The sequence below is a fragment of the Streptomyces sp. NPDC107528 genome (assembly GCF_055639295.1).
Genome location: NZ_JBVKAV010000007.1, coordinates 57,672 through 113,906, shown reverse-complemented (window position 1 = coordinate 113,906; position 56,235 = coordinate 57,672). Strand labels below are relative to the sequence as shown.

The following is a 56,235-nucleotide window of genomic DNA, read 5'->3' as shown; positions in this document are numbered from 1 at the left end:
CGCCGAGGGCGGAACCCACCGCGTCCCACGAGAAGCCGAGTGAGCGGTCGAAGTCCACGGCTGCCGTGACCAGGGTTTCGACACTGTCCCGCAGCTCCTGGGCGAGACGGACCGTCGGGGCGGGGGCGCGTCCGTAGACGACGAAGCCCGTGGAGGGGCCGGAGCGGCGCGGGCGGTAGACGTTGCCCAGTTGGGCGGTGAGCGTGCGCAGTGCGTCCACCTGCCGGCGGACCCGCTCGATGTCCCGCACCAGCAAGTGCAGGCTGGCCCGAGCCTGGGCGTCGTGGGTTGCGTGGTCGGCCATGAACAAGCCTCTCGAACCGGCGTTGAAAAGGAAGGGGCCGCGGATACGGCGGGTGCGGCCCGTTGTGGTCAACTCTTTCTTGACCAACGCGGGAGCGCTCCGCGGGTCACGCACTGGGGGCGTATGGGCATATGCCTACGCCCCTGGGTGGGGGTACGCGCCTTGATGTCCGGGCCTTCGGCCTCGGGTGCCTGCCCGTCCCCTCGGGCCCGTGGCGATTTCCTTCGTGGCGCTGCCGACGTGAGCCCTCCGCGCGCCCGCACATAGACTTGTGTGTTGCCCCAACCAACCCCGCCCGAGAGGCCCGTGCCCACCCATGAAGCTTGTCTTCGCCGGTACCCCCGAGGTCGCCGTTCCCGCTCTGGACGCTCTGATCGCCTCCGGGCGGCACGAGGTGGCAGCCGTCGTGACGCGGCCCGACGCGCACGCCGGGCGGGGACGCAGGATGGTGGCGAGCCCGGTGGCCGAGCGGGCCGAGGAGGCGGGCATCGAGGTGCTCAAGCCCGTCAGGCCGCGCGACCCCGAGTTCCTGGAGCGGCTCCGGGAGATCGCGCCCGACTGCTGCCCCGTCGTCGCCTACGGCGCCCTGCTGCCGCGCGTCGCCCTCGACATCCCGGCCCACGGCTGGGTCAACCTGCACTTCTCGCTGTTGCCCGCCTGGCGCGGGGCCGCGCCGGTACAGCACTCCATCATGGCCGGCGACGAGATCACCGGGGCCGCCACCTTCCTGATCGAGGAAGGGCTCGACTCCGGGCCCGTCTACGGCACCGTCACCGAGGAGATCCGGGCCACCGACACCAGCGGCGACCTGCTGACCCGGCTGGCCTTCGCGGGCTCCGGGCTGCTCGCGGCGACCATGGACGGCATCGAGGACGGCACGCTGAAGGCCGTACCGCAGCCTGCCGAAGGGGTCACCCTCGCCCCCAAGGTCAACGTCGAGGACGCCCACATCGACTGGGCCGCTCCCTCCCTGCGCGTCGACCGTGTCGTGCGCGGGTGCACCCCTGCCCCGGGTGCCTGGACCACCTTCCGCGGCGAGCGGCTCAAGCTCATCCAGGTGCAGCCGGTCCCGGGACGGGACGACCTCGCGCCCGGCGCGCTCTCCGTCGGCAAGAACAACGTGTACGTCGGGACCGGGTCGTACGCCGTCGAGCTGCTGTGGGTGCAGGCTCAGGGCAAGAAGCCGATGCGGGCCGCGGACTGGGCGCGGGGCGTGCGGATCGGGGACGGCGAGCGCGTCGGGGAGTGAGGGGCCCTGCGCCGGGCCGGGCGTGCGACGTAGGCTGGTCGGTACATCTCATCCAGCAATCCGGAGCACCTTTTTCGTGAGCGACACCACCCGTCGGCCCCGCAAACCCGGCAAGCCCTACCGACGGCCCAAGAAAGACCCCGTCCGCGTTCTCGCCTTCGAGGCACTGCGCGCCGTGGACGAGCGGGACGCGTACGCCAACCTCGTACTGCCGCCGCTGCTGCGGAAGGCGCGGGAGCAGGGCGACTTCGACGGGCGGGACGCCGCGCTCGCGACCGAGCTGGTGTACGGGACGCTGCGGCGGCAGGGGACCTACGACGCCGTGATCTCCGCGTGTGTGGACCGGCCGCTGCGTGAGGTCGACCCGCCCGTGCTCGATGTGCTCAGCCTGGGTGTGCATCAGCTGCTGGGGACGCGGATTCCCACCCATGCCGCGGTGTCGGCGTCCGTAGAGCTCGCTCGGGTCGTCCTCGGTGACGGGCGCGCGAAGTTCGTGAACGCCGTGCTGCGGAAGGTCGCGCAGGACGACCTCGACGGGTGGATCCAGCGCGTCGCGCCGCCGTACGACGACGATCCCGAGGAACACCTCGCCGTCGTGCACTCGCATCCGCGGTGGGTCGTCTCGGCGCTGTGGGACTCGCTCGGTGGCGGACGGGCCGGGATCGAGCGGTTGCTGGAGGCCGACAACGAGCGGCCCGAGGTGACGCTCGTCGCGCGGCCGGGGCGGGCCACGATTGAGGAACTCCTCGGCGAGGAGGCCGCGGTGCCGGGGCGGTGGTCGCCCTATGCCGTGCGGCTGGCCGAGGGCGGGGAGCCGGGGGCCATCGAAGCCGTGCGGGACGGTCGGGCGGGGGTGCAGGACGAGGGGTCCCAGCTGGTTGCGCTCGCCCTGGCGAACGCGCCGCTGGACGGGCCCGACGAGAAGTGGCTCGACGGGTGTGCCGGGCCCGGGGGCAAGGCGGCGCTGCTCGGGGCGTTGGCCGCCGAGCGGGGGGCCATGTTGCTTGCCTCCGAGAAGCAGCCGCACCGGGCGGGGCTCGTGGCCAAGGCGCTTGCCGGCAATCCGGGGCCGTATCAGGTCATCGCCGCCGACGGGACGCGGCCGGCCTGGCGGCCCGGGAGCTTTGACCGCGTGTTGGTGGATGTGCCGTGCACGGGGCTCGGGGCGTTGCGGCGGCGGCCGGAGGCGCGGTGGCGGCGGCGGCCGGAGGATCTGGAGGGGTTCGGGCCGCTGCAGCGGGAGTTGTTGCGGGCGGCGTTGGAGTCCGTGCGGGTGGGGGGTGTCGTCGGGTACGCCACGTGTTCGCCGCATCTCGCGGAGACTCGGGCTGTGGTGGACGACGTGCTGAAGCAGGGCGGTGTGGGGGAGCTGGTTGATGCGCGGCCCTTGCTGCCGGGGGTGCCGGAGCTGGGGGAGGGGCCTGATGTGCAGCTGTGGCCTCATCTGCATGGGACCGATGCGATGTATTTGGCGCTGATTCGGCGGGTGCGGTGATTTCGCCCCCGCCACCACCCCTGCCCTTCCCGTCCTTGAAAGGGCGCTGCCCCTTCGACCCGGACCTGGGGGCCGCCGCCCCCAGGCCCCCGCTGGCGGCCTGAACGGCCTCGTCCGCAAAGGCCGGACGGGCTGAGTTGCCCCTCAGCCCTCCTCCGGCTCCCGTACCGCCGGAGTTCCCCCGTCCTCCCGGGACAGGCGGTGTGGCCACCAGACCTTTGGGCCCACGTCCAGGAACAGGGACGTCACCAGGACCGAGCGGACGATGAGGGTGTCCAGGAGTACGCCCAGTGCCACTGCGAAGCCGATTTCGGCGAAGGCGACCATGGGGAGGGTGCCGAGGGCGGCGAAGGTGCCGGCGAGGACCAGGCCTGCCGAGGTGATGACCGCGCCTGTGGCGGCGAGGCCGGTGATCACGCCGGCGCGGGTGCCCTGGTGGGCTGCCTCCTCGCGGATGCGGGTGGTGAGGAAGATGTTGTAGTCGATGCCGAGCGCCACCAGGAAGACGAAGACGAACAGCGGGAAGTCGGTCGACTCCCCGGCGTAGTCGAAGATGTGGCGGAAGGCGAGCGCGCTGATGCCCAGGGCCGCCGCGAAGGACAGGATCACCGTGCCGATCAGCAGCAGCGGGGCGATCAGGGCGCGCAGCAGGGCGCAGAGGATCAGGAGCACGACCAGCAGGACCAGCGGGATGATCAGGATGTTGTCGTGCGTCGTCGCCTCGTCCATGTCCAGGAGGGCCGCCGTACCGCCGCCCACCTGGGCATCGGCGTCCGGCACCGCGTGGACGGCGTCGCGGACCCGTTCCACGGTCTGTTTCGCGGCCTCGCTGTCGGCGGGAGCGGTCATCGTCGCCTCGAAGAGGACCTTGCCTTCGAACGACGGTTTTGTGCCTGGTGGCAGGCCCAGTGAGGTGGGTACGACGCCCTGTGTCTCCGCTACCGCGCGGCCGACCTCCACGGCCTGGGCCCGGTTGCTGACGATGACCAGCGGGTCGCCGCTGCCGGCGGGGAAGTAGCGCGCGGAGACCTCCTGGCCGGTGATCGAGTCCGGCTTGTCGGTGAACGCGTCGGCGTTGCTCAGCCCCTCCGCGCGCAACTGGATCAGACCGAGGGAGCAGACGGCGAGAGCGATCGCCGTGACGACCCAGACCATGCGCGGGCGATGGGAGATACGGCGGCCCATGCGGGCCCAGATGCCTGTCTTGTCCGGGTTCTCGGTCCCCAGGTGCGGGATGACCGGCCAGAAGATCCAGCGGCCGAAGATGACCAGGAGCGCCGGGAACAGGGACATCATCGCGAGCAGGGCCACCGCCACGCCGATCGCGGCCACCGGACCCAGGCCTCTCGTGGAGTTCATCTCCGCCGCCAGCAGCACCAGCATGCTCAGCACGACGGTCGCGCCGGACGCGATCACGGCCGGGCCGGCGCGGTGCAGGGCAAGGGCCATCGCCTCGTGGCGGTCCTCGTGACGGCGCAGTTCCTCTCTGTAGCGGGCGACGAGCAGGAGCGCGTAGTCCGTGCCCGCGCCGAACACCAGGACCGTGAGGATGCCCGCGCTCTGGCCGTTGACGGTCAGGCCCGCGTGTTCCGCCAGGAGATAGATCAGGGCCTGCGCGGTGAACAGGGCGACGATCACGGCGATGAGGGGGACCACCAGCAGGGTGGGACTGCGGTAGGTGAGCAGGAGCATGACGATGACGACCACCATCGCCGAGAACAGCAGCGTGGAGTCGATGCCCTCGAAGGCCTCGGAGAAGTCCGCGGAAGTGCCGCCCGGGCCCGTGATGTGCACGGTCAGCCCGCCGCCGCCCTCGCCGACGACGTCCTTGATGGAGTCCACGGCGGGTGCGATGCGCTCCCAGCCCTGCTCGTCCATCGTGATCGGGACCTGGACCTGGGCCGCGCGCGGGTCCAGCTCGCGGTCGAAGACCGGGCCCCGGGTCTCGGCGCCGCGGATGCCGTGGTCGGTGAGCTGCTTGAGCTGCGCCACGTCCTCGGTGATCGCCGCGCGGTCCTGTGCCGTCAGGCCGCCGTCGCGGGCGTAGATGACGACCGCGGGGATCTGCTCAGGCCTGAAGTCCTCGGAGATCTCAAGGACTTGGGTGGATTCGGCGGACCCCGGAAGCCATGAGGCGGCGTCGTTGTCCTGCGCGTCGGTCAGCTTCTGCGCGAACGGTGCCGTCAGGAACAGCACCGCCAGCCACAGAATGAGCACCACCCACTTGGCGCGCCGCCCGCACACCAGGTGGGCGACGCCCCGCTGTCCCGAAGGGGACTGCCCCTTCTCCTGGGTCTGAGTCATGGCCACCCCCGCAGCTCTCCGTGGAGCCGGTCGGCCGCCCAGCATGGCACGCACGAACCGGACACAACATCCGATGAACGTCTTAGGTCTGTACTGGCGCGAACATTCGTGCTCCGGCATGGCAGTCTTGGGTCATGGCCGCGCAGATCAACCCCAGCATCCTGTCCGCCGACTTCGCCCGCCTCGCGGACGAGGCGAAGGCGGTCGAGGGAGCCGACTTCCTCCACGTCGACGTCATGGACAACCATTTCGTCCCGAACCTCACGCTCGGCGTGCCGGTCGTAGAGTCCCTGGCCCGTGCGACGGACACTCCGCTGGACTGCCATCTGATGATCGAGGCCCCCGATCGGTGGGCGCCCCAGTACGTCGAAGCAGGGGCCTCCTCCGTCACCTTCCATGTCGAGGCCGCCGCGGCTCCGGTGCGGCTTGCCCGGGAGATCCGGGCCAAGGGCGCCCGTGCCTCCATGGCGCTCAAGCCCGCGACGCCCATCGAGCCGTACGAGGATCTGCTCCCCGAACTCGACATGCTGCTGATCATGACGGTCGAGCCGGGCTTCGGTGGTCAGGCGTTTCTCGACATCATGCTTCCGAAGATTCGCCGCACCCGCGAGTTGATCAGCAAGCACGGCCTCGACCTGTGGCTCCAGGTCGACGGCGGTGTCTCGGCCTCGACGATCGAGCGGTGCGCGGAGGCGGGCGCGGACGTCTTCGTCGCCGGTTCGGCGGTGTACGGGGCCGACGACCCGGCCGCGGCGGTCCGTGCGCTGCGCGCGCAGGCGGAGGCGGTGACGAAGTCGGCGGCCTGGGCATGCGACCACTGAGCCAAGGGAACGTGAACGGCGCCCATCAGGGCGGATCAAGAGCGCCGGATCTGCAAGGATGAACGGCGAATCCAGAGTGTGAACAGCAGTGAGGAGATCGCCGTGTCGGGTATGTCGGCGGGCCGGTCAGCCATGCGGATGGGACCCGCTGAGCTGGTGCAGGCGGCGGCCATGGCCCGCCGCTTCTACCTCGAGGGCAAATCCAAGATCCAGATCGCCGAGGAGTTCGGCGTCAGCCGCTTCAAGGTGGCCCGGGTCCTGGAGACCGCTCTCGAACGGGATCTGGTGCGTATCGAAATCCGCGTGCCGGCCGAGCTGGACGCCGATCGCTCGGACGCGCTGCGCGCCCGGTACGGCCTCAGGCACGCCGTCGTGGTCGAGTCCCCGGCCGAGGCCGAGGAGTCGCCCGACCCCGAGAACCTGGGAGAGGTGGCCGCCGACCTGCTCGGCGAGCTGGTGAACGAGGGGGATGTGCTGGGCCTGGCCTGGGGCCGGTCCACCATCCACATGGCCGCGGCCCTGGACCGGCTGCCGCCGTGCACGGTGGTGCAGTTGACCGGCGTGTACGACGCCGGGACCGCCGAGCGCGGTTCGGTCGAGGCGGTGCGCCGTGCCGCCCAGGTGTCCGGCGGCGACGCCCACCCCATCTACGCGCCGATGCTGCTGCCGGACGCGGCCACCGCGGCGGCGCTGCGGCACCAGACCGGGATCGCCCGGGCCTTCGAGTACTTCGACAAGGTCACGGTCGCCTGCGTCTCCATCGGCTCCTGGGAGCCGGGCATCTCGACGGTGCACGACATGCTCAGCGACGAGGAGCGGGCCCACTACGCCTCGCTCGGCGTCGCCGCCGAGATGTCCGCGCACCTCTTCGACGCCGAGGGGCGCCGGGTCGGACGGGACCTGGGGGAGCGGTGCATCACGGTCAAGGCCGACCAGCTCCGCCGTATCCCGGAGGTCGTCGCGATCGCGGGCGGGCAGCGCAAGGGACCGGCGATCGACGCGGTGCTGCGCTCCGGGCTCGTCACCAGCCTGGTGACGGACACGTCGGCGGCGGACTACCTGTTGACGGCGGGTCCGTCGCCGAAGCCGACGCTCAACAGGACCGATCCGGACGGACACTGACGGTAGGTCAGGAAGGGGGCGGCCCGACGGCCGCCCCCTTCGTTCATCCGCTTCATCCGCTTCATCCGATCACTACGACCTTGGCGGTACTGAGATGACGGAGCTCGTGGTCCCGCTGGACCTCGACGGGATCACGGACAAGGCCGGCCTGATGGACCGCTGCGCCCGTGCCCTGGACCTGCCCGACTGGTTCGGCCGCAACTGGGACGCGCTCGCCGACTCCCTCTCCGACCACACCGTCTGGCCGGAGGGCGCCGTGGAGCTGGGGCTGCTGGTCGTCGTACGGAACTGGCGGGCGTACGCGAAGGCGCGGCCCGACGAGTGGGAGACCGCCCAGGACGTGTTTTCCGAGGCGGTGGACCGGACGCAGGCGCTCACGGTCGTGCTCGCTCTTGGAGGATCCTCCTAGGGGGTGTCTGACCTGCTTGGATGATGTGACCGTGCATCGCATTCCGGTCAGCATGGGACAATGAAGTACGTGCTCTTCCCCCTGGCTGACCTGTCCGGGGGCCACCTCTGATCGACTGGGATGTGCAGCACGTGCGTTTCCTCAATGACATCCAGCCCGCGTACGACCTGACGTACGACGACGTCTTCATGGTCCCGAGCCGCAGCGCGGTGGGCTCGCGGCAGGGCGTGGACCTCAGCTCCCCGGACGGCACGGGCACCACCATCCCGCTGGTCGTCGCCAACATGACCGCCATCGCCGGCCGCCGGATGGCCGAGACGATGGCCCGGCGCGGCGGCCTGGTGGTCATCCCGCAGGACATCCCGATCGAGGTCGTCACCGAGGTCGTCTCCTGGGTGAAGAGCCGGCACCACGTCCTCGACACGCCGATCGTGCTGGCCCCGCACCAGACCGTCGCCGACGCGCTGGCCCTGCTGCCCAAGCGCGCGCACAACGCCGGAGTGGTCGTCGACGACGACTTCAAGCCGATCGGCGTGGTCACCGACTCCGACCTGTCCGGCGTGGACCGCTTCACGCAGCTCGAAGTGGTCATGTCCCGGGACCTGCTGCTCCTGGACGCGGACCTCGACCCGCGCGAGGCCTTCAACACCCTCGACCACCACAACCGGCGCTACGCCCCCGCCGTCGACAAGGACGGCCGTCTCGCGGGCATCCTCACGCGCAAGGGCGCCTTGCGCGCCACCCTGTACTCGCCGGCCGTCGACGCCGACGGCAAGCTGCGCATAGCGGCCGCCGTCGGAATCAACGGCGACGTGGCGGGCAAGGCCAAGCAGCTGCTCGACGCGGGCGTCGACACGCTCGTCATCGACACGGCGCACGGCCACCAGGAGTCGATGATCGCCGCGATCCGGACCGTGCGGGCGCTCGACCCGCAGGTGCCGATCGTGGCCGGCAACATCGTGGCCGCCGAGGGTGTGCGGGACCTGATCGAGGCCGGCGCGGACATCATCAAGGTCGGTGTCGGCCCCGGCGCCATGTGCACGACCCGGATGATGACCGGCGTCGGCCGGCCGCAGTTCTCCGCGGTCCTGGAGTGCGCCGCCGAGGCGAAGAAGTACGGCAAGCACGTCTGGGCCGACGGTGGCGTCCGGCACCCGCGTGACGTCGCCATGGCGCTGGCCGCCGGTGCGTCCAACGTGATGGTCGGGTCCTGGTTCGCGGGTACCTTCGAGTCGCCGGGCGACCTCCAGCAGGACGCGAACGGCCGCCTCTACAAGGAGTCGTTCGGCATGGCCTCCGCGCGTGCCGTGGCCAACCGTACGTCCGACGAGTCGTCGTACGACCGGGCCCGCAAGGCGCTGTTCGAGGAGGGCATCTCCACCTCGCGGATGTTCCTCGACCCGGCCCGGCCGGGCGTGGAGGACCTGATCGACTCGATCATCGCGGGCGTGCGGTCGTCCTGCACCTACGCCGGCGCGGGCTCCCTGGAGGAGTTCGCCGAGAAGGCGGTCGTCGGCATCCAGAGCGCGGCGGGTTACGCGGAGGGCAAGCCGCTGCACGCCAGCTGGAGCTGACCCCAACTCCCTTGCCCATGGCCCCCGTTGTCCCGTTCGCCGGGAAAACCGGGGGCCGTTCGGCGTGCGCGCGTCCTACTGTCGCGGCATGGAGATCACCGTCTGTACGGCCGGCGACGTCGCCCTGCTCGACCGGCACCTGGGCTCGCCCGGTCGCACCTCGTTCCACGCCCGGCGATTCGCTCGGCAGGAGGCGGGGGCGTGCACGTATCTCGTGGCCTGGCTGGAGGGACGGCCGGCGGGCCACGCCGAGATGCGGTGGAGCGGCTGTGACGCGCCCGAGGTGACGACCGACTGCCCCGAGATCGGCGGGCTCGGCGTCCGCGAGGAGCTCCGCTCGCGCGGCATCGGCACCGCGCTGATCCGCGCTGCCGAGGGCCTTGCCCGGGAACGCGGCCTGCCGGTCGTCGGTATCGGTGTCGGCCTCGACAACCCGCGCGCGGCCGCCCTTTACGGCCGGCTCGGCTATCGGCCCCTGGTCGACTACCTCGACCGCTACTCGTACGAGGACGTCGACGGCGCCCTGCGCGAGTGCGTCGACCCCTGCGCTTTCCTGATCAAGGAACTGCGCTGATCGGACCGTTGCGCAACGGTCGAAAGCCGCCGCGCAACGAACACCCACCCCACCCCGAGGAACGCAATGATCTTGCGGGCATGCGCAAGGTTGCTGCATTTCACCAGCAACGCCGATCCTCGTAGGCTGTCGCCTCGTACGTGGCGTGGCAGGGACCCCGCTCGGTGGGTCCCTGCTCGAAGGGGTGCCGCCGGTCCCTGCCGCCCTGACCGGCAGCGATAAGGAGCCCAGCGCGTGCTCGATCAAGGCGCACCCCCGCAGAACCCAAGCCAGACCGCCGCCCCCGCGTCCCTCGGAGTCGGCGCGCGCCTCATGCGTCGCAAGCCCGTGGAACACCTGGTCGCGGAGGGTGGCCAGGGTGAGGGAGGGTCCCTGCGGCGCTCCCTCGGCATGTGGCAGCTGACCATGATCAGCATCGGTGCCACCCTCGGCACCGGCATTTTCGTCGTCCTCGGCGACGCCGTCCCGGAGGCCGGTCCCGCGGTCACCCTGGCCTTCGTGATCGCCGGTCTCACGGCGCTGTTCTCGGCCCTGTCGTACGCCGAGCTGGCGGGCAGCATCCCGGTCGCGGGCTCCTCGTACTCGTATGCGTACGCAACGATGGGCGAGCTGGTCGCGTGGGTCTGCGGCTGGTGCCTGGTGCTGGAGTACGGCGTGTCGGTGGCCGCCGTCGCCGTCGGCTGGGGCGAGTACCTCAACGAGCTGCTCGACGGGACGATAGGCGTCACCATCCCGTCCGTGCTGTCCTCGGCGCCCGGTGAGGGCGGGATCATCAACCTGCCCGCCCTGATCGTCGTGCTGCTGGCGATGATCTTCCTGCTCGGTGGCGTCCGGGAGTCCGCCCGGGCCAACACGATCATGGTCGCCGTCAAGATCGCCGCGCTGGTGCTGTTCTGCGCGGTCGGCTTCATGGGCTTCAAGTCCGGCAACTACGAGGACTTCATGCCGCTCGGCATGGCGGGCGTGAGCGCGGCGGGTGCGACGCTGTTCTTCTCGTACATCGGCTTCGACGCCGCCTCCACCGCGGGCGAGGAGGCGAAGGACCCCAAGCGGGACCTGCCGCGGGCGATCATGCTGTCGCTGATCATCGTGACCGCGCTGTACGTGCTCGTCGCGGGTGTCGCCGTCGGTGCCTGGAACTGGACCAAGTTCGAGGGCTCCAGCGCCTCTCTGGCCGCGATCATGAACGACGTCAGCGGCCAGTCCTTCTGGGGCACCCTGCTCGCGCTCGGCGCGGTCATCTCCATCGCGAGCGTCGTGCTCACCGTGCTCTACGGTCAGACCCGTGTCCTGTTCGCGATGTCCCGTGACGGCCTGGTGCCGAAGGTGTTCGGCAAGGTCCACAAGAAGACCGGCGCCCCTCGCATCAACACGGTCATCGTGTCCCTCTTCTGCGGTGCGCTCGCGGCCCTCATCCCGCTGGGCAAGCTCGTCGACGCGACCAGCATCGGCACGCTGTTCGCCTTCGCGCTGGTCAACATCGCGGTGATCATCCTGCGGTACCGGCGGCCGGAGCTCGAGCGCACGTTCAGGGTGCCGTTCGGGCCGGTGCTGCCGGTGCTGGGCTTTCTGTTCTGCGCGTACAACATGTTCAGCCTGGACACCGTGACCTGGGTGGTCTTCGGGTTCTGGATGGCGGCCGGTCTCGTGTTCTACTTCGTGTACGGCTATCGCCGTTCCCGTCTTGCGACACCAGAAGTGAAGTGAACCACCAGCAGTGCTGAACGATCTCGACGAACGCATCGTGCACGCCCTCGCCGAGGATGCCCGCCGCTCCTACGCGGACATCGGGCAACTGGTCGGCCTGTCCGCGCCCGCCGTGAAACGGCGCGTGGACCGGCTGCGCGCCACCGGAGCGATCACCGGATTCACCGTACGGGTGGATCCGGCGGCGCTCGGCTGGGAGACCGAGGGGTTCGTCGAGATCTACTGCCGGCACAACACCTCGCCGGAGACGATCCGGCGGGGGCTTGAGCGGTACCAGGAGGTCGTGGCGGCGTCCACGGTCACCGGTGATGCGGATGCGGTCGTGCAGGTCTTCGCCTCCGACATGCGGCACTTCGAGCGGGTCCTTGAGCGGATCGCGGGGGAGCCGTTCGTGGAGCGGACCAAGTCTGTGCTGGTGCTGTCGCCGTTGTTGCGGCGGTTTTCTTCCGGGTCGCCCACGTAGTTTTCCGGGTGCGGGTGGGTGGGGGCCTGTCGCGCAACTCACCGCGCCCCTTAGGCGGCGTTCTCGCGGACCTTCGTCAGCATGTGCCGTACGACCAGTGCGTGGGCGCCCGTGCCTATGACGAGGCGTCGGTAGACCGCACCCGCCGGGCCGGGGAAGCTGGCCCGTGTCTCGGCCCGCAGGTGTGTGTGGCCCTGCTCCGTCTCGTCCAAGTGGAAGATCAGCGCGTATCTCGAGAAGGGGTGATGGCCGACCAGGGCCAACTCCCGGCCCGGGGTCGACACTGCCACCCGGAATCCTCGGGCGCCGTCCATCCGGGCGGTCAGGTCGCGCCAGACGGCGTCGGCGTTCGCCTCGACGGTCGTCGTGTGCTCGTCCACGAACGGCAGTGCGTGGATCTCGGTGGCGTCCATGGGGGAATTCTCGCCCGCCCGCCACGCGGCGGCCTCCTCCGGCAGGCGGACCCGCATAGCCGCACGGCGGAGGGCGTCAGTCGGCCGTCTTCCTCGCCAGGGCGTTGTTGTCGATCGAGTTGTGCACGCTGAAGCTCACTGCGTCCGAGCGGTAGCGGTCGTCCGACCACTCCACCGGGCGGCCCTCGCGGGTCGTCGTCACGCGGCGGACCCGGAGCAAGGGGCTCGTACGGCGGATGCCCAGCAACTCGGCGTCCTGGGCGCCCGCTGACACCGCGTCGATGACGTGCTCGCCGTAGGCGAAGACCAACCCCGTGTCGTCGTACAGGCGTTGGGTGACGGAGGGGCAGTCGGGCTCTATGGCCTCGACGGCCGGGGCGATCCAGTCGGCGTAGACCGTGCGCTCCAGCAGGACCGGTTCGCCGTCCAGGCCGCGCATCCGCAGGACGTGCAACACCGGGGTTCCGGGGCTCAGTTGGAGGCGTACGGCGTCCTCCTTCGTCGCGGGTCGGTGTTCCTGCGCGACCACGTGGCCGGTCGCCTCCCGCCCCATCGCGTGCGCCCACTGGGCGAAGCTGCGCAGTTCGGCGAAGCTCTGGCTGCGGCGGCTGGCCAGGACCACCCGGCGGGCGCCCTGGCGTGAGCCGATGAGGCCCTCGGCGTTCAGTGCCGCGACGGCCTGCCGGACCGTCCCGCGCGAGACGCCGTACTGGGCCGCGAGATCCGTCTCGGCGGGCAGCAGCGAGCCGACCGTGTACTCCTCGCGGTCGATCGCCCGACGCAGCTCGGCTGCGATCTCCTCGTGTCGCGCCGTCATGCTTCCCCTCTGAGTCCGTTGCTGTGCACAGCGTGACCAGCCTAATCGAGACCGTCCGGCGCTCCGTGTCAGTGGAGAGTGTGCACGAATTCAGGGCAGAGGCTTTCGCCAGTGTTCATGAACGTGTCACCATCGGCGGGCCTACTGGGGCCAACTTGTTCAGACAAGTTCGAGCCCTTTCCTGGACAAGATCCTCCTGCAATCTCGCGCGTCCCCTGGAGAACCCGTGTCCGTTTCCCTGCCGAGAAACGCCGCTCTCGGCGGTGCACTCGCCGTCGTCGCCGTGCTCGCCCTGAGCGCCTGTGGCGCCGCCCCCGACAACGCGTCCACCTCCGCCGACGGCAAGAGCGCCGCCACCGCCACCTCCGCCGCAGACCTGGGCGGGATGGACAAGCTGGTCGAGGCGGCCAAGAAGGAGGGCACGCTGCACGCCATGGCGCTGCCCCGTGACTGGGCCAACTACGGCGCCCTCATCGACGGCTTCGAGAAGAAGTACGGCATCAAGGTCGCGGTCGAGAACCCCGACGGCTCCAGCCAGGACGAGATCAACGCCGTGACGTCGCGCAAGGGGCAGGACCGCGCCCCGGACGTGCTCGACCTCGGCAGCTCCTTCGCGATCAGCGCCGCCCAGCAGGGGCTGCTCGCGCCGTACAAGGTGGAGGCCTTCGCCGACATCCCCGAGGGCCAGAAGGACGCGCAGGCCCGCTGGTTCAACGACTACGGCGGCTACATCTCCATCGGGTGCGACGCCAAGCGCGTCAAGGAGTGTCCGAAGACCTTCGCCGACCTGCTGAAGCCGCAGTACAAGGGCCAGGTCGCCCTCAACGGCAACCCCACCAAGTCCGGCTCGGCCTTCGGTGGCGTGTACGCGGCGGCGCTCGCGAACGGCGGCTCCTTCGACGACATCCAGCCCGGCCTGGACTTCTTCGCCAAGCTGAAGAAGAACGGCAACTACACGCCCGTCGAGTCGACCCCGGCCACCGTCGAGAAGGGCGAGACGCCCATCAGCATCGACTGGGACTACCTCAACGCCGGATACGCCGAGGAGTTCAAGTCCAAGGGCGTCGACTGGCAGGTGTCGGTGCCGAGCGACGGCCAGTTCTCGCAGTACTACTCCCAGGCGATCAACAAGGACGCCCCGCACCCCGCGACCGCCCGCCTGTGGCAGGAGTACCTCTACAGCGCCGAGGGCCAGAACCTGTGGCTCAAGGGCTACGCCCGGCCGGCCCTGATGACGGCCATGGACAAGGCCGGCACCCTCGACAAGACGGCCGCGGCCAAGCTGCCCGAGGTCTCCGGCACGCCCTCCTTCCCGACCGAGGAGCAGCAGAACAAGGCCAAGACGGTCCTCGGCCAGGGCTGGGCGAAGGCCGTCTCCGGATGACGACCACCCTCACCCGGGTCGGCACGGCGCCCGCCGCTGCGCGCAAGCGGCGGAGCCGTGCCCTGGGCGGCTCGCTCGCCGTCGCCCCGCTGCTCGTTTTCACCGCGCTCGCCTTCGGACTGCCCGCCCTGGCCATGCTGGACGGCGCCTTCACCGTCAAGGACCCCGCCACCGGCGCGACTTCGTACAGCGCCGACAACCTGACCGCCTCGCTCCAGGGCGCGTACCTCACGGCACTGCTCGGCAGCGTCAAGCTGTCCGCCGTCTCCGCCGCGCTCGGCGCCCTCCTCGGGCTGCCGCTCGCCCAGGCCGTGGTGACCTCCCGTTTCCGCGCCCTGCGTGAGGCCGTGCTCACCGCGTCCGGGGTACTCGCCAACTTCGGCGGCGTCCCGCTGGCCTTCGCCTTCGTCGCCACGCTCGGCAACGCCGGTGTGCTGACCCGCCACCTGGGCCTGACGGACAAGGGCTGGGACCTCTACAGCTTCTGGGGCCTGGTCCTCGTCTACCTGTACTTCCTGATCCCACTGATGGTCCTCACCATCACCCCGGCCCTGGACGGCCTGCGCTCCCAGTGGCGCGAGGCGGCGCAGAACAACGGCGCCACGGCCGTGCAGTACTGGCGCCATGTGGCCCTGCCGGTCCTGCTGCCCACGCTCCTCGGCGGGTTCGTCCTGCTCTTCGGCAGCGCCTTCGCCGCCTACGCCACCGCCGCCGCGATGGTGGGCAGTTCCGTCCCGCTGGTCACCCTCCAGATCGCCGACGCCCTCTCCGGCAACGTGCTGGTCGGCCAGGAGAACGTGGCGCTGGCCCTCAGCCTCGACATGGTTCTGGTCGCCGGCCTGGTCATGGCGGTGTACCTGCCCCTGCAACGACGGAGCGCGCGATGGCTCGCCTGAACCTGTGGCGGTGGGGCGTGCTAGGCCTCGCCGGCCTGTACTTCCTGGTGCCGCTCGCCGCGTCGGTGGTCTTCACGGTCGACGTGCCCGGGCAGGGCCTCACCTTCGACGCCTACGGCCAGATCTTCTCCACCGACGGCTTCACCTCCAGCCTGTTGCTCTCCCTTGAGCTGGCCCTCGCCACCATCGCCGTCGTTCTGCTGCTGATGGTGCCCGCCATGGTCGCGCTGCGGCTCGGCGCGCCCCGGCTGCGGTCCGTCGTCGAGATCGTGTGCTCGCTGCCGCTGGTCGTGCCACCCATCGCGTTCGTCGCCGGGATCGGGACGGTGCTGAAGTGGGGGCCCGAGCACCTGTCGCGGACGCCGCTGTTCCAGACGTTCGTCGCGATCCAGAACCCCGACTTCCCGTTCGTGCTCGTCCTCGCCTACGTCGTGATGGCGCTGCCGTTCGTGTACCGGGCCCTGGACGCCGGACTGCGCGCCATCGACGTGCCCACCCTCGTGGAAGCCGCCCGCAGCTGCGGAGCGAGCTGGCCGCAGGCGCTGATGCAGGCCGTCCTGCCCAACCTGCGCGGCGCCCTGCTCAACGCCTCCTTCCTCACCCTCGCCCTGGTGCTCGGCGAGTTCACCGTGGCGCAGCTGCTCGGCTTCCAGCCCTTCGCGGTGTGGATCGTGAACGTCAGCGGCTCGCAGGCCCAGCTGTCCGTCGCCGTGTCCGTGCTCAGCCTGCTCGTGACCTGGGCGCTGCTCCTCGTGCTCGCCGGCTTCGGCGGCCGTACCCGTCCTACCTCCCGGGGATGAACCATGACCGTGCTTGAAAAGACAGCGCCCGAAAAGGCAGCGGCGCAGGCCGCCACCGTCGAATTCCGGGGGCTGCGCCGGGAGTTCGGAACCACCGTCGCCCTCGACGGACTCGACCTGACCGTGCGACCGGGTGAACTCCTCGCCCTGCTCGGCCCGTCCGGCTGCGGCAAGACCACGGCGCTGCGCATGCTCGCCGGGTTCGAGCATCCCGACTCCGGCCAGGTGCTGGTGGACGGCGAGGACGTCACCGGTATCCCCGCGCATCGCCGGGACGCCGGGATGGTCTTCCAGTCGTACAGCCTCTTCCCGCATCTGAGCGCCCTCGACAACGTGGCGTTCGGGCTGCGCATGCGCAAGGTGCGTACCGCCGAACGGCGTGCCCGGGCCGCCGAGTTGCTGGAGCTGGTCGGCCTCGCCGACAAGGGCGAGAGCTATCCGCACCAGCTCTCCGGCGGCCAGCAGCAGCGCATCGCCCTGGCCAGGGCCCTCGCCCTGCGCCCGCGCGTCCTGCTGCTCGACGAGCCGCTGTCGGCGCTCGACGCCAAGGTGCGGCTGACGCTGCGCGAGGAGATCCGACGGCTCCAGCGGGAGCTGGGCATCACCACCCTGTTCGTCACCCACGACCAGGAGGAGGCCCTGTCGATGGCCGACCGGGTCGCGGTCATGCGCTCCGGACGGCTCGAACAGTGCGCCGCTCCGGCCGAGTTGTACGGCCGCCCCGCCACCGCCTTCGTCGCCGAGTTCGTCGGCACGATGAGCCGCATTCCGGGCCGGCTCGTCGAGGACGGCGTCGAGGTGCTGGGCCGGCGACTGCCGGTCGACGGCGACGCACCCTCGGTGTCCGACGTCGACGTGCTGGTGCGGCCCGAAGCGGTGACGGTGCGCGCCGACGACGCGGCCGACGCACGCGTGGTCGCCACGGCGTTCCTCGGCGCGACCACCCGGCTGACCGTACGGCTCGCCGACGGCACCGAGGTCAAGGCCGACCTGCCCGCGCACGAGACGGCCGCGCTCGGCGCCGGCGCCGCGGTCAGCGTGTCGCTGCCGGAGCGGCCGGTGCTGGTGGCCGAACGCAGCCGCTGACTTCCGTACTACCTGCTGATCCCCCCACGCATGAAAGAGACAACCGTGACCCGACTCCCGCTCCAGGCCGTCTTGTTCGACATGGACGGCACGCTCGTCGACACCGAGCGGCTGTGGTGGGAGGCGGTGGAGCAGGTGGCCGGCCGGGCCCTGACCGAGGCGGACGAGCCGCAGGTGCTCGGCCGGGCCGTCGAACATACCGCCGACTGGCTGTCCGGTGTCACCGGCACCCCGGCGGACACGCTCGCCGAGGTGCTGCACCGGGAGTTCGCGGATCGCGTCCGCGCCGGCATCGTGCCCCGACCGGGCGCGCTCGACCTGCTCGACGCGCTCGCCCGCGAGGGCGTACTGACGGCTCTGGTGACCGCGTCCCCGAGAGCTGTCGCCGACACCGTCCTCGAAGCCCTCGGCGCCGACCGCTTCGCCGTCTCCGTCACCGCTGACGACACCGACCGCACCAAGCCCGCCCCCGACCCCTACCTCGCCGCCTGCCGCCTCCTCGACGTCGATCCGGCGGCCTGCGTGGCCGTCGAGGACACCGAGACGGGCGTCGCCTCCGCCGAGGCCGCGGGCTGCACGGTCCTCGCGGTGCCCTCGCTCGCCCCGATCGACGCGGGGCCCGGCCGGACCGTCCTGGACGGCCTGACGGGCGTCACCCCGCAGCGGCTGCGCGCCCTGCTGCCGTACCGGCTCCGCGTCATGAGCTGGAACCTCTGGCACGGCGGCACCAAGGTCCATGACCACCGTGCCAAGCAGCTCAAGGTCATCGCCGAGACCGACGTGGACGTGGTCGGGCTCCAGGAGACGTACGGCACCGCCGCCGAAGAACTCGCCGAGGCACTCGGCTGGTACCACCACGGCGCCGGGGAGAACCTCGGGATCATCAGCCGGTACCCCGTCACGGCCCCGCTCGGCGACCCCGACGTCGGGTTCTACGGGGCCGCCGGGGTTCGTGTCCGATTGGGAGGCGAGGAGGTCGACGTCTGGACGGCCCACCTGGACTACACGCCGTACGGGCCGTACGAGTCCGCGTTCGACGGGCTGCCGGCCGCCGACCTGATCGCCCACGAGGAGGTTCGGCTCGACCAGATGCGGGACACCCTGCGCCGGATCGACGAGACGGCCGGCCCCGCCGCGCCGGTCGTCCTCGTCGGCGACTTCAACAGCCCCTCCCACCTGGACCGGCCGGACGTGGAATGGCCGGTGACCAAGGCGGCCGAGGAGGCGGGGCTGCGGGACTCCTACCGCGAGGCCCACCCCGACCCGAGGGCCCACCCCGGCCACACCTGGTCGCCGATCCACCCCGTGCACGAGGACGGCAGCGGGCGCCCTGAGCCGCAGGACCGGATCGACTTCGTCCTCCACCGTGGCCTGCGCGTGCTCGGCTCCGAGACCTGCGTCAGCGGCCACCCGCGCCCCTGGCCGGACGTCGAGCACAACGAGTGGCCGTCCGACCACGCAGCCGTCATCACCACCTTCGCGCTGCCCGCCGCCTCCTCCGAGGGCGCCGCATACTCCCTGCACGAGTGAGCCGGATCGGCTTACCATCGATGCCATGACCTGGCGACATTGATCCACCAGCCGTGCCTCCCGAGGGCCACCTCGGCCGCCGTACCCCCGGCGTCCGAACTGTCCCTGCGGGAAGGCCTCATGACACTCTCACCTGCGCGCGTGCCCGGCACCGGCGTCCGCCGCCTGACGGCCACGCTGTACGGCTACTCGTTCCTGGACGACTTCGTCCTGTTCTACCCGGTGTACGCGCTGCTGTTCGCCGACACCGGTATGTCGCTCTGGCAGATCTCCTCCCTGTTCGCCCTGTGGTCGATCACCGGCGTCGTGCTGGAGGTCCCCTCCGGCGCCTGGGCCGACGCCGTCTCGCGGCGCCGGCTGCTGTGGATCGGCCCGCTGCTCACGGCCCTCGGCTTCGGGCTGTGGGTGGCCGTCCCGTCGTACTGGGCCTTCGCGGCCGGCTTCGTTCTGTGGGGCGCCGGCGGAGCGCTCGGCTCCGGTGCGCTGGAGGCGCTGGTGTACGACGAGCTGGACCGGCTCGGCGCCGCCGACCGGTATGCGCGGGTCATGGGCCGATCCCGGGCCGCGCGGCTGATGGGCACCGTCGCCTCCATCGGCCTCGCGGGGCCCGTCTTCGCCCACGGCGGCTACGCGGCCGTCGGTGCCGCGAGCTTCGTCGCCTGTGTCCTGACCGCGCTCATCGCGACCCGGTTCCCGGAGCACCGGGTTCGGCCGGAGACCGGGGGCGACAGCTGGGCGACGACCCTGCGGACCGGACTCGCCGAGGTCCGCAAGGACCGTGCGGTGCGTGGCGCCCTGCTGCTGATCCCGGCGGTGGCCGCGGTGTGGGGCGCGCTCGACGAGTACACCCCGCTGCTGGTCCGGGAGATCGGCTTCGCCGAGGCGACCGTGCCCTACCTGATCATGCTGATCTGGGCGGGCGTCACCGCCGGCAGCCTCCTGACCGGACCGGCCGAACGCCTCGGCACGAGAGGGCTCGCGGCGCTGCTCGCGGGTGCGGCGCTCGCCCTTGCCGTCGGCGCCGCGGCCCGCTCACTGGCCGGTATCGCCCTGCTGAGCCTCGCCTTCGCCGGGTTCCAGCTGGCGGAGGTGCTCGCCGACGTCCGCCTCCAGCACCGGATCGACGAGTCCCGCCGGGCCACCCTCACCTCCGTCGCGAACCTCGGCACGGAGCTCGCCACGGTCGCCACCTTCGGTGTGTACGCGCTGCTCGGCACGGGCGCCGCGCACAGCACGGTCTTCGCTGTGCTCGCGGTTCCCTACCTGGTGACGGCGCCGGCGCTGGCTAGAAGTCGGGCTTCCACGGCACGACCGTGAAGTCGCCCGTCCCGTTCTTGACCTTCTCGAAGGGGGCGGAGCTCACGCACTTGGGCAGCTCCTTCGTCTCGACGGGGTTGCCCGTGGAGGCCCAGCTGTAGCCGAGCCGGTCGTGGCGGCCGGCGTCGTGGACGGTGACGCCGACCCGCTTGCCCTTGGCGCCGGGCAGATCGGAGGAGGTGATGACCCCGGAGACGACGGCCACCTTCCCGCCGGTCAGCAGACAGTCGACCTTCGCCTTCGCCCGGGCGCCCTCGCCGTTCAGGTAGTGGCTGAACTCGAAGGTGCCGGTGGCCTTCGTCGGGTCGGCCGTGTCCTTCGCCGCCAGGTGCGCGTCGAACGAGAACGTGATGTCGTCCCCGGCCGAGCGGTACAGCTTGGCGGTGCCGGTCAGCGCGGCGGCCTCGCGCTGCCGCGGCGCGTCGCCGGACGCGGTTGCGGTGGCAGCGGCTCCGGCGCCGGCCGTGAGCAGGAGTGCGCAGCCCAGCACAACGATCTTGGCACGGTGCTTCATCGTGGTCCTTTCCGCAGGTCAAGCCAGGTCGAGTGGACGGCTCCCACTCTCCCGGCCCCGCGCCCGCGGCACATCGCGCCCGGGGCGCAACCCGCTCTCCGCCGTCCGGCGGGGGAGGCCGGTGGGACCTGCGCTGCCAGGAGGAGCGGGACTACGACCGGGGTTCACGCAACGAATCGCCGACGACCTGTCAGTGCACGCAACAAACCGCTCACCGGCGCGCAACGGCTCCTTCTTGTCCGCCCCTGCCGGCCGCCCGTACCGTCTACATGGCCCCTACACGGCCCTCAACCCCCTTCCGCCCGGTGAGGAACACGCATGCGCTCCGCCCTGCTCCAGAGCTCCGGCCGCCCCGGCTCGACCGTCGAGAACCTCAAGGTCCTCGACGAGGCCGCGGGCCGCGCCGCCGCGGCTGGCGCCGGGCTGCTGGTCACGCCGGAGATGTTCCTGACCGGGTACGCGATCGGCGACGACATCGCCCGCCTCGCCGAGCCCGCCGACGGCGAGTGCGCGGACGCGATCGCCGAGATCGCCACCCGGCACGGCCTGGCCGTCGTCTACGGCTACCCCGAGCGGGACGGCGACGCCGTCTTCAACTCCGCCCAGTTGATCTCCGCCGACGGCACCCGCCTCGCCAACTACCGCAAGACCCATCTCTTCGGCTGCTTCGAGCGCGACCACTTCACGCCGGGCGAGCAGCAGGTCGTCCAGGCCGAGCTCGACGGCCTCCGCGTCGGGCTCCTGATCTGCTATGACGTCGAGTTCCCGGAGAACGTCCGCGCCCATGCCCTCGCCGGCACGGACCTCCTCGTCGTGCCGACCGCGCAGATGCACCCGTTCCAGTTCGTCGCCGAGTCGATGATCCCGGTGCGCGCCTTCGAGAACCAGATGTACGTCGCGTACGTCAACCGGGTCGGCCGGGAAGCGGAGTTCGAGTTCGTCGGCCTCTCCACGCTCGCCGGCCCCGACGGGGTCGCCCGAACCCGTGCCGGTCGCGGTGACGAGCTCGTCCTCGCCGACGTCGACCCCGTCTTCCTCGCCGCCTCGCGCGAGGCGAACCCGTATCTGACCGACCGCCGCCCCGGCCTCTACGGGTCGCTCGTCTGAACCTCCCCCGCTTCCCCCTCGCAGTCGCAGTCGCAAGGAGTCCGTACCCCATGACGTCCACGGTGCCCAACGCCGTCCAGCACGCCGACGAGCAGCAGCCGCCGATCACCATGTTCGGCCCGGACTTCCCGTACGCCTACGACGACTTCCTCGCCCACCCGGCGGGGCTCGGCCAGATACCCGCGACCGAGCACGGCACCGAGGTCGCGGTCATCGGCGGCGGCCTCTCCGGCATCGTGGCCGCGTACGAGCTGATGAAGATGGGCCTCAAGCCCGTCGTGTACGAGGCCGACGAGATCGGCGGCCGGCTGCGCACCGTCGGCTTCGACGGCGCCGGCACCGAGGGCCTCACGGCGGAGATGGGCGCGATGCGCTTCCCGCCGTCCTCCACGGCCCTCCAGCACTACATCGACCTCGTGGGCCTGCAGACCAGCCCCTTCCCGAACCCGCTCGCCGAGGCCACCCCGTCGACCGTCGTCGACCTCAAGGGCGAGTCGCACTACGCCGAGACGGTCGAGGACCTTCCGCAGGTCTACCGGGATGTCGCCGCGGCCTGGAACAAGTGCCTCGAAGAGGGCGCCGACTTCACCGACATGAACCGCGCGATGCGCGAGCGGGACGTGCCGCGCATCCGTGAGATCTGGGCGCAGCTCGTCGAGAAGCTCGACAACCAGACCTTCTACGGCTTCCTCTGCGACTCCGAGGCCTTCAAGTCCTTCCGGCACCGCGAGATCTTCGGCCAGGTCGGCTTCGGCACCGGCGGCTGGGACACCGACTTCCCGAACTCCATCCTGGAGATCCTGCGGGTCGTCTACACCGAGGCCGACGACCACCACCGCGGCATCGTCGGCGGCTCGCAGCAGCTGCCGCTGCGCATGTGGGAGCGCGAGCCGGAGAAGATCGTCCACTGGCCCTACGGGACCTCGCTCGCGGCGCTCCACGACAACGGCGCGCCCCGCCCGGCCGTGACCCGGCTGCACCGCACCGCCGGCAACCGGATCACCGTGACGGACGCGAACGGCGACATCCGCACCTACCAGGCGGCGATCTTCACCGCGCAGTCCTGGATGCTGCTGTCGAAGATCGCCTGCGACGACTCGCTCTTCCCGATCGACCACTGGACGGCGATCGAGCGCACGCACTACATGGAGTCCAGCAAGCTCTTCGTGCCGGTCGACCGGCCGTTCTGGCTGGACAAGGACGAGGACACCGGCCGGGACGTCATGTCGATGACGCTGACGGACCGCATGACGCGCGGGACCTACCTGCTCGACGACGGTCCGGACAAGCCCGCCGTCATCTGCCTCTCCTACACGTGGTGCGACGACAGCCTGAAGTGGCTGCCGCTGTCCGCGAGCGAGCGGATGGAGGTCATGCTGAAGTCGCTCGGCGAGATCTACCCGAAGGTCGACATCCGGAAGCACATCATCGGCAACCCGGTGACCGTCTCCTGGGAGAACGAGCCCTACTTCATGGGCGCGTTCAAGGCCAACCTGCCGGGTCACTACCGCTACCAGCGCCGCCTGTTCACGCACTTCATGCAGGACCGGCTGCCCGAGGACAAGCGGGGCATCTTCCTCGCCGGCGACGACATCTCCTGGACGGCCGGCTGGGCCGAGGGCGCCGTCCAGACCGCGCTGAACGCGGTCTGGGGCGTCATGCACCACTTCGGCGGGGCGACCGACGGCTCCAACCCCGGGCCGGGCGACGTCTACGACGAGATCGCGCCGGTCGAGCTGCCTGAGGACTGACCAGGGTCAGATCCCGGCGGCCCGCGCCTTCTGGTACACCTCCGCGGCGACGTCCTTGAGTTCCTGGCCGTCCCGCAAAGTGGTCTGCAGGTCGAGGAGGACCTCGTCCACGCCGACCTCGGCGTACGCCGCGAGGTCCGTCACGATCTGGTCGGCGCTGCCCTGGAAGGGCTGACGGTCGTCACCGTCGTAGGCCTTGGCCGAGTACACGGCGTTCACCCGTGGCACCCGCTCGATCGGCATGGTGCGTCCGCGCCGGGCGGCGATGTCCTGGATCTGCTGCCATGCCGCGGCATACCCCTGCACGTCCATGGCGACCGGGATCCAGCCGTCGCCGTGGTCCACGACCCGCGTCAGGGCCTTGCCGCCTCCCGCGGCCACGAGGATCGGGATCGGCCGCACGGGCTTGGGGCCCACCACGGCCGCGTCGATCTTCGTGATCCGGCCCTCGTAGGACACCGGGTCCGGGCCCCACACCGCCCGGCAGACGTCGATCACCTCGTCCAGCACCCGGCCGCGCTCCTCGATCGGCCGCACCGACGCGGCGGCGAACTCGTCGGTCGACCAGCCCGTGCCCAGACCGGCGACCACCCGTCCGCCGCTCGCCGCGTCCAGCGAAGCCAGGGCCTTGGCCAGCTGGAACGGTCCGTGCAGCGGCGCGACCAGGATGCCCGAACCCAGCCGGACGCGTTCGGTCACCGCCGCGGCCAGGGTCAATGTGACCAGCGGATGGGCCATGCCGCGGTACCAGTCCGGCCAGGGCAGGCCCGGGATGCCGTACAGACCCTGGGTGGGGGACTCGGGGACCAGCAGCCGCTCGTAGACCCACAGGCTGTCGTAGCCGATCTGCTCGGCCGTGCGGGCCACGTCCGTCACGTCCTTGGCGAGGTCGTACTGCCGGAGCTGGGGAAGACCGAGTCCGAGACGGATGGCCATGACTGGGTACTCCTTCACGATCGGTGTCCCCCCACCGGCCAACGTACTGCGAGCACGGGGAACTGCCACTCGAAGACCGGTCAGTCCGGCAGTGGCGTGAGGAGCATGCGTCCCGCGAACCCCACGGCCGCGTCCAGCCGCTCGGTGAACTCCCCGGCGAGGTCCGGGAGCCGGCGCAGCGCCCACAGCGCCCGCGCCGCCGACCAGGTGGCGTCCCGGGCCCGCTCCAGGCTCCAGGAGCCGAGCAGATGGGTGAGCGGGTCCGCGATCTGGAGCAGGTCGGGACCCGGCATCAGCTCTTCGCGGATGCGCTCCTCCAGCGAGACGAGGAGATCACCCACCCGGTCGAACTCGTCCTCCAGCTCGGCCGGTTCGCAGCCGAGGCTACGACAGGCGTCCACCACGGCGAGCGTCAGATCGTGGCCGATGTGCGCATTGATACCGGCGAGCGCGAACTGCAACGGGCGTACGCCGGGATGCCGGCGCATCTGGAAAAGCGGCCGCCAGCACGCGGGCGGACGCCCCTCCCGCTCGGCCCTGTCCACCGCCGCGAGATACCGCTCCGCGAACCGCACGTCCAGCGTGATCGCGGCCCGCGCGTCGGTGAACCGACCGCCGTCGATATGCCCGTCCACCGCCTCCGTGACGGCGAGGTAGACGCGGTTGAAGACCGCGACTCCGTCCCGTTCGGGCAGGGTCGCTTCCAGGGCGCGCATACCAGAGATGACCGCGTCCACGGGCGTGGTGAATTGTTCGCATTGCGCCATGGGGGCAGAGTCCCAGCTTTAGGCTGACGGGAGTGTCGGCGGGCCCGGCGCTTCCCCAGAACGGGGGAACGCGCTCGCTGTGGCGGAGGGGGAGCGGGAGGGTGCCAGGCTTACGTGCCCAGCGACTGGCCGCACGCAGGTCCGAGCGCAGGAGGGCGGCCCGGCGCCATGCCATGGTCGTGGCGGCCTCGGTCGTGGTCGCCGTCGGCACGGTGACCGGCATGATGTCCGCGCTCGACGACAGAGGGCGTTCCGACCAGGCCAGGACGCCCGAGGTGACCCGCTCGCCGAGCCTGGAGCCCCTGCCGCTCGTGCCCTCGCCCTCCCCGTCGCTGACGAATTCCCCTTCGCCGACGTCCGCTTCACCGACACCGAAGAAGAAGCCCGCCCCCAGGAGCTCCACGCCCTCGCCAACCAGGACCGAGAGGAAGCAGCAGCCCGCCGTGGTGTCCGCCCGCCTCTACCGCCACCCCGACTCCCAGGTCCTCGACTGGGTCCGCGACAACGCCGGAGACCCGCGCCACGCCGTCATCGCCTCCCGGATCGCCGCCCAGCCGGCCGCGGTGTGGTTCGCCGACTTCACGCCGGACACCATCACCGCCCGGGTCCGCGCGGTCACTTCGGGCGGGTCCGCGCTGGGGCGGGTGCCGGTGGTGGTGCCCTACGCCATCCCTGGCCGTGACTGCGGAGGGTACTCCGAGGGCGGGGCGCCCGACCTCGACGCCTACGACGCCTGGATCGACAGGTTCGCCGCGGGACTGGGCTCCGGCGACGTCATCGTCATCCTGGAGCCCGACTCCGTCGCCCAGTCCGAGTGCCTCTCCGCCGGTGAACGCGCCGACCGCTTCGCCTCGTTGGCCCGCGCGGGCCGTGCCTTCAAAGCGGCGAACCCCAGGGCGCGCGTCTACTACGACGCCGGGCACTCCGGCTGGAACGCGCCCGGCAAGCAGGCCGGGTGGCTGAAGCAGGCCGGCGCCGCCTCCGCCGCGTCCTCCGACGGCCTCTTCAGCAACGTCTCCAACTTCCAGGGCACGACCGACGAGATCGCCTACGACCGACAGGTCCTCGACGCCCTCGACGGCCCCGCGAGCCTGGGCGCCGTCATCGACACCAGCCGCAACGGTGCCGGAGCTCCGGCCGACGGGGAGTGGTGCGACCCCGCCGGCCGCAGGCTGGGCCGGGCGCCGACGCTCAGCACCGGCGAGGCGCGGATCGACGCCTATCTGTGGGTGAAGCTGCCGGGGGAGTCGGACGGGTGCAAGGGCAGGCCCGGGACGTTCACCGCGTCGTACGCCTATGACTTGGCGCGCTGAGACCCCTCGCCGGTGTCGCTCTCGCTCTCCGCGTCGTAGGAGGACGTGCCCTCGTCGAGCAGCGGGTGCTGGGTCTTGAGGTGGGCCGGGGCGAACGCCCGCAGCGCGTGGTAGCCGGTGATGACCACCAGCGTGCCCAGCGCGATGCCGCTCAGCTCGAAGGTGTCGGTGAACTCCAGGGTGACGTTGCCGACGCCGATGATGATGCCCGCCGCGGCCGGCACCAGGTTCAGCGGATTGCGCAGGTCCACCTTGGCGTTGATCCAGATCTGCGCGCCGAGCAGGCCGATCATGCCGTAGAGGATGACGGTGATGCCGCCGAGGACGCCGCCCGGGATGGCGGCGACCACCGCGCCGAACTTGGGGCAGACCCCGAAGAGCAGCGCGAAGCCGGCGGCGGCCCAGTAGGCGGCGGTGGAGTAGACGCGGGTCGCGGCCATCACGCCGATGTTCTCGGAGTACGTGGTGTTGGGCGGGCCGCCCACCGCCGTGGAGAGCACCGAGGCGGCGCCGTCCGCGGAGATCGCGGTGCCCAGCTTGTCGTCCAGGTTGTCGCCGGTCATCTCGCCGACCGCCTTGACGTGCCCGGCGTTCTCGGCGACCAGCGCGATCACGACGGGCAGCGCCACGAGGATCGCCGACCACTGGAAGGACGGGCCGTGCAGATCGGGCAGGCCGATCCAGTCGGCCTTGGCGACCCCGGAGAGGTCGAGCCGCCAGTGGTCGGTGACCTTGCCGCTCGCGTCGGCCGAGTGGATCCTGCCGAAGATCCGGTCGAAGGCCCAGGAGATGCCGTAGCCGAAGACCAGGCCCAGGAAGATCGCGATCCGGGACCAGAAACCGCGCAGGCAGACCACCGCCAGACCGGTGAACAGCATCACCAGCAGCGCCGTCCACTGGTCCTGCGGCCAGTACGTCGAGGCGGTCACCGGGGCGAGGTTGAAGCCGATGAGCATGACCACCGCGCCGGTGACGATCGGCGGCATCGTGGCGTGGATGATCCGCGCACCGAAGCGCCGTACGGCGAGACCGATCAGGAACAGCACGGCACCGACGACGAGGACCGCGCCGGTGACGGTCGCGCTCGAACCGCCGTCGGCCCGGATGACCGCCGCGACGCCGACGAAGGAGAGGGAGCAGCCGAGGTAGCTGGGCACCCGGCCGCGGGTGGCGAGCAGGAAGATGACCGTCGCCACGCCGGACATCATGATCGCCAGGTTGGGGTCGAGCCCCATCAACACCGGCGCCACGAAGGACGCGCCGAACATGGCCACCACATGCTGGGCGCCGAGCCCGACGGTGCGGGGCCAGGAGAGCCGCTCGTCGGGGCGGACCACCGCTCCGGGCGCCGGAGTGCGTCCGTCGCCGTGCAGTTTCCAGCGGACGCCGAGATCCATGGTGCGGTTTCGCTTTCGTCGTGCGTGCGGGTGACCGGACCATTGTCAGGGACGTCAGAGCTGGCTCCGACCGGGGCTGATCAGGGCAGACCCTTCTCGTGAGGAGTTCACGGGCGCGGGTCGGGAACCGCCGCGTCCGGGCGGCTGATCTTCGGGCGGTCGCGGTCCCCCGCGCGCAGGACGCGCGCGAAGACGACCAGCCCGGAGGACAGCACGGTGACCAGGCAGAAGGACACCATCAGGCTGGTGGCCTGGGCGATCCCGCCGATCGCGCTCGGTGCGACCAGACCCGAGGTGTACGTGATCGTCGCGACGCCCGCGATGGCCAGCGAGGGGTTGCTGCCGCTGCGGCCGGCGGCCGCGAAGCACAGCGGTACGACCACGGCGATGCCCAGTCCCAGCAGCGCGAACCCGGTCATCGCCAGAGCCGGACTGTCCGACACGACGATGAGCAGGCCGCCGAGCGTGGCGAGGACGCCGCCGGAGCGGACCGTGCGCACGGCGCCGTAGCGGTCGACCACCCTGTCGCCGGCCAGCCGGGCGAGCGCCATGGTCAGCGTGAAGCCGGTCGTGCAGCCCGCCGCGAGGCCGGCCGAGGTGTCCAGCTGGTCCCGCAGATAGACCGCCGACCAGTCCAGGCTCGCCCCCTCCGCGAAGACCGCGCAGAACCCGACCGCGCCGATGAGCAGCGCCGAGCGGGGCGGCAGCGCGAACCGGGGCGGTGGCTCCTCGTCCTCGGCGGGCTGCAAGTCGAGCACCCACCGGCAGGCCAGGATGCCGAGGCAGGTGAGGGTCACCGCGGCGAGTGCGTGGTGCATCCGGGCGTCCGAGCCCAGGTGGGCCGCGAGCGTGCCGGCCGCCGAGCCGATCAGGGCGCCGGCGCTCCACATGCCGTGCAGCCCCGACATGATCGACCGCCCGAGGCGGTTCTCGACCTCGACGCCGAGCGCGTTCATCGCCACGTCCGCCATGCCCGCCGTGGCGCCGAAAGTGAACAGGGCCAGGCACAGGGTCAGCAGGTTGGGGGCGAGGGAGGGCAGGGTGAGCGCGAGCGTCCACAGGGCGATCAGTCCGCGCAGGGCGTTGCGGGCCCCGAAGCGGTGGCTGATGCTGCCCGCCACCGGCATGGAGACGGAGGCGCCGAGCGCGGGGAAGGCGAGCGCCAGCCCCAACTGGCCCGCGCTGACACCGGCATGGTCCTGGATCCATGGCACGCGTGTCGCGAACGAGCCGGTGACGGCGCCGTGCACGGCGAAGACGGACGCCACGGCATACCGGGCCCGTTTCACCTCGCGCAGGTCGTAGACCACTTCGCCCATCTCCGGCTCCTCCCGGTTCTCGCTTCGTGCCGTGCGCCGCCGTAAACTATCAGGAAGCCTGCCTGATAGATAGAGAATTTACCGCCCCCGGGCCCGGCCCCCGGGGCCAAGCCGCAGGCCCAGGCCCAGGCCCTTGCCGTCCGCTCCACGCCCCGCCGATCTGGAAGGATCCCGGCATGCCCGCATCCCCGAGCACCGCCCGGGCCATCAACGACCGGCTCGCCCTGCGACTGCTCCAGCAGGACGGCCCGTTGACGGCAGGGCAGTTGAAGCAACTGACCGGACTGTCCCGGCCGACCGTCGCCGACCTCGTCGAGCGCCTCACCGACGCCGGCCTGATCGCGGTGGTCGGCGAGGCCGGGGAACAGCGGCGCGGCCCGAACGCCAAGCTGTACGGCATCGTCGCCGACCGAGCCCATCTGGCGGCGCTGGACGTCCGTACCGAGGGGGTCTCCGTCGTCGTCTCCGACCTGGTCGGGGCCGTGCTCGCCGAGGCGTCGGTGCCGATCGGCGGCCACATGGGGACGGGGCCCGCGGTGGAGCAGGCGGTGGCCCTGGTGGAGCGGGTCGCCAAGGAGGCGGGGGCGGACCGGCTCCATACGGTCGGGATCGGCGCGCCGGGCCTGATCGACCCGGCGACCGGTGAGCTGCGTGACTCCACGGGCCTGCCCGAATGGCACCGCCGCCTGGTGGCAGCCCTCCAGGAACGGCTCCCCGAGGCGCGCGTCAACGTCGAGAACGAGACCAACCTCGCCGCCCTCGCGGAACAGCGCGACGGGGTGGCCCGGGACCGTGACACCTTCGTCCTGCTGTGGCTCGGCCACGGCACCGGCGCGGCGGTTGTCCTCGACGGCGCGCTGCGCCGCGGTGCCTCGGGCGGTACCGGCGAGATCGGATTCCTGCCGGTGCCGGGCACGTCGGGGCCGCCGTCGGCGGTGGACTGCGAGGGCGGCTTCCACTCGCTCGCGGGGTCGGCGGCGATCGTGGAGCTGGCGGGGGCGCACGGGGTGAGCGTCGAGGGGGCGTCCGTGCGTGAGCCTGCGGCGGCGGGGGTGGTGAGGGAAGCGGTGGCGTTGGTCGGTGGGCACGCTGCCGGCGATTCCGGCCACTTCCTCGACGCCCTGGCCGACCGCCTCGCCCTGGGTGTGGCCTCCGTCGTCGCCATCCTCGACCCCGGCTGTGTGGTCCTGGGCGGGGAGGTCGGGCAGGCCGGTGGGGAGGTGCTCGCCGCGCGGGTGGAGGAGCGGGTCCGGCGCATGTCACCGCTGGCAACGGTGGTGCGACCCAGCGGCCTGGGCGGCGGCGCCGTCCTGCGCGGAGCGCTGCTCACCGCGCGGGACGCCGCCCAGGACGACCTGTTCGCCCCGCCGGACCGCTGACGCGCCTGGCCGTACGGGCCGCCTCAGCCCCTCCCCGGCGAGGATGCCGGCGCCGGTGGCTGAGGGCCGACCTGGCCGGCGGCCCGCCGTCCCTCGGCACCGGGGGGACAGGGCCGTGCCGAGGCATGCGCCGAGCAGGCGGCCCACACCGGGCCGCCGATCAAACTCGCTTCCCACGCCGGGACGGACGGACCCACCCGCCAGAAGCCCAGATCAGGCGCCCGCCGGCCCAGGCAGCCGTCCTCAGACCCTCGACCCGCCCCCGAACTGCCGCTCCAAGTACTCCTCGAACGTCCCCTTACCCACCGCATGCCCCGGCGCCAGATGTCCGCCCGAGCGGAACCCCTCGTACCCCTTGCCCCACAGCGGCAGGTTCACCACCGCCCGCTTCCGGCCCGTCGCCTTCAGGTAGGCGCGGGCCAGGGAGTCGAAGGTCCGTACCTCGGGGCCGCCCATGTCCTCGACCCGGCCGGCCGGTTCGGCGAGGGCCAGTTCGGCGAGGCGGTCCGCGACCTCCGCCACCTCGATGGGCTGGTCCTTCACGCGGGCCGGCAGCAGCAGCACGGGCAGCTTGGACAGCATGCCGAGCACCCTCACCAGCAGGTCGTGGAACTGGGTCGCGCGCAGCACGGTCCAGTTGAGTCCCGACTCCTCGATCAACTTCTCGACGGCGAGCTTGGACCTGTAGTAGCCGTACGGCACCCGGTCGACGCCGACGATCGAGATGTAGACCAGGTGCCGTACCTCGGCCCTGCGCGCCGCCGCGATCAGATGCGCCGCCGCCTTCTCGTCGCCGCCGCCCTGCGAACTCGCGCAGTGCACGATCGTGTCCACGCCCTGCAGCGCCACGTCCAGGCCCGGGCCACCCTTGCGAAGATCGACGGCATACGGCTGGGCACTCCTGCTGAGCACCCGCACCTCGTGCCCGTCCGCGCGCAGCCGTTCGCTGACGAGCCGGCCGAGTGTTCCGGTACCGCCGGTCACCAGGATCGTGGTCATGCTGTTGGTCCCTTCGGACGCCGGGCGCTCCCGGGTGGAGCGCCCCTCATCAGCTGAGACCGAGTACCCCGCCTGAAATGTGACAGCGCCGGACTTGCCCCCTGCGGCGACCCTTCTACGCCCGCGCCAGCTGACGGCGTACGAAGTCCAGCTTGTCCGGGTTCACCGTGGCCCACGCGTGCGCGATCAGCCCGTCCCGCAGCTCGAACGCCACCACCGTGAGCAGCGTGTCGCCCTCCCAGGCGGCCAGCGCGGTCGAGCCGTTGATCTCGACCGCCGTGAAGTGCATGCCGGCCAGAAACGTCCGCGTCGCACCCGCCAGGAAGCGGAACACCTTGTCCCGGCCCTCGATCGGCCGCCGGGCCGCCGAGACCTTGCCGCCGCCGTCGCTCGACCAGACGACATCGGCCGCGAGGAGCTTCTCCAGTCCACCGAGGTCCCCGTCGCGGGCCGCCGTGAGGAACGACCTGACCAGTTCCTCCTGCCGCTCGGGAGTCGACTCGAACCGCGACCGCTCCTCACCCACCCGCTGCACCGCCCGCCGATACAGCTGCCGGCAGTTGGCCTCGGTCAGCTCCAGCACCTCGGCGATCTCCCGGTGGCCGTACGCGAACGCCTCCCGCAGCACGTACACGGCCCGCTCGGTCGGGGTGAGCCGCTCCAGCAGCACCAGCATCGCCATGGACACCGCGTCCCGCTGTTCGGCGGACTCCAGGGGCCCGAGCGTGCCGTCCGAGGTGACCACGGGCTCCGGCAGCCAGGGCCCGACGTACTGCTCGCGCCGGGCCCTGGCCGAAGTCAGACGGGTGAGACAGAGGTTGGTGACGACCTTGGCGAGCCAGGCCCCCGGATACTCGATCCCGTCCCGGTCGGCACCGCTGAAGCGCAGGTAGGCGTCCTGGACGGTGTCCTCGGCCTCGTCGGCGGAGCCCAGCAGGCGATAGGCCAGGCCGAACAGCCGGGGGCGGTGGGTCTCGAACTCGTCGGCGATCGCGGTCGTCATGACCTTCACCCTGCCAGAGCCGCCGGCGGTGGTCGTTGGGAGACCCGGCGGCGGGCAAGGGCCGTCGTCACCGCCGCCGGGTCGTCTGCGCGGGGCTCAGCAGGCTCCGAGGTCCTGCCACACCCCCCAGTCACCGGTGGTGCCGGGCTTCTCGCCCTTGGTCCACCACTTGGCCCTCCACGAGTGCCCCTCGTGGGACACCGTGCTGCCTCCGCCGTATTCCGTCGTGGCGTTCCAGACGGGGCCGGTGCACTCTCCACCGGAAGAGGTCGGCGTGGGGGACGGAGTTCCCGGCCCCGGCTGCACGACGGTCGTCCCGCGTGCCAGGTCCCCGGCCAGCGCGTACGTCTTCCCGCCGAACGTCACCGTCCAGTTCGACGGTGTGGACACCGGCAGGTAGTACACGAAGTCCAGCTCCGCGGACGCCCCCGGTGCCAGCGTCTGCCAGCCCGGCAGCTTCAGCGAGATCCGGTGGTGGTCGCCCTTCAGCCCGCCGACGTTGCTCCCCGTGTGGTCGCTGCGTATCACCGAAGTCCCCCATCCCGACTGGTCCTTGGCGTTCCCGGGCGCCGAGGTGCCGTAGTCGAACTGGAACTCCGTTCCGCCGGGCAGCGTCGCCGTCGAGTTGTTGGTGATCCTCAGCTTGGGGCTGATGGGGTAGTTGGAGTCGCCGAGCGGGAACTGCCCGAACTCGACGTCGATGTCCAGCGCCTCGGCCGGAAGGTCGATCGTGGACCGCTTCGCGCCGTACGGGGAGGCCGACTTGAACTTCTCGTACATCGCGGAGGTGAGCGTCGCCCCCGGCTCGTACTGGCCCTTGCCCGTGTTCCAGCCGTAGTCCCCGGCCAGCTCCCACACCATCGTGCCGCCGATGCCCTGGTCGACCACGTAGTCGGCCTTGGCGTTCACCGACTGCTCGTCCTCGGTGGACAGGAACACCTTCTTCTCGGCGTTCCACAGCCAGGGCGCCACCAGCGTGGAGTCGTACTTGCGGGCGTACGTGCCGCTCAGCCGGGTGTCGGCCGGGAAGCCGTACTTGGTGACGTAGTCCCCGACGACTCCCTTCTCCAGGTTCTTGGCGTGCCACATGGGGTTCGAACCCGCCGGTGACTCCTTGCCCGCGGTGTCGAGGTCGTGCCACAGGTTGTCGATCCCGACGGCCCCGTCGCCGCACTTGGTGAGTCCGGAACCCGCCGGACACGTCGTCGAGGACGCCTTGCCCCACAGCCCGTCCGTGCCGCCCGTGACGTTCTTGAATCCCCGGGTGTAGTAGGGGAGTCCGATGTTGATCCGGCCCGCGGGCATCGAACCGCGGAAGTAGTGGTACGCCCAGTCGGTGTTCAGATAGCCGATTCCGCCGTACTGGGACGTGGAATACACGCCCGCCGCCGCGAGTTCGGCGTCCTTTCCGTCGTCGAAGAGCGAGGCGTTCGGGCCGACGTACTCGTTCCAGGCGCCGTGCAGGTCGTACGACATGATGTTGACGTAGTCCAGGTACTTCTGGACCTGGAAGGTCTCCATGCCGCGCAGCAGATATCCGCTGGAGGGCGCCGCGACGGAGAGCAGATAGTGCCTGCCGTCCGCAGCGCCGGCGCGGTCGAGCTTCTCGCGGAGCGTCTTCATCAAGACGGCGTAGCCCTTGACCAGGCCGGACCGGCGGGCGTTGGAGACGGACCAGTCGAAGGGGTGGCCCGCGCCCTTCATGGACGTCGGGTACTCGTAGTCGATGTCGACGCCGTTGAATCCGTACTTCCTGATGAACCCGACCGCCGAATCCGCGAACGTGTCGATACCGGCCTGATTGACCGAGCCGTCGGCGTTCGTGGCCATCGAATAGAAGCCGCCCGAGTTCACGCGCGTGCCGCTGTCGTCGAAATAGCCGCCGGTCTCGGCCCAACCGCCCACCGAAATCAGCGTCTTGACGCCCGGGTGCTGCTTCTTGAATTTGTTGAGCAGATTGAAGTGGCCCTGGTAGGGGAACGCCGGGTCCATGTCCGCGCCGCCCACGCCGGGCCAGGTCATGCCCGTCGCCGGGTTGGCCGCACCGTCCGAGCCGACGGAGATCTTGTTGCTGCCGTCGATGTGCGCAAAGGCGTAGTTGAGGTGGGTGACCTTGTCCCACGGGATGTCGGAGGCGAGGTAGGCGGGGGTGCCGTCCTTGCCGGTGCGCCAGCCGGTGAAGTAGCCGATCACCCGGCGCTGGTGGTCGGCGCCCATCTTCTCGCGGCCGGCCGAGTCGTAGACCGAGCAGTACGGGGCCTCGACACCGGGTGTCCGGTGGAGGCCGTCGGGGCGGCAGGACTCGTTGTCGACGGCATGCGAGACGGTCGCCGGGAGTCCGGCGAGAACCAGGCCGGCGACCGTGCCGAGGACGGCGAGCAGGGCGGGTCTCGCCCGGGTGTGTGAGGGGGACAGCAAGTCGGTTCCTCTCCACGGAAGTTGGGCAGACCCTAAAGAGGACTAGACCAGTCAGTCAATAGGTATGGACCAATAGGTGAACGGTCCGTGAGTGCGGCCGAATCCCGGCGCCGCCTGAGAGTGGAGAAGTCCAGCCAGGCGGCCTGTGAGCCACCCCACAGCATTCGCCCGCATGGACGCCGATCAGGCGTGGCACACTGGCTCTGTACCAGTAGCAGCGCACTCCGGGGTCGGTGAAAGTCCGAACCGGCGGTTACAGTCCGCGACCCGGTCGCCTCCAGCGGCCGGTTGACCAGGTGAAATTCCTGGACCGACGGTTAAAGTCCGGATGGGAGGCAGTGCGCGGCGGGCGGGCATTCGTGCGCGCCGCCGTACCGGTTCGTCCTTGAGGCGAGCCCTGTCCGGCGTCGCCCTCGGTGTCTCTGCTCGTACATTCTGTCGTCATCGACAGCCCCGGAGTCCGTGCCCCGATGTGGCAGGAGGACCCGGGAAGTGTTCACCGGAATCGTCGAAGAGTTGGGCCAGGTCACGGCCGTCGAGACCCTCGACGACGCCTGTCGCTTCCGACTGCGTGGCCCCGTCGTCACCGAAGGCGCGAAGCACGGTGACTCCATCGCCGTCAACGGCGTCTGCCTCACGGTCGTCGACCACGAGGGCGACGAGTTCACCGCCGACGTCATGGCCGAGACCCTCAACCGCTCCAGCCTGGGCGTCCTCGCCGTCGGCTCCCGCGTCAACCTCGAACGCCCCACCGCCGTGGGTGACCGCCTCGGCGGCCACATCGTGCAGGGCCACGTCGACGGCACCGGCGAGGTGCTGGACCGCAAGCCCTCCGAGAACTGGGAGATCGTGAAGATCTCGCTCCCCGCGGACCTCTCCCGGTACGTCGTCGAGAAGGGCTCCATCACCGTCGACGGCATCAGCCTCACGGTCGTCGACGCCGGACCCGACTACTTCACCGTCAGCCTCATCCCCACCACCCTCGACCTGACCACGCTCGGCCTCAAGCAGCCCGGCGACCCGGTCAACCTCGAGGTCGACGTCATCGCCAAGTACGTCGAGCGGATGCTGGGCGACCGGGTCTCCTCCGACCAGGCCTCCGCCGGCCGCGGCTCCTCCGAAGGGGCGACGGCCAAGTGAACTCGCTGAACTCCGAGGCCTTCACCCTCTTCGGCCAGCACATCCTCTGGTCGGACATGGTCGGCAACCTCTTCGGCCTGGCCGCCCTCGCCCTCGGCTGGCGGCGCTCGATCTGGACCTGGCCCGTGCAGTTCCTGGCCGGCCTGATCCTCTTCGGCGCCTTCTACGGCCACCTCACCGGCAGCGCCGGCAAACAGGCCGTCGTCATGCTCGTCGCCCTGTTCGGCTGGTGGCAGTGGCAGCGCGGCAAGGGGCAGGGCGAGGACGGCCACATCGCCGTACGGTTCGCCACCTGGCGCGAGCGCGGGGTGATGGCCGCGGCGGCCGCCGCCGGTACCGTCGCGGTGGCCCTGCTCTTCAAGGCGTACCCGACCCTGTCCTGGGACCCCTGGCCCGACGCCTACATCTTCGTCGGCACCGTCGTCGCCATGTACGCGCAGGCGCGCGGCATGGTCGAGTTCTGGTTCGCCTGGCTGCTCGTCGACCTGGTCGGCGTGCCCCTGAACTTCGCCAACGGCTACGCCTTCTCCGGCTTCGTCTACGTCATCTACGGCGCACTCGTCCTGTGGGGCATGCGCGACTGGTGGCTGCGCTCCCGCAAGGAAGCGCGGCCCGTCCTGGAAGGAGCGCCGGCATGACCACGGCACCCGTTCTGCACAGCACCCACAAGGCCGAAGGCTTCGAGGACTGGTCGCTCGACCCCGTCGAGCAGGCCATCGCCGACATCGCCGCGGGCCGCCCGGTCGTGGTCGTCGACGACGAGGACCGGGAGAACGAGGGCGACCTCGTCATCGCCGCCGAACACGCGACCCCCGAGATCGTCGCCTTCATGATGAGCGAGTGCCGCGGCCTGATCTGCGCCCCCATGGAGCCCGAGGAGCTGGACCGGCTGGGGCTGCCGCAGATGGTCGAGGACAACACCGAGTCGATGAAGACCGCGTTCACGGTCTCCGTGGACGCCTCGGGCGCGCACGGCGTGACCACGGGCATCTCGGCCTCCGACCGGTCGACCACGCTCCAGCTCCTCGCGAGCGGCAAGGCGGAGCCGTCGGACCTCGTCCGCCCCGGCCACATCTTCCCGCTGCGCGCCAGGCCCGGCGGCGTCCTCGTCCGCAACGGCCATACCGAGGCCGCCGTCGACCTCGCCCGGCTCGCGGGGCTGCGCCCGGCCGGCGCCATCGTCGAGATCGCCGGCGAGGACGGCGAGATGCTGCGCCTGCCCGAGCTGATCCCGTTCGCCCGCAAGCACGGCTTGACGATCATCTCCATCGAGGACCTGATCGCCCACCTCCGGGGCGCCGAACTCCAAAAGCCGGCCGCGCAGGAGCCGGCCCGGGCCGAGCAGCGACCGGTGCCGGCCGAGCCCACCGTCCGCCGCGAGGCCGAGGTCCACCTGCCCACCGCGCACGGCACCTTCACGGCGTACGGCTACCGCTCCACCGTCGACGGCGTCGAGCACGTCGCCCTCGTCCACGGCGAGATCGGCGACGGCGAGGACGTCGTCGTCCGCGTCCACTCCGAGTGCCTCACCGGCGACGTCTTCCACTCCCTGCGCTGCGACTGCGGCCCCCAGCTGGAGGCGGCCCTGGAGCGCATCCAGGCCGAGGGCCGGGGCGTCGTCGTCTACCTGCGCGGACACGAGGGCCGGGGCATCGGCCTGATGTCGAAGCTGCGCGCCTACGAACTCCAGGAGCGCGGCCGCGACACCCTCGACGCCAACCTCGAACTCGGCCTGCCCGCCGACTCCCGCGACTACGGCGCCGGCGCACAGATCCTGGCCGACCTCGGTGTGCGCAGCGTGCGCCTGCTGACCAACAACCCCGACAAGTCCGACGCGCTCCTCGGGCACGGCCTCAAGGTCACCGAGCGCGAGCCGATGCCCGTACAGGCGGGCGAGCACAACCTGACGTACCTGCGCACCAAGCGCGACCGGATGGGACACGACCTGCCCTGGCTGGACCCGGCACCCGTGGCCCCCCTGACCACCTGCACCAACCAGTAGAAGCACACCGAGGAGACCTGAGAACGTGAGCGGCAAGGGCGCACCCGAACTGTCCGTACGCAATGTGGGCGACCTGCGGGTCGCGGTCATCGCGGCGCAGTGGCACGAGAAGGTGATGGACGGTCTGGTGGACGGCGCCCTGCGCGCCCTGCACGACCTGGGCATCGACGAGCCGACCCTGCTGAGGGTCCCCGGCAGCTGGGAACTCCCGGTCGTCGCCAAGGTCCTCGCGGGCCGCGGCTACGACGCGATCGTCGCCCTCGGCGTCGTCATCCGCGGCGGCACCCCCCACTTCGAGTACGTGTGCCAGGGCGTGACCCAGGGCCTGACGCAGGTGTCGGTCGAGACCGGTGTCCCTATCGGCTTCGGCGTGCTGACCTGCGACACCGAGGAACAGGCCCTGGACCGTGCCGGCATCGAGGGGTCCAACGAGGACAAGGGGCACGAGGCGGTGACGGCGGCCGTGGCGACCGCGGCGACCCTCCGCTCAGTATCTGAACCCTGGCACTGACGAAAGGCACATGTGGCATAGGCTGAGCGTCACCATGTCCAATAAGACGTTCGAGGAGCTCTTCACCGAGCTCCAGCACAAGGCAGCCCACGGCGACCCCGCCACTTCCCGCACCGCCGAGCTGGTCGGCAAGGGCGTCCATGCCATCGGCAAGAAGGTCGTCGAAGAGGCCGCCGAGGTCTGGATGGCCGCCGAGTACGAGGGCAAGGAAGCGGCCGCCGAGGAGATCTCGCAGCTGCTGTACCACGTCCAGGTGATGATGGTCGCCCGCGGCATCTCCCTGGACGACGTCTACGCCCACCTCTGAGCACCACCACCCCCGCACACCGCAAGAGCGAACGAAGGAAGCCGACCTCATGCTGCGCATCGCCGTCCCCAACAAGGGTTCCCTGTCCGGCCCTGCGGCGGAGATGCTGCATGAGGCCGGCTACCAGCAGCGCCGCGAGTCCAAGGAACTGCGGATCGTCGACCCGGTGAACGAGGTCGAGTTCTTCTACCTGCGCCCGCGCGACATCGCGATCTACGTGTCCTCCGGCAAGCTCGACATCGGCATCACCGGCCGCGATCTGCTGATCGACTCCGACGCGGACGCCGAGGAGATCCTGCCGCTCGGCTTCGCCCGCTCCACCTTCCGGTTCGCCGCCAAGCCCGGCACCGCGCACGGCATCGAGGACCTCAAGGGCAAGACGGTCGCCACCTCCTACGAGGGCATCGTCGCCGGCCACCTGGCCGAGCAGGGCATCGACGCCTCCGTCGTCCACCTCGACGGTGCCGTCGAGACCGCCATCGAACTCGGAGTCGCCGAGGTCATCGCCGACGTCGTCGAGACCGGTACCTCCCTGCGCAACGCGGGCCTGGAGGTCTTCGGCGAGCCCATCATGAAGTCCGAGGCCGTCGTCATCCGCCGCACCGGCGCGGACGCCGAGGAGACCAAGGTGCAGCAGTTCCTGCGCCGCCTGCAGGGCGTCCTGGTCGCGCGGACGTACGTGATGATGGACTACGACTGCCGCGTCGAGCAGCTGGAGAAGGCCGTCGCCCTCACCCCGGGCCTGGAGTCGCCGACCGTGTCGCCGCTGCACAACGAGGGCTGGGTCGCCGTCCGGGCGATGGTCCCGGCCAAGGAGGCCCAGCGGATCATGGACGACCTGTACGACATCGGGGCGCGGGCCATCCTGACCACGGCCATCCACGCCTGCCGCCTCTGAGTCGAGGGGCCGTACACCGATGTCTTCCGAACTGCCCACCCTGCCCGTCACGTTCCGGCCGGGTCGCACCCGGGCCGTCCTGCTCACCGCCGGCACCGCGATCTTCGTCGTCATCACGGCGGTCGCGCTGCTGCTGGAGAAGCTCGGCCCGGGGGAGCGGCTCAGCTTCGTCTTCACCGGCGCGCTGATGTTCGGCGTACTGGCCATGCTGGCGCGCGTGAAGGTCGTCGCCGACGAGTCCGGCGTCACCGTGGTGAACATCGCCACCAGGCGCCGTCTGGAGTGGGCCGAGATCGTTCAGGTGAACCTCCGCCCCGGCGACCCCTGGGTTTTCCTCAACCTCAGCGACGGCACCAGCCTGCCCGCGCTCGGCATCCAGCCGGGCATCGCCAAGCAGCGCGCCATCGCCGACGCACGCACCCTGCGGGCGCTCGCCGAGGCCCGCTCCATCAGGGATCCCGAGGAGCAGCAGGGCTGAGAGGGGCCCCAAGGGCTGACTCGGGGGCATTCCCCCTGCCGTAAATCGCGATGTCTTGATTAATCTGTTGGCGGAGGCGTTTCTATGACGCCTCCGCCTTTGGTGGTCCAACCGGCCATCAGATCCCCTGCTACCCGAGGAGTGATTCCCTCCAGCGATGGACGGATCGTCCTGTAGTACCTGCGCCGCCCCCTCCCGACATACCGGGGCGGCGGCATCATGAGCATCCCCTTGCTGCTTCTCGCAGCCGCGTTCCTCCTGATTCTCGCCAACGGCTTCTTCGTGGCCGCCGAGTTCGGCCTGGTCACGGTCGAGGCGACGGACGCCGAGAAGGCCGCCGCGGAAGGCGACCGACGGGCCCACCGGGTCGTCGAGTCGCTCAAGGAACTGTCCTTCCAGCTCTCCGGCACCCAGCTCGGCATCACCATCACCTCCCTGGTTGTCGGCATGCTCGCCGAACCGGCGCTCGCGGAGCTGCTGGGCGGCCCCTTCTCCGCGATAGGCATTCCCGAGGGCGCGGTGCCCGGTGTGGCCGTGGTCGTCGGCATGCTGCTGGCCTCGGCCGTGCAGATGGTGATCGGCGAGCTCGTGCCGAAGAACTGGGCGGTGTCCCGGCCGATGCAGGTCGCGCGCTTCGTCGCCGGCCCACAGCACGCCTTCGCGACTCTGTTCCGCCCGGTGATCGCCGGCCTGAACTCCGTCGCCAACCGCCTCGTCCGCGCGCTCGGCATCGAGCCCGCCGAGGAGCTGGCGTCCGCCCGCACGCCGGGGGAGCTGGTCTCCCTGGCACGGCACTCCGCGCAGGCCGGCGCCCTGGAACAGGACACCGCCGACCTCTTCGTACGGACCCTGTCGCTCGCCGAACTCACCGCGCAGCACGTCATGACCCCGCGCGTGAAGGTCAGCGCGCTGCAGTCGTCGGCGACCGCCGAGGACGTGGTGAACCTGACCCGCGCCACCGGTCTGTCGCGCTTCCCGGTCTACCGGGAGAAGATCGACGAGATCGTCGGCATGGTCCATCTGAAGGACGCCCTGGCGATCCGTTCGAGTGATCGTCTGCGCACCCCGGTCGGCCGCATCGCCCGCCCGGCGCTGCTGGTCCCCGAGACCCTCCCGGTCCAGCCCCTCCTCGCCCAGCTGCGCAGCGAGCAGCCCATCGCGGTCGTCGTCGACGAGTACGGCGGCACGGCCGGGGTGGTCACGCTTGAGGACATCGTCGAGGAACTCGTCGGTGAGGTCCGTGACGAGCACGACGGCCAGGACCTGCCCGAACTCGCCGCCGCTCCGCCGGAGGACGGCCGCCCCGCCTGGGACGCCGACGGCAGCTGCCGGGTCGACATCCTCCTGCGCATAGGACTCGACGTGCCCGAGGGCCCGTACGAGACCGTCGCCGGGCTGGTCGCCGACCTGCTCGGGCGCATCCCGGCCGTCGGCGACAAGGCGGAACTGCCGGGCTGGCGGCTGTCGGTGCGCCGGGTCGGCCACTACCGCGCCGAGCGCGTCCGGCTGGTCCGGACCGGTGCCGTGGTGGAGGTCGCCCGATGAGCGTGCTCCAACTCCTCTTCGCCGCGTTGCTCGTGCTCGCCAACGGATTCTTCGTCGGCGCCGAGTTCGCCCTCGTCTCGGTCCGCCGCAGCCAGATCGAACCGCTGGGCACGGCACGGGCCCGCCAGGTGCTGTACGGCCTGGAGCGGCTGCCGCAGATGATGGCGGCGGCGCAGTTCGGCATCACCGTCTGCTCACTGACGCTGGGCGCGGTCGCCGAACCGACGGTGGCGCACCTGCTGACGCCGGTCTTCGAATGGATCCACCTGCCGCACGGCCTGATCCATCCGCTCACCTATGTCATCGCGCTCGCCGCGGTGGTCTTCTTCCACCTGGTCATCGGCGAGATGCTGCCGAAGAACCTGGCCATGGCGGCGCCGGAGAAGGTCGCGCTGTGGCTCAGCCCCGGCCTGGTCTGGTTCGCCCGCTTCTGCAAGCCGATCACCGTGGCCCTCGGCGCCGTGTCGCATGCCATCCTGCGGCTCTTCCGCGTCGACCCGAAGGACGAGGTCGAGGCGGTGTTCACGAGCGAGCAGCTGAACCGGCTCGTCGAGGACTCCGGCCAGGCGGGCCTGCTCGACCCCGAGGAGCAGGAACGTTTGGAGGACGCCCTGGAGCTGGGTTCCCGCCCGGTGACGGACGTCCTACTGACGCGTGAGTCCCTGGTGACCGTCAGCCCGTCGGTCACCCCCGGCCAGATCGTCGCCCTCACCGCCCGCACCGGTTACTCCCGCTTCCCGGTCGCGGCGGAGAACGGCGCCTTCATGGGCTACCTGCACGTGAAGGACGTACTGGACCTGGAGGAGTCGCAGCGCGCGGTGCCGCAGCAGGTGTGGCACCCGATGACGACGCTGCGCTCCGAACTGCCCCTGGACGACGCCCTCACGGTGATGCGCCGCGCCGCGACGCACCTCGCCCAGGTGGCCGACGCGTCCGGCAAGGTGCTGGGGCTCGTCGCGCTGGAGGACGTACTGGAACTCCTGGTCGGCGAGGTACGGGACCCAGCGCACCGGGAGCTGCCGGAGGTACGGGTGACGGCGCCGCGGGTGAACACCGGGGAGCCGGAAGAGGCACTGGCCGGCTAATCGCGCACCGGCTCGCGGGATCCGTCACATGGCCGACGGATCCTGCGGGCCCCTTCCCGACAGAACCTCTCCGTACGCCTGCATCAGATCAGGCAGCCGCAGCGTCGACAGGTCGTCCCTCGTCAAGGCTCCCGGATAGGTCGACAACCGCAGATCCCGGTACGCACAGCTCTTCTCGTACAGCGTCCGCAGGAACCGCCCGTTGCCCAGCTCGTCGATCCACCCCTGATCGACCACATGCCCGGCGATGGAGCGCAGCTCGTCCAGCGCCTCCTCGTCCCACACGTCCCCGTTCTCCGCGGCGAGCACCTCGCCGATCGAGGTCAGTTCGAGGGGACGGTACGAAGGGAAGTCCACACGGGTCGTGAAGCGCGAGGACAGACCGGGGTTCGCGGCCAGCAGCCGGTCCATGCCCTCGGGATAGCCGGCGAGGATCACCACCAGGTGGTCCCGGTTGTCCTCGGCCCGCTTCAGCAGCACCTGGAGGGCCTCGTCGCCGTACGCGTCGCCCTTGCCGTAGCCGGAGTTGGAGAGGGAGTAGGCCTCGTCGACGAAGAGGACCCCGCCGAGCGCGGAGTCGATGAGTTCGTTGGCCTTGACGGCGGTCTGGCCCAGATACTCGCCGACCAGGTCGGCCCGCTGGGCCTCCACGAGATGGTCGCCGCCGAGGAGCCCGAGGGCGTAGAAGACGCGGCCCAGAATGCGGGCGACCGTGGTCTTGCCGGTGCCGGAGGGGCCGGAGAAGACGAAGTGCCGTTTGGGCGGCTGCACCGGCAGACCCTGCCCGGTGCGCAGCCGGGCCATGTTCAACTGGGCGGACAGCGCCTTGACCTGGCGTTTCACGGGCTCCAGCCCGACCATGCGCTCGAGCTCGGCGAGCGCCTCCTCGAGTAACTGGGGGTCGGTGGGCCCGGCGGGCAGCTGATGCGCCGGTACGGCCGTCTTCTCGCGCACCGCCGGGTCGACCACCGACGGCAGCGGACCGGTCGGCGGCAGATCGGGGTCCGACAGCTTCAGGTCCCGTCCCTCGAAGCCGAAGATCGGGTCGAGTCCGTCGGGTCCGTCGCCCAGGTCCGGGCCGATCCCGGTGAGGGTGATCGCCGCGAGGTCGGCCGGGTCGTCGTATCCGTCGCCCTCGGCGATGGCTGCGAGCCGGGCCGACGTGTCCATGAAGGCGGGGTCGACGCGGTGCACGGCACGATAGAGCGGGAGAGCGGCGGCGGACCGGCCCGTGCCCTCGTGCGCGCGGGCCAGCCAGTACCGCAGCTCCTTGCGCTGCGGCTGCTCGCTGCGGCACCTCATCAGCGCGGCCGACAGCAGCGGCTCGGCCTGCCCGTACATCTCCAGCCGGACCCGCGCCATGCCGCCGAACAGACCTGCCTCGATGCCTAGCATCGTGTCGTCGAGCAGTGGGTCGGTGTGCCGGACGAGCTGGTCCCAGTCCTTGACCAGATAGGCGCGGCAGGCGTGCAGGAAGCGGACCTGGTGATCGGTGTCCACGGGCGGCAGCCCGGCCAGCGCCCGGTCCAGCTCCGGGACGTGCCGGCCGTCCAGCCAGTGCGAGGCGTGCGCCAGCAGCAGATCGCGCGGGCTCTCCAGCACCGGCTGCACCCACCAGCCAAGCCAGTACCAGGAGTTGATGCTCCGCCGATGCCGCGCGCGCTGTTCCCCGAAGCGGTCCCGGTGCCGGAACATCCGCAGCAGCGCGGTCGTCGTGTCGACGCGCAGCGCGTGCAGACCGAGCCAGCCGTCGGCCATCCCGGGATCGATCCGTACCGCGGTGCGGAACTCCTCCTCCGCCTGCGGATAGGCCCCCATCGTGTAGGCGTCCACACCTCGCAACCAGGCGAGGTCGGCCGGAGCCTCGGGGCCCCGCGTGCCGAAGTCCATCACGTCCCCCACAAACCGTGCCCCCGTCGGTTGGCCGACCGCTCGTCCGTCGGCCGCCGTGGTCGAACCGCCGTGCCGCGGACCGGAGTTGCAACGGTGCGCAGAGCAGCCGTCCGTAGGTCGCACCGATGGCATCGTACCTGCGAGGGTGTCGCCCGCCCCAGGGTGCCGCACCGGCCGTTTGGCGAGGTGGGGGCAGATCGGGCGGAGCGCGCTCGGTGACCGAGGGTGAGCGAATCGCGCCTCTCGGCGCCCGAAAAGTGGAGTGAGCGCAGAACGAAGCCCCCGATCACGGGGGAACAACCGGGGGCTTCGCGTCTGCGGGGCGGCCTCGAATGACCGCACATTCAGAACGTAAGTCCTGTACGGCCCCCGGGTCAAGCAGAGTTGAGGCACTCCGCGAACTTGCCCAGAAGGGCTCTTCACAAGTTCAGCACATTGCCGATGGGTCATCACCCTGTGTGATGGCGTGGTCCGGTCCATTGGTCCCGGCAGGCCCACGAACCACCGCATATCCCTTCCCGCACTGCAGAACCAGAAGGTCGGCGAAGGGTCTGGACGGGTCCTCGGTGAAGTGCTTTCGCTCCGCCCCGACCCACCCGTCCCAGAACTCCCGCTGCTCCTCCCCGTCCCGCGCGCGGCCCCTCGCCCAGGACTCCTCGCGCGGCAGTTCCATCCAGAGCAGTTGGGCGAGATACGGGCGCAGCGCTCGGCGGCCGGCGCCGACACCCTCGACGAGCATCACCGGAGCGGGCGGCAGTGCGCGGGGCGGTCCGAAGCGGCGGGCCCGCCAGTCGTAGGGCGTGCAGTGGGCGGTCCCACCCTGTGCGAGCGGTTCGATGACCTGGCTCAGCAGTCGCTCGGTCCACTCGAACAACTCGTCGTGGCTCGCGATGTCGTCGAGGCGCAGTACCGGGGCGTCGCCGAGTGCCCGGGCCAACTGCCCGGCGAACGTGGACTTTCCGGAGCCGGCGTGTCCGTCGACGGCGATCAGGCGGACCGGGCCGCAGGACGGGGGGAGACGGCGGAGCCGGGTGGCGAGGTCGTGAATCGTTTTTCCTGAAGTGAGACGGGGCGGTGGGCATATTTCGTTGGAACATTCTAGTAGCGGGTGAAAGCGGATGCAGAGACGGGATGAGAAAAGGTGTCGCTTTGAACTAGCCGGCGGATGTCCACAATGCCGCCGAAAAACTCAAGCCACCACACTGAAATCTGCGTTCCGGTTGAGCCGCACGCTGAGTAAGGTGCCTGGTGTGCAACTGTGAGGCGCCGTAACGGGGATGGGCTGGGACAGATGGCCGCGGGGTTATTCGAGGGGCAGTATGTGTGGCATCCGGCGGCCGACGACCGCGTGCTCGCGAGCGTATGCGTCGATGTCCGGGCCGGGCGGTATCTGAGCGCCCGCGATGCCCTGACCGAAACGCGCGGTCACTTCGCCCTGCGGGCCCATCGCTCCCTCGTGCTCGCCTCGGAGGCCGCCGACTCCGATCTCGTCGAGCGCTGGCTCGCCGAGGAACCGGGACCCGAGGCGGCGCTGCTGTGGGCGCGGGTGGCGGTGCTGCGGGCGCTGCGCGCGGCCGACGTGCGTGACCCGCGCACCGAGGCGCTGGAGCGGATAGCGCTGGCGGCCTGCGACCGGGCCGCGACGGCGGATCCCGACGATCCCACGCCCTGGGTGGCCAAGCTGGCCATGGCCCGGCTCCACCGGCTGCGCGACCGGGCGCCCCGCGGACTGCTCACCGCCCCGCCCGGGCCGTGGCGCCTGTTCGCGCACATCCTCTCCATCGACCCCTGGCACCGCGAGGCCCACCACCGCTTTCTGGCCTGCTTCTTCACCCGGTACGGCGGCTCCGTGACCGCCGCCTGGGACGTCGCCGCCTTTCTCGGCCAGCGGGCGCCCGTCGACTCGCCGCTGAGGCTGTTGCCGCTGGTCGCCCTGGTGGAGTGCTACGACCCGACCCAGCTGCTCGCCGACCGGGTCTGGGAACAGCCGCAGTGGCGCACGACCGCCCTGGCGATCCACCACCACTGGCTGCCGACGGTGACCGACTACCCCTTCACGCCGGTCCTCGACCTGGCCTATCTCGCGCATGCCCTGGTCATGGCCCGGCACGAGGAGGAGGCACGCGCCGCCTTCACGGCGATGGGGCCGTACGCCTCGCGCATGCCCTGGTCCGTCTTCGGCGACCCGGCCGAGCAGCTGTCCCGGGCGCGCCGCGCCTGCGGCCTGCTGGTGCCGGGCGCCTGACGAACCGCAACCCCCCACCAAGAGAAAGGTCCGGCCCGTGTCAGAACGGATGACGGCCCCGCGTGCCCGAGCGCGCGGGGGAGCCGATCCGAGCGCGCTCGACGACGACGCGACCCTGCATGCGATGGGTTATCCGAGAAAACTCACCCGCCGCTTTCAGGCGTTCGACAATTTCGCCATCTCATTCACCATCATCAACATAATCTCGGGAATCTTCTCGGGTTTCGGTTTCGGTCTGAACGCGGGCGGTCCGAGCGTTCTCGTCTTCGGCTGGATAGGCGTCTCCGTCATGGTGCTCTTCGTGGGAGCAGCAATGGCGGAAGTCGCCTCCGCCTATCCGACGAGCGGCGCTTTGTATTTCTCCGCCGGAAAGCTCGCCAAACGGCACAAGGGCGCCTGGTCCTGGTACACCGGCTGGCTGAACTTCGTCGGCCAGGTCGGCGGCACGGCCGCCACCGGGTACGCCGCCGCGACCTTCATCCAGGCGTTCATCGCCCTGCAGTGGCCCTCCTACGAGCCGTCGGGTCACCGGACGGTGCTGATCACAGCGCTGATCATCGTGCTCCAGGGGCTCGCCAACACCTACACCGTGCACCTGGTGGCCGTGCTGAACCGGATCTCCGTGTGGTGGCTGCTGATCGGGCTGGTCGTCATCGTCAGCGCTTTGATCGTCATGCCCGATCATCATCAGTCGGCTTCGTTCGTCACGCATTTCGCGAACAACACCGGTTTCACGAGCGGCCTTTACGGCGGGATGCTCGGTCTGCTGGTCACGAGCTGGACCTTCACCGGCTTCGACGGCAGCTTCCACATGTCCGAGGAAACGGTCCGGGCGACGGTCAATGCCCCGCGGGGCATCACGCGGGCGATCGCGTACTCGGCGATTGCGGGACTGCTGCTGATGCTCGCATTGGTCTACAGCATTCGTGACTACGACCGCGTGGCGAGCGCCGACGCACCGCCCGTGCAGATCCTGATCGACGGGCTCGGAGTGGGCACCGCCAAGGTGCTGCTGCTGATCGTGATCGGCGCGATGCTCTTCTGCGGCCTCGCCAATCTCACCAGCAACACCCGGCAGATCTTCGCCTTCTCCCGGGACGGCGCGATGCCCGGCTCCCGATGGTGGCACTCGGTCTCGCCGCGCACCCGCACCCCCGTCAAGGCGGTGTGGCTCGCCGTCGCCTGCTCGCTGGCGCTCGTGCTGCCCGGCTGGTGGTCGCACACGGCGTTCACGGCCATCGTCAGCGTCAACGTCGTCGGCCTGTTCCTCGCGTACGCCGTCCCGATCCTGCTCCGGCTGCGCCTCGGTGACGAGTTCCAGCCGGGGCCGTGGCACCTGGGCCGCTGGGGACGGCCGGTCGGGGTGGTGGCAGTGACCTGGATCCTGCTCAGCAGCGTCCTGTTCATGCTGCCGCACGCCTCGCCGGTCACCGCCGACACCTTCAATTACGCACCGGTCGCGCTGGCCGGTGTCCTGGCGGTGGCCACGGTGTGGTGGTTCGCCTCGGCCCGCCGCCGCTTCCACGGCCCGGTCAGCTACGGCCGCCCCGACGAGGTCGCCGCCATGGACCTCGTCTGACGATTCGTCACCCCTCCCGGCGTACGCCACCGCAGTGGCGTACGCCGGGACCCCCCGCTCGCTCATCCCACCCCGCGCGCAGGGCGGTTGGAGGGCCGGGAACCGCCCTCAGGACATGCCACTGGTCGACACCAATATTGGTGGGGCGCGCCAGGCGCCAAGTGCTGGCAGACGAAGGCGCCCGCGGTCATAGTGGGCGGACAACCGTGCACCGGACCCGCCCGACTCGGACACCTGGGGGTTCTTCCGCCCATGAGCAGAGCCGAACAGCCGTCCCGCAGAATCGTTCTGGCAGCCGCGGTCGCCGCAGCCGTCACCGGCAGCGCGGGCCAGGCGGTCGCAGCCGCCCGCCCCGGGGTCAAGGACCCTGCCTCCGCCCCGGCCCGCACCGTCGACAACCGCGCTTGGACCACGTACGCCGACTGGCGCAGCGGCGCGGCCCGGGGTACGCGTGCCGTCGCCGGCGCCCGCCCCGGCATCGTGATCGCCAAGCCCGCCGGCAGCACCGACTACACGGACCCGCACACCGGCAGGACCGCCCGCTGGGAGTACGCGACCTGGACGTCCCCCGTCCACCGGCTCACCGTCCCCGCGACCGAGGCGATCGCCTCCTGGAACGCGCACACCCCCGACGGCAGCTGGCTGCAGATCGAACTGCAGGGGACGTACTCGGACGGCGGCGCCACCCCCTGGTACGTGCTGGGGCGCTGGGCCGCCGGCGACCAGGACATCCGGCGGACCTCGGTCGACGACCAGAGCGACGGCAAGAGCAGCGTGTGGACGGACACGTTCGCCATCGACGACCCGGCCACCGGGCTGCGCCTGGCCTCCTACCGGCTGCGGCTGACCCTCTACCGCAAGCCCGGCACGAAGATCACCCCCAAGGTCTGGCGGGCCGGCGCGATGGGCTCCGACGTCCCCGACCGCTTCACCGTCCCGGCCTCCACACCCGGCCGGGCCCGGGAGCTGACCGTTCCGCGCTACTCGCAGGAGATCCACATCGGCCAGTACCCCGAGTACGACAACGGCGGTGAGGCCTGGTGCAGCCCCACCTCCTCGCAGATGATCGTCGAGTACTGGGGCGGCCGGCTCACCCAGGAGCAGCTGGCCTGGGTCGACCCGGCGTTCGCCGACCCCCAGGTCTGCCACGCGGCCCGGTTCACCTTCGACTACCAGTACGACGGCTGCGGGAACTGGCCGTTCAACGCCGCCTACGCGGCCACGTTCAAGGACATGCAGGGCGTCGTCACCCGGCTCGGCTCGCTCGCCGAACTGGAGAGGCTGATCGCGGCCGGCATCCCGGCCATAACGTCCCAGTCCTTCCTGAAGCAGGAGCTGACCGGAGCCGGGTACGGCACGGCCGGGCATCTGATGACCGTCGTCGGCTTCACCGCCGACGGCGACGTGATCGCCAACGACCCGAACTCGCCGAGCAACGAGGCGGTGCGGCGCGTCTACAAGCGGCGCGAGTGGGAGAACATCTGGCTGCGGACCAAGCGGTACAACGCCGACGGCAAGGTCGTCTCCGGCACCGGCGGCGTGTGTTACCTCTACTTCCCGGCGCGTCCCACCCTGCGCCAGCGCGCGGCGCTCGCGGCGGCGGGGGTGCGCTGAGGGGCCCTCGGCTGTGACCAACCTCTCCGCCGCACATGCCGGTCGCGGTGGCAGGGTGGGCGTATGACCGCGCACTCAGCCACCGCCACCCGCGTCCGTACCGGCGGCCCGAAGGAAGACGGCCCGAAGATCCTCGAGCACGTCATGGGCTGGACCCTCGTGGTGGTCGTCGCGATGCTGGTCACGCAGCTCGGTCTGCTGTGACTTGACACACACGGGCCTCTTTGACCGGACATTTGGCGACTCTGCTGCAGAGCGGCTCCATCAGAGTCGATCAGAATCGAACGAGCGGCTGGTGTCCCTCTGCCATACTGCGGATGTCCTGCCGCCCGTTGGATAACAGGGTCGAAATTGAATATCAGTCAACAGCGCGACGCGGCCCGCCCCCGGGCCCGCGGCACCGAGCGCTCGATGGCGCGCCGTGCCGAACTCATCGTCATCGGGCGGAAGCTGTTCGCCGACACGTCGTACGACGCGCTCTCCATGGACGACATCGCCCGGCAGGCCCATGTCGCCAAGGGGCTCATCTACTACTACTTCCAGTCCAAGCGTGGCTACTACCTCGCGATCATCGAGGACTCCGTCGCCGACCTGGTCACCTTCGCCGCGAGCGGCCTCGAACTTCAGCCGGTGGACCGCGTCCACCGCACCATCGACAGCTACCTCCGCTACGCCGAGCACAACCAGGCCTCCTACCGCACCATCGTGAGCGGCGGCGTCGGCTTCGACACCGAGGTGCATGCCATCCGGGACGGTGTCCGCGAGGCGATCGTGGCGACCCTGTCCGAGGGCGCGTACGGCCGTACCGACATCGCCCCGCTCGCCCGGATGGGCCTGCTCGCATGGGTGTGCAGCGTCGAGGGCGCCACCCTCGACTGGATCGACCGCCCCGAGCTGCCCCGCGACACCATGCGCGAACTGCTGGTGAAGACGCTGGGCGGCGCCATGCGTGCCATCGAGGAGATGGACCCCGCCTACCCGGCACCGGAGCCGGCCCGCCGCGACGGCTGACCCGGGCCACGACAAGGGGCGGAGGTCTCGTGGACCTCCGCCCCTCGCCCCCCGTGCGACCGGCTAGTTGATCGCCTTGATCAGCTCACCGCCCGTCGTGTCCCCGCTCAGCTCCCAGAAGAACGTCCCGCCGAGCCCCTGCTGGTTCTTGTACGTCATCTTCGCCGCGATGGTCGCGGGGGTGTCGTAACTCCACCAGTTGTTCCCGCACTTGGCGTACGCGGTGCCGCCCACGGTCCCGGTCGCCGGGCACTTGGTCTTGAGGACCTTGTAGTCCTCGATGCCCGCCTCGTAGGTGCCTGCGGCCGCCCCGGTCGCCGTGCCGCCCGGCGCCGACTGCGTGACGCCGGTCCAGCCGCGGCCGTAGAAGCCGATGCCGAGCAGCAGCTTGGACGACGGGATGCCGAGGCCCTTGAGCTTGGCGATGGTCGCCGAGGTGTGGAAGCCGGCCTTCGGGATGCCCGAGTAGGAGTTCAGCGCGGAGTGCGGAGCCGTCGGACCGGTCGCGTCCCAGGCCCCGAAGAAGTCGTACGTCATCGGGTTGTACCAGTCGACGTACTGCGCCGCACCCGCGTAGTTCGCCGCGTCGATCTTGCCGCCGCTCGTCGCGTCGGCCGTGATCGCCGCGGTGACCAGGTTGCCGGAGCCGAACTTGGCGCGCACCGCCGACATCAGGTTCTTGAACGACTCCCGGCCGCTGGTGTCACAGGTGGCGCCGCAGGCATTCGGGTACTCCCAGTCGATGTCGATGCCGTCGAAGACATCGGCCCACTTGGAGTTCTCGACCAGGTCGTAGCAGGACTGGGCGAACGCGGCGGGGTTGCGGGCCGCCTCGCCGAAGCCGTTCGACCAGGTCCAGCCGCCGAAGGACCACAGGACCTTCAGGCCCGGGTGCTTCTTCTTGAGTTCGCGCAGCTGGTTGAAGTTGCCGCGCAGCGGCTGGTCCCAGGTGTCGGCGACGCCGTCCACGGACTCGGCCGCGGTGTAGGTGCGTTCGGTCGCGGCGTAGTTGTCGCCCATCGCGCACTTGCCGCCGGTGACATTGCCGAACGCGTAGTTGATGTGGGTCAGTTTGGCCGCGGAGCCGGACGTCTCGATGTTCTTGACGTAGTACTTGCGGTCGTACGTGCCCCATTCGGTGAAGTAGCCGATGACCTTGGAGCCGGCGGCCAGTCGCGGCGCCGAGGGGGCGGGTTCCGCCGTGGCGGTGCCGGCGCCGGCGAGCAGCCCGGCGCCGAGGACGGCCGCGCAAGCGGCGGACACGAGCGCCCGGAACCGGACGCGGGGGCGGTGCGAAGTGTGCATCGGGATGTCTCCTCCGTGGGGGAGAGGGGAGCTGTGCCGATTGGCATGAACGCGATGATGTGAACCGCTCCGCCAAGGTAGGAGGACTAGACCAGTACGTCAATGGTTCGGACCAATTTCGGTGCCGCGGATAACTTGCTGGATACTTCTTGGAGTGAGCGGTCGTTAACCGGTGACCGGTTGCCTCCGATCGGGCATACTCACAGCGCACAGCCGCTGTTCAGCAGCTTCCGAGACCCGGAAATTGCGAGCATCGGACCGGCACCAGTGAGACCCGGCGGAGCCGCCCCACCCAAGGCGTACGTCCGCCGACGTGCCCGACAGGGAGGATCGTCGACATGCCCGACCGCGCCCCGCAGCCGGTGGACCGTCAACTGCCCACGGACGAGGCCCGGGATCTGATCTCGCTCGTCCGCGACATCGCGCAGCGTGAGATCGCCCCGAAGGCGGCCGAGGAGGAGGACGCCGGACTCTTCCCGCGCGAGGTCTTCACCCTGCTCTCGGAATCGGGACTGCTCGGCCTGCCCTACGACGTCGAGTACGGCGGCGGCGACCAGCCGTACGAGGTCTACCTCCAGGTCCTCGAGGAGCTCGCCGCGGCCCGCCTCACCGTCGGCCTCGGTGCCAGCGTGCACACCCTGGCCTCCTACTCCCTGGCCGCCTACGGCACCAAGAAGCAGCAGGTCGAGCACCTGCCCGCGATGCTCGGCGGCGGACTGCTCGGCGCGTACTGCCTGTCGGAACCGGCGTCGGGATCGGACGCCGCCTCGCTGCGCACCAAGGCGGTGCGCGATGGCGACGACTGGGTGATCACCGGCACCAAGGCCTGGATCACGCACGGCGGCATCGCCGACTTCTACACGGTCCTGGCGCGCACCGGCGAGGACGGCCCGCGCGGGATCACCGCCTTCCTCGTGCCCGGTGACGCGCAGGGGCTGAGCGCGGCGGCGCCCGAGAAGAAGATGGGGATGAAGGGCTCGCCCACGGCCCAGGTCCACTTCGACGGGGTCCGGGTCGGCGACGAGCGGCGCATCGGTGACGAGGGCCAGGGTTTCGCGATCGCCCTGTCCGCGCTGGACTCCGGACGGCTCGGCATCGCGGCCTGCGCGATCGGCGTCGCTCAGGCGGCGCTCGACGAGGCGGTGACGTACGCGACCGAGCGCCGGCAGTTCGGCAAGCCGATCGCCGACTTCCAGGGCCTGCGCTTCATGATCGCCGACATGGCGACGCAGATCGAGGCCGGCCGCGCACTGTACCTGGCGGCGGCGCGGCTGCGTGACGCCGGCCGGCCGTTCTCCAAGCTGGCGGCCATGGCCAAGCTGCACTGCACCGACACGGCGATGAAGGTCACCACCGACGCCGTCCAGATCCTCGGCGGATACGGCTACACCGCGGACTTCCCGGCCGAGCGGTACATGCGCGAGGCCAAGGTCCTGCAGATCGTCGAGGGCACCAACCAGATTCAGCGGATGGTCATCGCCCGTCACCTAGCAGGTCCCGAGGGACGCTGAACTGACCGCGCTTGACCTGCGGCGCCGCGAGCCGGATCCACTCCGGGTCGTGGCGCCCGGGCAGGGTGCGGCCGCGGTCGGCCCAGGTGCGCATCAACTCGCGGTAGATGGGCGGATCCGGCTGCTGCGGAGGCGCCGGCGCAAGCGTTCCTGCGGGCCGCGGCACGAAGATGCGGCGCTGCGGTCCGGTCGCCGAATAGGTGGGGGGCATACCAGGGCAACGCGGAGGTGGGCGGACAAGTCACCGCTCGCTGAAATCGGGCGTGAGTTCACGGACGTCCGGCTCGCTCTCTGGCCACGTACGGCTGTCTGACGTACCGTCAGCCCAGCCGCCGCCAGGGAGGTCAGCCATGGCCGACGACCACCGTCCCGTACCGCTCGACGAGTACCCGGTGCACCAGGTTCCGCTGTCCATGAGGTACGTCGCGACCAGCGACCGCAACGCCTACGACCGCTGCATCTTCCACGTCCTCGACCACGAGGGGCGTGCCCTGCTCATCCTCGGCCTCGGGGTCTATCCGAACGCCGGCGTGATCGACGCCTACGCGACCCTGCGGGTGGGCGACACGCTGCACGCGGTGCGGGCCTCGGACGCCCTCGGCGAGGACCGCATGCGGCTCGCCGTCGGACCGCTGCGCATCGAGGTCGTGGAGCCGCTGCGACGTCTTCGACTGACCTGCGACGACGACGAGTTGTCGTACGACATCACGTGGACCGCCGAGTTCCCCGCCCTCTGGGAACCGCACCACCTCCAACGCCGCGGCGACCGGCTCACACTCGAAGGGCGTCGCTTCGTGCAGGCGGGCGGCGTGCAGGGGGTCGTGCGCGCGGGTGGTGCGGAGTTCCGTGTCGCGCCCGCCGAGTGGACCGGCACCCGCGACCGCAGCTGGGGGGTGCGCCCCATGCCCGGCGAGGAGGGCGGGCGGTTCGCCGAGGAGCATCCGACCGAGGGCTTCCACTGGATCTGGTGCCCGGTGCGCTTCGAGGACCGGTTCCTGATGGTGATCGTGCAGGAGGACGCCGACGGACATCGCTCGCTGAGTGACGCGACGATGGTCCGACCCGGCCACCGCGACCGCCAACTGGGCTGGCCCCAGGCCGAGATCAGCTACCGGTCGGGCACCCGCCAGCCGGAACGCGCCCTCATCCACCTCGGCGACATCCGCAAGCCACAGGAGCTCGAGGTGGAGGTCCTGGCCTCCTCCCCGCTCGCCGTCGGCGCCGGCTACCCGCCCGCGGACGACTGGCAGCACGGCATGTGGCGCGGGCGCGGATGGACCGACCGGCACACCTACGACCTCACCGAGGCCCACCCGTTGGCCGCGTACGGCGTCACCGACCACGCCGCGCGCTTCCGGCTGGACGACCGGGTCGGCCACGGCATCTTCGAGCACGGCTCGTTCGGACGGCACGACCCGAGCGGGTTCGCGGACTTCAAGTCGGTCGCACCGTAGGGGGTTTGCAGCATGGCAGCCACGACACCCCGGCCCCGCCCGCGCACCACCACCCGCGACCCGGAGGAGGTCGCCCGCCGTCTCACCGCCTGGCTCGGCACCCGACTGCCGGGGGCCAAGGCGGTCGGCATCAGGGTTCCCGAGTCCAACGGCATGTCCAGCGAGACGCTGCTCTTCGACATCGAGCACGCGGAGACGCCGGCGCGCGCCTGCGCGTTGCGGCTCGCGGCGGACCCGGCGGCGTACACCGTCTTCCCGGTGTACGACATGCCGCGCCAGTACCGGACCTTGCGCGTCGTGGCCGAGCACACGGATCTGCCGGTGCCGAAGGCGCTGTGGCTGGAGGAGGACCCCGGTCCGCTGGGAGCGCCCTTCTTCGTCATGGAGCGCGTCGAAGGCCGCGTGCCGCCGGACGTCATGCCGTACACCTACGAGGGCAACTGGCTGCATGCCGCGAGCGACGAGGAGCGTGAGCGGCTGGAGGGGGCC

Annotated in this window: 51 protein-coding genes and 1 riboswitch (2 of these 52 running past the window's edge); of the genes, 36 read left to right on the top strand and 15 right to left on the bottom strand. The window is 70.7% G+C overall.

Translation table 11 applies throughout. The annotated features are described in order from the left end of the window. On the bottom strand, positions 1 to 304 hold the 5' portion of the coding sequence (locus ACZ7L5_RS22895) for a hypothetical protein (RefSeq protein ID WP_363041129.1). It extends 239 nt beyond the left edge of the window; the window shows 304 of its 543 coding nt (coding positions 1-304); its start codon is at positions 302 to 304; its stop codon lies beyond the left edge, outside the window. A gap of 316 nt (positions 305 to 620) precedes the next feature. On the opposite strand from ACZ7L5_RS22895, the gene fmt reads away from it, so the two are divergent. Beyond that, positions 621 to 1,553, top strand: a complete 933-nt coding sequence (gene fmt, locus ACZ7L5_RS22890; protein ID WP_471518544.1) for a methionyl-tRNA formyltransferase — start codon at positions 621 to 623, stop codon at positions 1,551 to 1,553. A 76-nt stretch (positions 1,554 to 1,629) separates the two neighbouring features. Beyond that, positions 1,630 to 3,048, top strand: a complete 1,419-nt coding sequence (locus ACZ7L5_RS22885; protein WP_471518543.1) for an RsmB/NOP family class I SAM-dependent RNA methyltransferase — start codon at positions 1,630 to 1,632, stop codon at positions 3,046 to 3,048. Between the two features lie 144 nt (positions 3,049 to 3,192). On the opposite strand, the gene ACZ7L5_RS22880 is transcribed toward ACZ7L5_RS22885, so the two are convergent. Next, a complete protein-coding gene (locus tag ACZ7L5_RS22880; protein ID WP_471518542.1) occupies positions 3,193 to 5,352 on the bottom strand; it encodes an MMPL family transporter in 2,160 nt (719 codons plus the stop codon). Positions 5,353 to 5,486: 134 nt separating this feature from the next. On the opposite strand from ACZ7L5_RS22880, the gene rpe reads away from it, so the two are divergent. The 7 genes from rpe to ACZ7L5_RS22845 all read left to right on the top strand — a co-directional run bounded on the left by rpe (position 5,487) and on the right by ACZ7L5_RS22845 (position 12,022). Next, positions 5,487 to 6,173, top strand: coding sequence for a ribulose-phosphate 3-epimerase (gene rpe / locus ACZ7L5_RS22875; protein ID WP_328882913.1), 687 nt, complete (start codon positions 5,487 to 5,489; stop codon positions 6,171 to 6,173). A gap of 78 nt (positions 6,174 to 6,251) precedes the next feature. Beyond that, the gene (locus ACZ7L5_RS22870) at positions 6,252 to 7,295 is read left to right on the top strand and encodes a sugar-binding transcriptional regulator (RefSeq protein WP_328882914.1); all 1,044 of its coding nucleotides are present in this window, start codon (positions 6,252 to 6,254) and stop codon (positions 7,293 to 7,295) included. Between the two features lie 94 nt (positions 7,296 to 7,389). Then, entirely contained in the window at positions 7,390 to 7,704 is a 315-nt protein-coding gene (locus ACZ7L5_RS22865) for a barstar family protein (protein WP_471518541.1), read from the top strand. A gap of 131 nt (positions 7,705 to 7,835) precedes the next feature. Beyond that, positions 7,836 to 9,278, top strand: a complete 1,443-nt coding sequence (locus ACZ7L5_RS22860) for a GuaB1 family IMP dehydrogenase-related protein (RefSeq protein ID WP_471518540.1) — start codon at positions 7,836 to 7,838, stop codon at positions 9,276 to 9,278. 88 nt (positions 9,279 to 9,366) lie between these two features. Continuing rightward, the gene (locus tag ACZ7L5_RS22855) at positions 9,367 to 9,852 is read left to right on the top strand and encodes a GNAT family N-acetyltransferase (RefSeq protein ID WP_471518539.1); all 486 of its coding nucleotides are present in this window, start codon (positions 9,367 to 9,369) and stop codon (positions 9,850 to 9,852) included. Between the two features lie 234 nt (positions 9,853 to 10,086). Next, positions 10,087 to 11,559 carry an amino acid permease gene (locus ACZ7L5_RS22850; protein ID WP_471518538.1) on the top strand — a complete coding sequence of 491 codons (1,473 nt, stop codon included), beginning with the start codon at positions 10,087 to 10,089 and terminating at the stop codon, positions 11,557 to 11,559. 10 nt (positions 11,560 to 11,569) lie between these two features. After that, on the top strand, positions 11,570 to 12,022 hold the full coding sequence (locus tag ACZ7L5_RS22845; RefSeq protein ID WP_155054451.1) for an Lrp/AsnC family transcriptional regulator: 453 nt from the start codon (positions 11,570 to 11,572) through the stop codon (positions 12,020 to 12,022). 50 nt (positions 12,023 to 12,072) lie between these two features. Here ACZ7L5_RS22845 and ACZ7L5_RS22840 read toward each other — a convergent pair whose 3' ends face one another. Together ACZ7L5_RS22840 and ACZ7L5_RS22835 are read right to left on the bottom strand one after the other, a co-directional pair. Continuing rightward, positions 12,073 to 12,435 (bottom strand): hypothetical protein, encoded by a 363-nt coding sequence (locus ACZ7L5_RS22840; RefSeq protein ID WP_471518537.1) that lies wholly within the window; start codon positions 12,433 to 12,435, stop codon positions 12,073 to 12,075. Between the two features lie 76 nt (positions 12,436 to 12,511). After that, positions 12,512 to 13,252, bottom strand: a complete 741-nt coding sequence (locus ACZ7L5_RS22835; RefSeq protein ID WP_471518536.1) for a GntR family transcriptional regulator — start codon at positions 13,250 to 13,252, stop codon at positions 12,512 to 12,514. A 226-nt stretch (positions 13,253 to 13,478) separates the two neighbouring features. Between ACZ7L5_RS22835 and ACZ7L5_RS22830 the strand changes: the two genes are divergently transcribed. The 6 genes from ACZ7L5_RS22830 (at position 13,479) to ACZ7L5_RS22805 (ending at position 20,265) form a co-directional block, all read left to right on the top strand. Then, positions 13,479 to 14,636, top strand: a complete 1,158-nt coding sequence (locus ACZ7L5_RS22830) for an ABC transporter substrate-binding protein (RefSeq protein WP_471518535.1) — start codon at positions 13,479 to 13,481, stop codon at positions 14,634 to 14,636. Continuing rightward, on the top strand, positions 14,633 to 15,532 hold the full coding sequence (locus ACZ7L5_RS22825; protein ID WP_471518534.1) for an ABC transporter permease: 900 nt from the start codon (positions 14,633 to 14,635) through the stop codon (positions 15,530 to 15,532). The genes ACZ7L5_RS22830 and ACZ7L5_RS22825 overlap by 4 nt, the downstream gene beginning before the upstream one ends. After that, positions 15,520 to 16,332 (top strand): ABC transporter permease, encoded by an 813-nt coding sequence (locus tag ACZ7L5_RS22820; protein WP_471518533.1) that lies wholly within the window; start codon positions 15,520 to 15,522, stop codon positions 16,330 to 16,332. Before ACZ7L5_RS22825 ends, ACZ7L5_RS22820 begins: the two co-directional genes overlap by 13 nt. A gap of 3 nt (positions 16,333 to 16,335) precedes the next feature. Next, positions 16,336 to 17,418: an ABC transporter ATP-binding protein gene (locus ACZ7L5_RS22815; protein WP_471518532.1), complete on the top strand. Its 1,083-nt coding sequence runs from the start codon at positions 16,336 to 16,338 to the stop codon at positions 17,416 to 17,418. Positions 17,419 to 17,463: 45 nt separating this feature from the next. After that, a complete protein-coding gene (locus tag ACZ7L5_RS22810; protein WP_471518531.1) occupies positions 17,464 to 18,948 on the top strand; it encodes an HAD-IA family hydrolase in 1,485 nt (494 codons plus the stop codon). 120 nt (positions 18,949 to 19,068) lie between these two features. After that, a complete protein-coding gene (locus ACZ7L5_RS22805; protein WP_471518530.1) occupies positions 19,069 to 20,265 on the top strand; it encodes an MFS transporter in 1,197 nt (398 codons plus the stop codon). Here the strand turns inward: ACZ7L5_RS22805 and ACZ7L5_RS22800 are convergent. Further along, entirely contained in the window at positions 20,234 to 20,779 is a 546-nt protein-coding gene (locus tag ACZ7L5_RS22800; RefSeq protein WP_471518529.1) for a Repetin, read from the bottom strand. The genes ACZ7L5_RS22805 and ACZ7L5_RS22800 overlap by 32 nt on opposite strands. 318 nt (positions 20,780 to 21,097) lie before the next feature. On the opposite strand from ACZ7L5_RS22800, the gene ACZ7L5_RS22795 reads away from it, so the two are divergent. Together ACZ7L5_RS22795 and ACZ7L5_RS22790 are read left to right on the top strand one after the other, a co-directional pair. Continuing rightward, on the top strand, positions 21,098 to 21,886 hold the full coding sequence (locus tag ACZ7L5_RS22795; RefSeq protein ID WP_471518528.1) for a carbon-nitrogen hydrolase family protein: 789 nt from the start codon (positions 21,098 to 21,100) through the stop codon (positions 21,884 to 21,886). A 50-nt stretch (positions 21,887 to 21,936) separates the two neighbouring features. Next, on the top strand, positions 21,937 to 23,637 hold the full coding sequence (locus ACZ7L5_RS22790) for a flavin monoamine oxidase family protein (protein WP_471518527.1): 1,701 nt from the start codon (positions 21,937 to 21,939) through the stop codon (positions 23,635 to 23,637). 6 nt (positions 23,638 to 23,643) lie between these two features. Here ACZ7L5_RS22790 and ACZ7L5_RS22785 read toward each other — a convergent pair whose 3' ends face one another. Further along, on the bottom strand, positions 23,644 to 24,573 hold the full coding sequence (locus tag ACZ7L5_RS22785; protein ID WP_471518526.1) for an LLM class F420-dependent oxidoreductase: 930 nt from the start codon (positions 24,571 to 24,573) through the stop codon (positions 23,644 to 23,646). 80 nt (positions 24,574 to 24,653) lie between these two features. After that, the gene (locus ACZ7L5_RS22780; protein WP_471518525.1) at positions 24,654 to 25,340 is read right to left on the bottom strand and encodes a DUF5995 family protein; all 687 of its coding nucleotides are present in this window, start codon (positions 25,338 to 25,340) and stop codon (positions 24,654 to 24,656) included. A gap of 173 nt (positions 25,341 to 25,513) precedes the next feature. Here ACZ7L5_RS22780 and ACZ7L5_RS22775 point away from each other — a divergent pair, with 173 nt between their 5' ends. Beyond that, on the top strand, positions 25,514 to 26,653 hold the full coding sequence (locus ACZ7L5_RS22775) for a glycoside hydrolase family 6 protein (protein WP_471518829.1): 1,140 nt from the start codon (positions 25,514 to 25,516) through the stop codon (positions 26,651 to 26,653). On the opposite strand, the gene ACZ7L5_RS22770 is transcribed toward ACZ7L5_RS22775, so the two are convergent. Beyond that, the gene (locus ACZ7L5_RS22770) at positions 26,635 to 28,050 is read right to left on the bottom strand and encodes a uracil-xanthine permease family protein (protein ID WP_471518524.1); all 1,416 of its coding nucleotides are present in this window, start codon (positions 28,048 to 28,050) and stop codon (positions 26,635 to 26,637) included. The genes ACZ7L5_RS22775 and ACZ7L5_RS22770 overlap by 19 nt on opposite strands. 107 nt (positions 28,051 to 28,157) lie before the next feature. Continuing rightward, positions 28,158 to 29,369, bottom strand: a complete 1,212-nt coding sequence (locus ACZ7L5_RS22765) for an MFS transporter (RefSeq protein WP_471518523.1) — start codon at positions 29,367 to 29,369, stop codon at positions 28,158 to 28,160. Between the two features lie 176 nt (positions 29,370 to 29,545). On the opposite strand from ACZ7L5_RS22765, the gene ACZ7L5_RS22760 reads away from it, so the two are divergent. Continuing rightward, a complete protein-coding gene (locus tag ACZ7L5_RS22760; RefSeq protein WP_471518522.1) occupies positions 29,546 to 30,748 on the top strand; it encodes an ROK family transcriptional regulator in 1,203 nt (400 codons plus the stop codon). 243 nt (positions 30,749 to 30,991) lie between these two features. Here the strand turns inward: ACZ7L5_RS22760 and ACZ7L5_RS22755 are convergent, their stop codons facing one another. From ACZ7L5_RS22755 to ACZ7L5_RS22745, 3 genes are all read right to left on the bottom strand, one after another. Next, positions 30,992 to 31,747, bottom strand: coding sequence for an SDR family oxidoreductase (locus ACZ7L5_RS22755; protein WP_471518521.1), 756 nt, complete (start codon positions 31,745 to 31,747; stop codon positions 30,992 to 30,994). Between the two features lie 115 nt (positions 31,748 to 31,862). Continuing rightward, the gene (locus ACZ7L5_RS22750; RefSeq protein ID WP_471518520.1) at positions 31,863 to 32,750 is read right to left on the bottom strand and encodes an RNA polymerase sigma-70 factor; all 888 of its coding nucleotides are present in this window, start codon (positions 32,748 to 32,750) and stop codon (positions 31,863 to 31,865) included. Positions 32,751 to 32,846: 96 nt separating this feature from the next. Further along, the gene (locus ACZ7L5_RS22745; protein ID WP_471518519.1) at positions 32,847 to 35,168 is read right to left on the bottom strand and encodes a chitinase C-terminal domain-containing protein; all 2,322 of its coding nucleotides are present in this window, start codon (positions 35,166 to 35,168) and stop codon (positions 32,847 to 32,849) included. 215 nt (positions 35,169 to 35,383) lie between these two features. Further along, positions 35,384 to 35,514: riboswitch (FMN riboswitch) on the top strand. A gap of 146 nt (positions 35,515 to 35,660) precedes the next feature. Between ACZ7L5_RS22745 and ACZ7L5_RS22740 the strand changes: the two genes are divergently transcribed. From ACZ7L5_RS22740 to ACZ7L5_RS22700, 9 genes are all read left to right on the top strand, one after another. Continuing rightward, positions 35,661 to 36,308 (top strand): riboflavin synthase, encoded by a 648-nt coding sequence (locus ACZ7L5_RS22740; protein ID WP_471518518.1) that lies wholly within the window; start codon positions 35,661 to 35,663, stop codon positions 36,306 to 36,308. Continuing rightward, positions 36,305 to 36,946 carry a nicotinamide mononucleotide transporter family protein gene (locus ACZ7L5_RS22735; RefSeq protein ID WP_471518517.1) on the top strand — a complete coding sequence of 214 codons (642 nt, stop codon included), beginning with the start codon at positions 36,305 to 36,307 and terminating at the stop codon, positions 36,944 to 36,946. Before ACZ7L5_RS22740 ends, ACZ7L5_RS22735 begins: the two co-directional genes overlap by 4 nt. Then, complete coding sequence (locus ACZ7L5_RS22730; protein WP_471518516.1) at positions 36,943 to 38,310, top strand: bifunctional 3,4-dihydroxy-2-butanone-4-phosphate synthase/GTP cyclohydrolase II; 1,368 nt, start codon at positions 36,943 to 36,945, stop codon at positions 38,308 to 38,310. Before ACZ7L5_RS22735 ends, ACZ7L5_RS22730 begins: the two co-directional genes overlap by 4 nt. 25 nt (positions 38,311 to 38,335) lie before the next feature. Then, entirely contained in the window at positions 38,336 to 38,821 is a 486-nt protein-coding gene (gene ribH / locus ACZ7L5_RS22725) for a 6,7-dimethyl-8-ribityllumazine synthase (RefSeq protein WP_328429037.1), read from the top strand. Positions 38,822 to 38,855: 34 nt separating this feature from the next. Continuing rightward, complete coding sequence (locus ACZ7L5_RS22720) at positions 38,856 to 39,128, top strand: phosphoribosyl-ATP diphosphatase (protein ID WP_030946750.1); 273 nt, start codon at positions 38,856 to 38,858, stop codon at positions 39,126 to 39,128. 49 nt (positions 39,129 to 39,177) lie between these two features. Continuing rightward, a complete protein-coding gene (gene hisG / locus ACZ7L5_RS22715; RefSeq protein ID WP_328882941.1) occupies positions 39,178 to 40,026 on the top strand; it encodes an ATP phosphoribosyltransferase in 849 nt (282 codons plus the stop codon). Between the two features lie 19 nt (positions 40,027 to 40,045). Next, a complete protein-coding gene (locus ACZ7L5_RS22710) occupies positions 40,046 to 40,504 on the top strand; it encodes a PH domain-containing protein (protein WP_471518515.1) in 459 nt (152 codons plus the stop codon). Between the two features lie 219 nt (positions 40,505 to 40,723). After that, positions 40,724 to 42,049: a hemolysin family protein gene (locus ACZ7L5_RS22705; RefSeq protein ID WP_383247174.1), complete on the top strand. Its 1,326-nt coding sequence runs from the start codon at positions 40,724 to 40,726 to the stop codon at positions 42,047 to 42,049. Beyond that, positions 42,046 to 43,134: a hemolysin family protein gene (locus ACZ7L5_RS22700; RefSeq protein WP_471518514.1), complete on the top strand. Its 1,089-nt coding sequence runs from the start codon at positions 42,046 to 42,048 to the stop codon at positions 43,132 to 43,134. The genes ACZ7L5_RS22705 and ACZ7L5_RS22700 overlap by 4 nt, the downstream gene beginning before the upstream one ends. 24 nt (positions 43,135 to 43,158) lie before the next feature. Here ACZ7L5_RS22700 and ACZ7L5_RS22695 read toward each other — a convergent pair whose 3' ends face one another. Further along, positions 43,159 to 45,024: an AAA family ATPase gene (locus ACZ7L5_RS22695; protein ID WP_467483798.1), complete on the bottom strand. Its 1,866-nt coding sequence runs from the start codon at positions 45,022 to 45,024 to the stop codon at positions 43,159 to 43,161. Between the two features lie 430 nt (positions 45,025 to 45,454). Continuing rightward, positions 45,455 to 46,111, bottom strand: coding sequence for a uridine kinase family protein (locus tag ACZ7L5_RS22690; protein ID WP_471518827.1), 657 nt, complete (start codon positions 46,109 to 46,111; stop codon positions 45,455 to 45,457). 207 nt (positions 46,112 to 46,318) lie between these two features. Between ACZ7L5_RS22690 and ACZ7L5_RS22685 the strand changes: the two genes are divergently transcribed. The 5 genes from ACZ7L5_RS22685 (at position 46,319) to ACZ7L5_RS22665 (ending at position 51,476) form a co-directional block, all read left to right on the top strand. Further along, the gene (locus tag ACZ7L5_RS22685; protein WP_471018903.1) at positions 46,319 to 47,272 is read left to right on the top strand and encodes a hypothetical protein; all 954 of its coding nucleotides are present in this window, start codon (positions 46,319 to 46,321) and stop codon (positions 47,270 to 47,272) included. Positions 47,273 to 47,309: 37 nt separating this feature from the next. After that, entirely contained in the window at positions 47,310 to 48,851 is a 1,542-nt protein-coding gene (locus ACZ7L5_RS22680) for an amino acid permease (protein ID WP_406417507.1), read from the top strand. A 252-nt stretch (positions 48,852 to 49,103) separates the two neighbouring features. Continuing rightward, positions 49,104 to 50,465: a peptidase C39 family protein gene (locus ACZ7L5_RS22675; RefSeq protein WP_471518513.1), complete on the top strand. Its 1,362-nt coding sequence runs from the start codon at positions 49,104 to 49,106 to the stop codon at positions 50,463 to 50,465. A 63-nt stretch (positions 50,466 to 50,528) separates the two neighbouring features. After that, positions 50,529 to 50,669: an SCO1431 family membrane protein gene (locus tag ACZ7L5_RS22670; protein WP_328429045.1), complete on the top strand. Its 141-nt coding sequence runs from the start codon at positions 50,529 to 50,531 to the stop codon at positions 50,667 to 50,669. A gap of 147 nt (positions 50,670 to 50,816) precedes the next feature. Further along, a complete protein-coding gene (locus ACZ7L5_RS22665; RefSeq protein WP_362381296.1) occupies positions 50,817 to 51,476 on the top strand; it encodes a TetR/AcrR family transcriptional regulator in 660 nt (219 codons plus the stop codon). A 63-nt stretch (positions 51,477 to 51,539) separates the two neighbouring features. Here the strand turns inward: ACZ7L5_RS22665 and ACZ7L5_RS22660 are convergent, their stop codons facing one another. Then, positions 51,540 to 52,781, bottom strand: coding sequence for a glycoside hydrolase family 18 protein (locus ACZ7L5_RS22660; RefSeq protein WP_471518512.1), 1,242 nt, complete (start codon positions 52,779 to 52,781; stop codon positions 51,540 to 51,542). Positions 52,782 to 53,119: 338 nt separating this feature from the next. Between ACZ7L5_RS22660 and ACZ7L5_RS22655 the strand changes: the two genes are divergently transcribed. The 3 genes from ACZ7L5_RS22655 to ACZ7L5_RS22645 form a co-directional block, all read left to right on the top strand. Then, positions 53,120 to 54,292: an acyl-CoA dehydrogenase family protein gene (locus tag ACZ7L5_RS22655; RefSeq protein ID WP_328882952.1), complete on the top strand. Its 1,173-nt coding sequence runs from the start codon at positions 53,120 to 53,122 to the stop codon at positions 54,290 to 54,292. A 350-nt stretch (positions 54,293 to 54,642) separates the two neighbouring features. Beyond that, the gene (locus ACZ7L5_RS22650; RefSeq protein ID WP_471518511.1) at positions 54,643 to 55,746 is read left to right on the top strand and encodes an Rv3169 family protein; all 1,104 of its coding nucleotides are present in this window, start codon (positions 54,643 to 54,645) and stop codon (positions 55,744 to 55,746) included. Positions 55,747 to 55,758: 12 nt separating this feature from the next. After that, positions 55,759 to 56,235: the 5' portion of a phosphotransferase family protein gene (locus ACZ7L5_RS22645; protein WP_471518510.1), read on the top strand. It continues 627 nt past the right edge of the window; 477 of the gene's 1,104 nt are visible here — the first part of the coding sequence; the start codon lies at positions 55,759 to 55,761; its stop codon lies beyond the right edge, outside the window.

Coding starts and splice junctions, on each gene's coding strand:
- ACZ7L5_RS22655 (WP_328882952.1), top strand. CDS start 53,120: ATGCCCGACCGCGCCCCGCAGCCGGTGGACCGTCAACTGCCCACGGAC.
- ACZ7L5_RS22695 (WP_467483798.1), bottom strand. CDS start 45,024: ATGGACTTCGGCACGCGGGGCCCCGAGGCTCCGGCCGACCTCGCCTGG.
- ACZ7L5_RS22710 (WP_471518515.1), top strand. CDS start 40,046: ATGTCTTCCGAACTGCCCACCCTGCCCGTCACGTTCCGGCCGGGTCGC.
- hisG (WP_328882941.1), top strand. CDS start 39,178: ATGCTGCGCATCGCCGTCCCCAACAAGGGTTCCCTGTCCGGCCCTGCG.
- ACZ7L5_RS22705 (WP_383247174.1), top strand. CDS start 40,724: ATGAGCATCCCCTTGCTGCTTCTCGCAGCCGCGTTCCTCCTGATTCTC.
- ACZ7L5_RS22800 (WP_471518529.1), bottom strand. CDS start 20,779: ATGAAGCACCGTGCCAAGATCGTTGTGCTGGGCTGCGCACTCCTGCTC.
- ACZ7L5_RS22685 (WP_471018903.1), top strand. CDS start 46,319: ATGGCCGCGGGGTTATTCGAGGGGCAGTATGTGTGGCATCCGGCGGCC.
- ACZ7L5_RS22835 (WP_471518536.1), bottom strand. CDS start 13,252: ATGACGGCGCGACACGAGGAGATCGCAGCCGAGCTGCGTCGGGCGATC.
- ACZ7L5_RS22880 (WP_471518542.1), bottom strand. CDS start 5,352: ATGACTCAGACCCAGGAGAAGGGGCAGTCCCCTTCGGGACAGCGGGGC.
- ACZ7L5_RS22750 (WP_471518520.1), bottom strand. CDS start 32,750: ATGACGACCGCGATCGCCGACGAGTTCGAGACCCACCGCCCCCGGCTG.
- ACZ7L5_RS22775 (WP_471518829.1), top strand. CDS start 25,514: ATGGTCGTGGCGGCCTCGGTCGTGGTCGCCGTCGGCACGGTGACCGGC.
- ACZ7L5_RS22815 (WP_471518532.1), top strand. CDS start 16,336: ATGACCGTGCTTGAAAAGACAGCGCCCGAAAAGGCAGCGGCGCAGGCC.
- ACZ7L5_RS22790 (WP_471518527.1), top strand. CDS start 21,937: ATGACGTCCACGGTGCCCAACGCCGTCCAGCACGCCGACGAGCAGCAG.
- ACZ7L5_RS22755 (WP_471518521.1), bottom strand. CDS start 31,747: ATGACCACGATCCTGGTGACCGGCGGTACCGGAACACTCGGCCGGCTC.
- ACZ7L5_RS22795 (WP_471518528.1), top strand. CDS start 21,098: ATGCGCTCCGCCCTGCTCCAGAGCTCCGGCCGCCCCGGCTCGACCGTC.
- ACZ7L5_RS22700 (WP_471518514.1), top strand. CDS start 42,046: ATGAGCGTGCTCCAACTCCTCTTCGCCGCGTTGCTCGTGCTCGCCAAC.
- ACZ7L5_RS22765 (WP_471518523.1), bottom strand. CDS start 29,369: ATGGGCGAAGTGGTCTACGACCTGCGCGAGGTGAAACGGGCCCGGTAT.
- ACZ7L5_RS22675 (WP_471518513.1), top strand. CDS start 49,104: ATGAGCAGAGCCGAACAGCCGTCCCGCAGAATCGTTCTGGCAGCCGCG.
- ACZ7L5_RS22780 (WP_471518525.1), bottom strand. CDS start 25,340: ATGGCGCAATGCGAACAATTCACCACGCCCGTGGACGCGGTCATCTCT.
- fmt (WP_471518544.1), top strand. CDS start 621: ATGAAGCTTGTCTTCGCCGGTACCCCCGAGGTCGCCGTTCCCGCTCTG.
- rpe (WP_328882913.1), top strand. CDS start 5,487: ATGGCCGCGCAGATCAACCCCAGCATCCTGTCCGCCGACTTCGCCCGC.
- ACZ7L5_RS22785 (WP_471518526.1), bottom strand. CDS start 24,573: ATGGCCATCCGTCTCGGACTCGGTCTTCCCCAGCTCCGGCAGTACGAC.
- ACZ7L5_RS22720 (WP_030946750.1), top strand. CDS start 38,856: ATGTCCAATAAGACGTTCGAGGAGCTCTTCACCGAGCTCCAGCACAAG.
- ACZ7L5_RS22825 (WP_471518534.1), top strand. CDS start 14,633: ATGACGACCACCCTCACCCGGGTCGGCACGGCGCCCGCCGCTGCGCGC.
- ACZ7L5_RS22840 (WP_471518537.1), bottom strand. CDS start 12,435: ATGGACGCCACCGAGATCCACGCACTGCCGTTCGTGGACGAGCACACG.
- ACZ7L5_RS22770 (WP_471518524.1), bottom strand. CDS start 28,050: ATGGATCTCGGCGTCCGCTGGAAACTGCACGGCGACGGACGCACTCCG.
- ACZ7L5_RS22760 (WP_471518522.1), top strand. CDS start 29,546: ATGCCCGCATCCCCGAGCACCGCCCGGGCCATCAACGACCGGCTCGCC.
- ACZ7L5_RS22670 (WP_328429045.1), top strand. CDS start 50,529: ATGACCGCGCACTCAGCCACCGCCACCCGCGTCCGTACCGGCGGCCCG.
- ACZ7L5_RS22820 (WP_471518533.1), top strand. CDS start 15,520: ATGGCTCGCCTGAACCTGTGGCGGTGGGGCGTGCTAGGCCTCGCCGGC.
- ACZ7L5_RS22650 (WP_471518511.1), top strand. CDS start 54,643: ATGGCCGACGACCACCGTCCCGTACCGCTCGACGAGTACCCGGTGCAC.
- ACZ7L5_RS22660 (WP_471518512.1), bottom strand. CDS start 52,781: ATGCACACTTCGCACCGCCCCCGCGTCCGGTTCCGGGCGCTCGTGTCC.
- ACZ7L5_RS22865 (WP_471518541.1), top strand. CDS start 7,390: ATGACGGAGCTCGTGGTCCCGCTGGACCTCGACGGGATCACGGACAAG.
- ACZ7L5_RS22805 (WP_471518530.1), top strand. CDS start 19,069: ATGACACTCTCACCTGCGCGCGTGCCCGGCACCGGCGTCCGCCGCCTG.
- ACZ7L5_RS22730 (WP_471518516.1), top strand. CDS start 36,943: ATGACCACGGCACCCGTTCTGCACAGCACCCACAAGGCCGAAGGCTTC.
- ACZ7L5_RS22855 (WP_471518539.1), top strand. CDS start 9,367: ATGGAGATCACCGTCTGTACGGCCGGCGACGTCGCCCTGCTCGACCGG.